The following is a 56,460-nucleotide window of genomic DNA, read 5'->3' as shown; positions in this document are numbered from 1 at the left end:
CATCACCGCCAGAATGCGCACCTTGCCCGCGACATGGTGCTTGGCCATTTCAGCGGCATCACCGGCACCGACCTTGACATGGCCGCCTTCGAGCGCCGTCAATACTGCGCCACCGCCTTCGAGGGCGACATAACGCATTTTTTTGGGTTCCTGGTTTGCGGCCTTGGCGAGCAGCGATCCCTTCATCCAGTCCTGCGATCCGACAGCACCGCCGCCGGCAATGGCGAAGCTGTTCGGGTCGGCCTTGTAGGCTTCGACCAGTTCGCCCAGCGTCTTGTAGGGAGAATCGCTGGAGACAACGAGGACGCCGTAGTCGGCGCCGAGCGCGCCGAGCCAGCGGACAGCGGTTTCGTCATATTTACCGAACTTGCCCTGTGCGATCAGCAAGGCTGATCCGGACGATGCGGCGGTGATCAGGTTGCCGTCCTTACCGCGCTTGCCGATCACGTGGTTATACGCAACTGCGCCAACGCCGCCTTCCATGTAGGTTACAGCCATAGGCGTGGAAATCTCTTTTGACGCTAGAAGCGAATTGGCGACGAGGCGGCAGGTCAGGTCGAAGCCACCGCCCGGCTTGGCACCGGCGAGGCATTCCGGCTTGGTCGGCTCTGCGACTGCGACGGACAGATTGCCGAACGAGGCAACAACCGTGCCGGCCAGAAAAGTCAGTAGAATACGCTTCATGATAAGGCTCTCCTTTGCGTGAATCTATTCTCGCTCGGGAGGTGTTGCGTCATCGCGGGCAGCCATAGCGTCGCATGTCATGCGTCACGGGCCGAACCGGCGATGTCGTGTGGTACAGATCTCCCAAGGCCTGCCGAAAAACTCTCTCCCGTCGACAGGTGAGCGAGGTTTAGTTCGCTAACCTGTCAAGATACTGTCACGGATACGGGGTGGGCTTGCCTGTGCTTTTCGAGCGTGCCACGCTCATGCGCATGCGTATCATGCTTGTAGAAGACACCGAAGATGTAGGGGAAGCCATCAGTCGACGTTTTGAGGCAATCGGCCATAGCGTCGATTGGCAGAGCGATGGCCTGGCTGCCTCAGAGATCCTCGCTTTTACGGAATATGATCTGGTCATCCTCGATGTTATGCTGCCGGGCATAGACGGTTTCGAGATCTTGCGACGGCTTCGTCAGAGCCGCAGCACCGTGCCGGTCCTGGTGCTGACAGCGCGTTCGGAAATTGATGATCGGGTGGGCGCACTCGACATCGGTGCCGATGATTATCTGGTCAAGCCGTTCGACTTTCGCGAGCTGGAGGCCCGTGCGCGCGTGCTGATGCGACGCCGCTCGGGCGGCGAGGCCACCAATATCATCGCATGCGGCGACATACTGCTTGACCGGGCCAATCGCAGCGCCCGTGTCGGCAAGCGGGAAATCCAACTGAAACGTCGTGAAATGAGCCTGCTCGAGGTTCTCGCATCACGACCTGGGCGTGTATTCAGCAAGGATGAACTGCTCGATCACCTGTTCGGTTTCGACGATGCAGCAAACCCGAATGCGATCGAATTATACATAGGCCGGCTGCGCAAGAAACTGGAGGGCGCGAAAGCGAAGATCATCACCGTCCGAGGCATTGGTTATCAGTTGTCAGCCGATGATTAAGCTTGAGACATCGCTTTTCGCGCGACTGCTGCTGCGGGTCATGGTCGTGCTGGCATTTGGTGCAGCAGGCCTTCTCACCGCAGCTTGGTACTACGCCATCGCCGCAGCCGATGACGCGTATGATCGCCTTCTTCAGGGCGCGGCGATCCAGATTTCGGAAAACCTGTCGGTCGATGATGGCGCCCTGGCGATCAAGATGCCGTCGTCCGCATTCGAACTGCTCGGACTGGCAAGCCGGGATCGGGTATTCTATCGGGTGGTGGACACACGAAATCGAACGCTGACCGGATACGAGGATCTACAACCGGAGCTTGATTATTCCAAGGCACGGAGGACGCCGGTATTTCTCGATGGCTTCTATCATGGGGCAAAGGTCAGGATCGCCATCACGGGGCGTGCGATTTCGGATCCTTCCCTGACGGGATGGGCTTATGTGATCATCGCCCAGACAACCGAGGCTCGACAGGCCCTAGCCTCCGATTTGACCGCTAATGCAACTCTGCTGGTCGGCCTGATGGGCATTGCGACACTGGTCGCAACCGCATTGACACTGCGCCTATCACTGCGCCCTGTTTCGGAACTTGCCACGGCATTGAGTGGCCGCGACCCAAAGGATCTGACGCCCCTCCGTGTTTCCGTGCCGAGGGAACTTGAGCCGTTCGTATTGTCGATCAATCATTTCATGAGCCGGCTGGATGGGCGCATCAAGTTACTGCAGCGCTTTATCGGCGACAGCGCCCACCAGATCCGCACACCACTGACTGCACTTTCGGCCCAAATTAGCCTGATCGACGAGACCCGACTGGATGGGGATGATCGGCGCCATCTGCTACGGGTAAAGGAACGGGCATCTGAACTCAGCCACCTGACGAACCAGCTTCTCACCCATGCGATGGTTATTCACCGCTTCGATTCACATAAGCTCCTGCCGCTGGATCTGACAGATATTGCGCGTAAGGCGTTCAAGGCAGCAGTTCCGTTGACGCTCGATCCCGAGATCGTCGTATCGTTCGAGGCGCCGGACAATCCGGTCGTCGTCAAGGGCGATGGTTTGAGCTTGCGGGAGGCGCTGGTCAACGTGATCGATAATTCGCTTCGCCATGGCAGCGTTTCGCGGCTGGAGGTTCGCGTTCGATCATCTTCAAGCCGCGCATTTGTCGAGGTCGAAGATGACGGGCTCGGCATTCCACCCGAACTCTGGCAGACTGTCACAGCACGTTTCGGATCACATAAATCAGAAAATCAGGTCTCAGGCCTCGGCTTTGCGATCGCATCGGAGGTAAGCCTGATGTTGCAGGGTGAACTGAGATTCGAACAGCGCTCGGAACACAGAGGGTTTACGACGATCATCGACCTGCCACTTCATCGAGCGAGTGAACCATGAGAGGACTTTCGAGCGCAATAATCGCGAGCTCCGTCATTCTTCTGCTTGCAGCAGGCATGGCGCAGGCGCTGGAGGGTGATCATCTGGTGTTCGAGTCGAAAGACACCGAAACCAGGCGGCTTCTGGTTCATGGCGCGACGGATGTGGAGGCCATGCGACCTCTTATCGAGGACTTCCAGACGATAATGCCCGGCTTGGCAATCGAATATGTCGATTACCTCACCAACGACCTGTTCAAGGAGGCTGCAAGCGCATGCGAGCAACAGAAATACAGTGCTGACCTGCTCTTGTCTTCATCCGTAGACCAACTGGTCAAGCTGGCCAATGATGGCTGCGCACTCGCTCACTCATCCGCGACGACGGAAACGGCGCCGGATTGGGCAAATTGGCGCGAAGAAATATATGGCTTCACATTCGAGCCGGCGGTGATCGTCTATGACGATCGGACAGTGCCTCCGACAGATGTTCCCAACACTCACGAAGAGCTTGCAGAGCTTCTCAGGCAGAAGCCGGAGGTCTACAAAGGGCGGATCGGGACTTATGATGTCGAGGCATCGGGGATTGGGTATCTGCTCGCCTACAACGATTCCCGTGTGGCACCGACATCTTACGGGCGGTTGCTGGAGAGTTTCGGAAGAGCCGAAACCATAACGCGCTGCTGCAATAATGAAGTGCTCGGCGAGCTCCTGAAGGGCAACATCCGGATCGCCTATAACATCTTGGGGTCATACGCCTATGCCGCCCACCTGCAGAATCCGAACCTGAAAATCGTGCTACCCAAGGACTATACTTTGATACTTGCGCGCGGGACGCTTATCCCGTTGAAATCTCGCGAGAAAGATGTCTCTGGTGCATTCATAGACTATCTCTTGTCGGCACGTGGCAAGGAAATAGCGAAAAGCTCTTCTTTCTTTTTTGCTGATAACGCGCCGCTGCCAGATGGCGTCGATGGTCCAAGTTCCCTGATGGAGTCTGGTATTGGTCGCCCGATACGGATTGGGCCTGCCCTTTTGGCAGCCCAAGATCGTGCGCAACGCAAAGCTTTTATCTCCGACTGGAAGGCGATTTTGGGCCGAACCGGCATCGGGGATCGCCAATAGTTGATTTTCCGAAATCCACATGGTCGGCGAGCGCCGGAAGTTTCGGGGCAAGATTGCGCCGACTGCCAAGCACTTCACATCGTGGCTCTGCCTCGCACCCGGCAACAAGATCTCCGGAAGCAAAGTGCTGTCATCCCGAACCCGTCGCTCGTCCAGTCGAGCGGCAGCATTGTTGCGGTTGGCTGCCACCACGATCGGGCGAAATGACACCGCTCTTGGTGCGTTTTACCGACGGTTGGCAGGGCGCATAGGTAAGCAGGAGGCAGTGACAGCGACGGCGCGCAAGATTGCTGTCCTGTTCTACAATGCGTTGCGATTTGGAATGGTCTATCGGGTCCACCTTGACGTGATCGGCCAGCTCGAAGCGCCGCTCGAAAGAACGGCCCGCGATCCCGCGATGCAGATATTCGCCGTCCTTCGGTTCAGCCTTTTGGCCCTTCACCACCAGGACGTTAAGTTCTTGAGAGATGTCGAGGTCGGCGTCTGCGAAACCAAACCCGGAAAGCTCCTTTGGAGAAATGTTGCGTCTGGACGCCGAGATCCGGAACCCTCGCACGCAACTGGCTAGGAAAATTGAGCCTACAGAACGCTCATCTAAGACAGATCGTTCTTAGCTACGAGCGGGATCGCGCCAGTTCGCTGGCCTGCAAAAGCTGACATGGACAGCGATCTCAGTTAGCCCTTATGGCTCGTCGGTTCTGCATATGGGGTCCTATCCCGCGCGGGGAATGTTGATTTCTGACAAGCGAAGCGAGGAACTGACCCCCTGCTTTCCATTTCGCCCGACAATTTCGGCAGACGATATCTCTGCAAGCGCGAGCCCCGCTTCCCCCGCTACAGAATAGATGAGGTATCGCCTTCCATCTTCTTGATAAACTGCTGGATCTCGAAGTTGCCGGACTGGCTCGTCCGCTGGGCCTATCACTGACGGTTCGATCGCAAGCTGTCCGCCTTCCCAATCGCGCTCGGGAGCAAGCAAGATGCACGAGCGGCTTTCCTTCCAATTCATCCAGTCGTCGTTGAGATGGATTTGAGCGTAGAGAAGGGACTCGGGCGCATCGCCGCGGTTGCTATAGATGACGTGAAGGTCATCGTTTTCGACCCAGACCGCGCAGTGGCGCATATCAGGTGAGAACAGTGTCGGCCCAGCCTCGAAAGAAGATAAACCGTCATGTGAGCGATAGATCCTGCCGGGCATTGTCATCGCGTATACCCAGGGCCCGTGGGTGAAAACTCGTGCGTAAGGGTTCATCAGGTTCTCTGGTCGAGCGGTGAACTGAATTCCATCCACCGACAGCGCCAGCCGGGTGAACTGACGCTTGATCTCGTCCCCTCCGTGATAAAACATTCGAAATTGTCTATTTTGGTGATCGATGACGATCTCAGGGGAAGCCAGATGGTGGGAGAAACCGGATTGTGAGAGTGGCAGCACACCATCTTCGTAGATTGACCACGGACCTATCAGGTGGTCCGCATATGCCAGCCGGATATAATCCCCCCGATGGTGCGCAAAATAGATATAGTAACGTCCCAGAGGCCGCTCCACCCAATCCGGAACTTTGATCAGGCTCGGTCCATTAATATTGGTGCCAATCCGCGACGACAGGGCGGGTCCGATAATTGGCTTATCCAGAAGTCGGACAGCCTTCAGCTTGCAATCTTCCATGAATTCTCCTTCAGGCGTTCCCCAGCTTAAGAGTTCTTGCCTCGCCTTAAAACCATCAACATGAGCGAAACATCTTTCTCAAATCGACAAAGCCGAGCCAACCCGCATGGACGGGACATCGCTCTCGACAGCTGATCTTTCGTTTTTCGCGAAAGCACTATGGGTTTAATGCAGGCTTCTCTCAGCTGATTTGCCTACCTAAGCTTTCGCTCAGCTTACGCCACGGCTATCTCGGGAGGACGCCAATGGATGTACCTGGTGTTTCGGTAAAAGAAGTCCGTCAAAACGAGAACCGTTTCCTGAGTTCCGACATCTTTGAATCAGGGCAATATGTCTTCCCCCGCCGCAACGGTGAGGGCGTTCTTCGCGAAGAGGCGCGCGACATTCCCGTCTATCATCGATGCGACGTGCTGGTGGTCGGCGGCGGTCCCTCGGGAACGGCAGCGGCACTTGCCGCAGCCCGAACCGGGGCCGAGGTCGTGGTGCTGGAGCGCTACAATCATCTCGGCGGCCTTTCCACGGGCGGCGTGGTGATCTGGATCGACCGGATGACCGACTGGGAGGGACGACAGGTCATTCGCGGGTTTGCCGAGGAGGTTCTCGGCCGCCTTCCCCCTGAAGCCGTCGCCGGGCCGGACCGCAGCCTCTGGGGGGTGCAGGATGCCGAGCTTGCGAAATACTGGCGACTGCGGACCTCCGCCTTCCACGGCATCGTCACCTGGGCGCCGACCATCGATCCCGAGCGGCTGAAGCTGACCTCGCAGGAAATGCTGATCGAGGCGGGTGTCAGGATCGTCTTCCATTCCTGGGCCGCGACGCCGGTGGTCGAGGACGGCGCGGTCAAGGGCGTCGTCTTCGAAAGCAAGGAAGGCCGCCAGGGGATCATGGCAAAAGTCGTGGTGGACTGCACCTGCGACGGCGACGTCTTTGCCCGTGCAGGGGCCGATTTCGAAGCCGATATCGAGGAGGGCGACGTGCATCACTCGATGAATACCGGCTTCATGCTGGGCGGCGTCGACATGGAGACATGGCTGAACTTCCGGGCGACCCAGGAACAGGCCTTCGCGGACTTCAATACGCTCGGGCGCGAGACGCTCGGGTTCTTCCAGACGCCTTACGTTTCCTGGCGCAACGACATCGCGCTGTTCCTCGGGCCGCGGCAATCGGGTCTTTCGGCGCTCAATGTCGACGACATGACCGAGGTCGAGATCCGCTCGCACCGGTTCATGCAGTCGCATTGCGAGTTCTTCCGCAAGAACGCACCCGGCTTCAAGGACGCCTATATGCTGCTCAGCGCGCCGCAGCTGGGCGTGCGGCACACACGGCGGCTGGCCGGGGTCGGCAGGGTCGAGCGCAGCCAGTGGCCCGAGGGCAAGGTCCTGCCGGACGAAATAGGCGTCAGCCCCTCGGTCTCGCCGAAATTCCCGGTGATCTCCGTGCCCTATAGAGCGCTTGTCCCTGCCAGGCTGAACGGACTGCTGGCCGCCGGGCGGCATATCTCCTGCGATGCCAACAGCCACGGCTTCATGCGCGAAATCCCGCAATGCTGGCTGACGGGACAGGCGGCGGGTGCTGCGGCGGGTATCGCGGCCAATCGCGGCGTGACGCCCCGAGACGTCAATATCGCTGAACTGCAAACGACGCTCCAGGGTCAGAACGTGTTCCTGCAAAGAACGGACAGGCGTGTCGAACGGCTGACGGGAGAGCTTGAGGAAATCAGCTAAGCACAGCCACCTGAGGGTGCGGGCGACAATGTCACTCCCGGCTTCAGTCACATCATAACGAGGAGGAGATCATGACTTCGACGTTTCTAAGAAGGTTAGCCATTACAGGCGTGGCCATTGGACTTGCAACCATTGCGCATGCTCAACAATCCTGGGAGGATGTCGTCAAAGCTGCCAAGAAAGAAGGAACGGTTACACTCTACACGTCTCAGGTGGGTGTGCCTCAGCTTGATGAAATCCTCTCAGCTTTTACCGAGGAGTATGGGATAAAGGTATTGAAGCTCGAACTTCGTGGGAGCGAGCTGTTTGAAAAACTCCGCCTAGAGCTTGCCACTAACCGCGGGACTGCCGACATGTCCTTCAGCGGGGGGTCGGTGTCACTGGAAGCGATGGGTGTCCTCGACAAGCACGGAAATATTCCGAACGCATCTCGTCTGGCACCCGACTTTGCTGGCAATGAGCTGAGGCTGCCGGTTTTCTCGCAAAGCATGGGGATCGTCGTCAACTCTTCCATGCCGAAGGACAAGCGCCCGAAAACCTGGGCAGACCTCGCTGATCCGGCGTGGAAGGGCAAAATCTTGTCCGACGACTTCCGCTCCGTCGGCGGCGGCGGTCTGTTTTTTGCAGTTACTTATAACAAGCTCGGCGAGGATTTCCAGAAGCGTCTCGCGGAAAACAACCCCGTTTTCACGCGCGAAATCCGAGACAGTCCGCGGCGCGTCGCGCGCGGCGAGTTCCCGATCTACATTCCCTTCATATTGCCCGATACCCTCCTCAACAAGGGCTTGCCGCTCGAAGTGATACTTCCGTCGGAGGGACTTGTTTATGGGAATTTCGACGGTGCGATCGTCAAGAACGCACCGCATCCCAACGCGGCTCGTGTGCTCTTGAACTTCTTCCTCTCCGACAAGGCTCAACTCATCTATGCAGGTTCCGCTCGGCGTCCGACGGTCACAGGCCTTGAGGATCGTTATCCCGCAAACGTCAAAGAGTTTCTGCAAGCGCCGTTGCTCGGTACACAGGAAGACGCAACCGTTCGATCTGAAATGCTCAAGCGTGCAACGGAAATGTACAAGTAGGACGACCGGTAGATGTTGGATGGTGACCGCCTGTGGAATGATCTTCTTATCCACGCAGGCTTTGGAGCGAAGGCAGCCGGAAGTGCTGGCGATCATGCGACAGCGCAGTGGATCGCTGGCGAGCTGTCAAGCGGTGGGTATGAGCTACAGTCGATACCCGTTCCCGTGCCAGTGTTTCGAGCGCGGCGGGTTGAGCTGGTTGGCAAGGGCGTTTCGCTTGAGGTATATCCGCAGCCCATTGTAACGCCGACGTCCGATCAGGGGGTAGAAGGGCAGTTGGCGATGGTTCATAGCCTCTCTGATGCTCGAGAAGCTGCCGGGCGCATCGCCGTCGTCCTCTTGCCGCACGCCCGTCACGCGGCTATCTGGACATCGGCCGTCGGGCCGCTTCTAGAAGCCGTCACGGAAGCCGGGGCTCTGGCCGCGATCATATTGCCATTCGGCCCGACCGGGGAGTGGGTCGGGCTGAACTCCTATGCCGATAGACCATTCATACCGCTGCCCGTCGTAATCGGGAGGCCCCTTGATTTGCCCCAATACGCAGAATTGGCCGCTGCGCGAGGATTGGTTAGGCTCTATCTCGTTGGAGACACGGAAACGTCCGACAGCCCGACTTTGATCGCGCGTTTGATCCGTAGCGATCGATGGATCGTGATGTCTACGCCCAGATCCGGTTTCTTCACATGCTCTGTTGAACGCGGGACAGGGACCGCTGGGTTCCTGGAGATTGCGCGCTGCTTACCAGAGGCTTTTCCCGACCATTCCCTGTTCTTGATGAATAGCGGCGCCCACGAGCTACGCTTCGCGGGTACGCATGCGGCATTGGATTTAGCACCTCCACCGGATCAAACGGACGTTTGGGCACATCTTGGTGCGGGCTTAGCCTCCCTAGCGCGAACAGAAATCCGTGGCGGTCGGATGCTCGAAGTCGCGGACCCTAACCGTATATGCATGGTGACGCCTGCTCTGCATGAAGCCGCATACAGAGCGTTTGGCGGTTTGCCCGGATTTGAGGATCCTCATGAAATACTGTCGGAAGCTGGTGAGCTGTCTACGATCGTCTCGAGGGGCTACAAAAAGGCCTTCGCCTGCTTGGGAGTCAATTGGAGTTGCCACACCAAACTGGATCTCCCAACCGAGGTGTCGCCCACCTTACTGCTGCCTGTTGTTGAAGCGCATTGGCGCCTGATAGAAGATGCGGTCAGAATTACCCGTGCTCAGGCTACGGAAAACAGGAAGACCAAGCGCTACAGTCCGTAAAGGCAGGCTAACTTGTCGTCCGAACCGTATTGAGCCGCAATGGTCTCGCGGCAAACTGGCGCCAGGTCACCGCCTGCTGGCCCGACAGCGGCCAGAGCACTAACAAACCCCTGTTAGCCCGATGCCGCCGGCACGAACGTCCTGGTAAATGCAACCGGCATCGCATACCCGTTTAAGGCTAAGGGTTGACACTGCACCTTGCAACATAACGTCAATCACATGTCGCGGGTTCAGTCCTGTTCAAGGCAGCCGATTCGGACTGTCCATTCGCCGGCTGGTAGAATTCGCTAGCCGCTTCTCCGCTCAAGCATTCTAAGGTGCTCCGCGCATACGTCTTTGACCATCGCGAGCAGCAGGCTGGTCCGCTCGCCCAGCCATGAGAGCGCCTCCTCGCTGATCACGTAGTGCTTTGAGTATCGCGCCTTTACATAGGCCTCGTTCAGGGTATTGAACCAGGCGCGCTCGCGATGCTGGTCGCGGGGGAAGGCCTCGGCCAGCCGCCGGTCCTGTTCCTCGGCGAGGGAGCGCAGGAACTTGATGTTGTGCGAAGGCGGGCCGTAGTTCGTCAGCGTGAGGAGGATGCAGGAATAGGCCTGTTCTAGCGCCTGATGCAGACTGAAGGCCGCCAGATTACCCCAAGCGTCACCGGCCATTTCAGATGTACCAAGTTGAAACCGAGCCGTGCCAAGAAAAGCGGCGGCTTCAGCAATCCGCTGTTCGAAATGCTCTCTCGCTACCCGTAGCCGATCCGCCGGCGAGAGTTCCTGCGGCTCCGCAAGCGGCTCATCGTCCAGCTCATAGAGGACGATGCCTTCCTTGCGAATATCGGAGAAGAAGTACTGCCCTTCCTTCAGATAGGTGTTCACCTCTCGCCTGGAATGGACGATGAAGCTCACTGGTGTTTCGATTGACTTGTCGCGGATCAGCCGGTCGGCCGCCTTGTACCAGTAGTCGGCGAATTCGCAGAGCCTGCGGTCATTGACGATGATCAGCAGATCGAAATCGGAGCGATAGCCTTTCATGGTGAACGGCTCGTCGACCCACCCGCCCTTGGCATAGGAGCCGAACAGTATGATCTTCAGGATCCGGCCGCGCTTCTTGAACTCGGCCGTCCCCTGTTTCAGGGCGTCCTCGAACTCCTCGTGCAGGATTTCCAGAACCCTGCCGAGCTCGCGCTGTTTGCGCAGTGGCATATGATCGAGGGATGACTTCATCATGGACGGCGATGATCCTCAGGAAGGTCAGGGGCTGCTCTTGCAATTCGAATGGTTGCATCGTTTGCTTCTACACATACGGCGCGCCGCACGGAAGCGGGGGGGTGGCAAAGAAGGCGGGATCAACCTCGCGGCTGTCATTGATCCTCTACGCATGATTGAACATCCCTTTGAACTCCGGATCGACTTCGTAGCGCAGCTTCCCCGCCCAGGTAGGGTGCTCGCCCTGTCTCGTCAGGATCATGCGGTTCTCCGGCAGTCGCATGATCTCGTCGGCATTGATCAGATCGCGGCCGGCGATATGCTCGGACGAGGAGTCTTGCCTGCGCAGATCGCGGCACTAGAACGCAAGGTCGGCCAACTCACGATGAAGCTGGACTTGGTTGCAAAACCACCGCGCCAGCCGATCGCCAGCGACAGCGGAAACTTATCCATCATCACCGGTCCCCGGCCTGCTCTGTCAGACGGGGGTGCAAAATGATCGACCTCCCGAGAAGCACCTATTTATCGATCAACGACAAAGGCTTTGGATCTCGGTGATAGCGAGCTCATTGCAATCGCCCACGTTCGGCGGGCGGGACGGACCGCGCCTAGATATATGTCGTCTGCGCCGCGTTGATCGATGAGATAAAGCTCCTGGTGCGATCCTGTCTCGGATCACTGAAAATCGCTTCGGCTGTGCCGGATTCCACGACTTTCCCGCTCTCGAGAAAAACCACGTGATTGGCGATCCGTGAGGCAAGCCGCAAGTCGTGCGTCGCCATCACCATTGTCGTTCCCTCGGCCGCAAGCCGGCCGAGCACGTCGATGACCTCGGCGGAGAGTTCGGGGTCGAGAGCCGAGGTCGGTTCGTCGCAGAGCAGAACCCGGGGCGAAGGCGCGAGCGCCCGGGCAATTGCCACCCTTTGCTGCTGTCCCCCCGAAAGCTCCGAGGGCCAGGCATCCGTTTTATCCGCCATTCCCACCTTGGTGAGCAATTCGCTGGCGCGGTGGCGGGCTTTTTCGTGCGGCCATTTGAGAACCGTCGTCAGGCCTTCCATGACGTTCTCGATCGCGGTGCGATGCGGGAAGAGCTGAAAGTTCTGGAAAACCATGCCGGTCTGGCGGCGGATCTTCTGGATCGACTTCCAGCCGATCTTCATGCCGGGCTCGAAGACGAGCTTTTCGTCGCCGATACGGACGGAGCCGGCCGTCGGGATCTCCAGGAGATTGATGCAGCGCAGCAGCGTGCTCTTGCCGCCGCCCGAGGGGCCGATGAGCGCGGTGACGCTTCCTTCCGGGATGCCGAGGCTGATGTCCTTCAGGATGACCGCGTCGCCGAACCGCTTTTCGATGTTGGAAAGCTCGATCATCGGTTTGACTCCAGCATGCCGCCATAACGGGCGAAGCGCTTTTCGAGCCGGTTCTGCAGTGACGACAGCACCGAGCTCAAGGCCAGGTAGACCAAGGCCGCCTCGATATAGAGGATCAGCGGTTCATAAGTGGTCGCGACGATCCGCTGGGCTGCCTGGAAAAGTTCCGGCACGGTGATCGCCGCGGCGAGCGAGGTGTCCTTGACCAGCGAGATGAAGGTGTTCGAAAGCGGCGGCACCGCGACGCGCGTGGCCTGCGGCAGGATGGTGCGGCCCATCGCCTGGCGCCATGACATGCCGATCGAATAGGCCGCTTCCCATTGTCCTTTCGGCACCGAGGAGATGACGGCGCGGATAATCTCGGAACTGTATGCGCCGATATTCAGGGTAAAGCCGATCAGCGCCGCCGGAAAGGCGTCAAGCAGGATGCCGATGCTCGGCAGGCCGTAGAAGATCACGAAAAGCTGCACCAGAAGCGGGGTGCCGCGGATCACCCAGACGTAGAACCTTGCGATCAACGCGAGCGGCGCCGGACCAGACAGCCGGGTGACCGCCGTGATCAGGCCGAGGATGAGTCCGAGCAGGAAGGAGAGCAATGTCAGCGGCACCGTAAAACGGATGCCCGCCCAGAGGAGGGTCGGAAGCGAATCCGACATCAATTGAAGCCAATGCGGCACGGCGTGATCCTCAAAAAATGACGCGTCCGGCGCGGGCGCCGGACGCTATATCGATGTATGCCAAGAGCGGGAACCGGCGGCCTACTTCGAGACGTCCTGCCCGAAATACCTGTCGGAAATCTTCTGGTAGGTACCGTCGGCCTTGATGTCCGCCAATGCCTTGTTGATTGCGCCGAGCAGTTCCGGTTCGCCCTTGCGGATGATGATACCGGAATAATCGGCATTGTCCTGCTGCGCGGCGATCTTCACCGGCGCGTCGGGCTTCTGCTTCTTGAAATCGAGGAAGGAGAGGCTGTCGTTGATCGTCGCGTCGGCGCGACGTGTCAGCACCAATTGGATCGACTGGTCGAAACCGTCCGTGCCCACCAGCTCGGCGCCCGCCTGTTCGGCGATTTTGCCGAAATTGCTGGTCAGCGACTGGGCGGATTTCTTGCCCTTGAGATCCGCGAAGTCCTTGATGTCGCTGTTGTCCTGACGAACGATCAGCACCGCCTTCGAAGCGATGTAGGGCTCGGAGAAATCGTATTTCTGCTTGCGGGCTTCGGTTATGCCGACCTGGTTGATGACGGCATCGTAGCGTTTGGCATCGAGGCCCGCGATAAGGCCGTCCCACTTGCCTTCCAGGAACTCGGCCTTGACCCCGAGTTTTTCGGCAACGGCTTGCCCGATCTCGACATCGAAGCCGACGAGCTTGCCGCTCGGATCATGAAAGGTGAAGGGCGCGTATGTTCCCTCGGTGCCGATCTTGAAGGCGCCCGCGGACTTGATGGCAGCGAGGTTTTCGCCGGCGAGAGAAGGGGTGAGGGCCGCCACCTGAATAAGGGCCGCCGCGACAATGGTTTTCAGCCGGAACATTTGGGTCATCCTTTCAGCAGTGCTTGCTGGCGACTAGATGACAGAAAATAGGACGTCGCGATTGAAAAAAAACCGCGAATAAAACCGGCAAATGCAAATATTTTGCTCATATGGAGGTGCGAGGCCCATGGGCTTTCGAGGTGAAGGCCGATGTGGAGACTGAAGAAGCTCCTGCCTTCATATACGGATGCTGGTCCGCCAATTCGCCCTTCACGACCTTTTGGCACCGAGCGCGCCGACTTCCGCGCGAAAAAAAATTCGAACGCGGTGAAGACCTTAGCGCGGAGAGCGCTGATTTTGCCCGCAATCGCTTTCCCGCGTGATTGACATAAATCAATGACAGCGAGATTATATTCAACATGGATACATCATATTCAGATAGAATACAAGAAGAAAATGGCGGCGTCCGCCCGCTTTCGACGGTTCTGAAGACCATGGCGGTGCTGGACGTGCTGGCATCGAGCGCTCGCGGCATGAGGCTGCCGGAGATCGCGTCGGTCATGGAGCTGTCGCGACCGACAGCCTATCAGCGCCTGCTGACGCTGATCGAAGCCGGTTGGGTCGAGCAGGACCAGGAGATGCGCTATCGGTTGTCGATGCACGCCTGCCGGCTTGCGGCAGCGGCGTTGGAGCAGGCAAATCTCGGAACACGGATCCAGCCGATCATCGAAATGCTGGTCCATAGGGTGAAGGAGACGGCTTCGCTGGCGGTGCTCGATCGAGGGCTTCCATGCATCGTTTCGCGCGTCGAGTCCGAGAGCGTGCTGCGTGCGGAACAGAAGATCGGCACGACCATGTCGCTCGAAGGTTCGGCGTCCGGCCGCATCCTCACCGCATTCGCAGACGAGGTGACCCTCGCCCGCCTGAAGGAAAGCGGCGAGCCGCTGGCATCCGAAGAGCTTCTGGGCGAGGCCCGCGCCAACGGCTACGCGCTGTCGAGCGGCTATACCCATAGCGGCGTTGTCGCCATCGCCGCGCCGATCTTCGATCTCCACGGCAAATGCACCTCGACGATTTCGCTGGTTATGCCGGAGATGCGCTTCGATCTCGAAAGCTTTCGCGAGCCGCTTCTAGAAACCGCCCGCACGATCACGAAAATGCAGCAGGGAGAACGTTGACGGTCATGACCGCGACTTCCGATCAGGTGGCGATGCCACAGCCACGCCCAGGCCACGAGGTGATGAAGACCGCGCGGCTGGCAGCAATCCAGCCCAGCCGTCTCAGCGGCACGCGCGCCTTCATGAACAAGATGATCCGCGAGCGCTGGGATATTTCCAATGTTCTCTTCGACGTGGATGGCGATGCCGAAGGCACCGTCGTCTATTCCATCAAGGCGCCGGGCCAGGAGTTCTCGTTCATCGGTTTTTCCCGCCCTCCGAGCCGGACGGCCCGTACCGGCCGTATCATCGGCCAGGCCTGGGACATGATGGGCGCGCTGATCGAAGGACCGGCGACCGAGGCGGAGATCGAAACGGCGCGGCGGGAAATTCCGAAACTCTATACGGGCCGGGCGACGGCCGGCACGCTGATCTGGTGCCGTTCGAACCGGTCGATGCGGGTCTTCGACCAGACGCTCGAAGCGCTTGCCGAAGGCCGCCAGCCCTCCGTCGCCGATCTTTCCAAGGTCTGCTATCTGATGCGCAATACCGGGCTGGACGGCAACGGCACGTTCGGGACGCGCTCCTTCCCGTCGCTTGGAGCACGCCACGCGCTTGGCGGCGTTCTGGAGGCGCAGTTGCTGACCGCCTACCTGATGCGGGAGTTTTCCTGCGATCTCGTCGAGCATCTGGCGGCAAAGAAGTCGCAGACCGCCGTCAGTCTCGATCCGAAGCTTCGCCGCTATATCGGCGTCGGCAATGGCTCGGCGCTGGGCCTCATCTTTTTCGTCCACAAACATCCGCGCCTGATCGACGGTCTTCTGTCAGCACGCGAGGGCGCGATTGCAATGGCGCGCGCGCTGAAACTCGGTGCGTCGGATGCACGTGTTGCGAAGCTGCTTGATCTCCTTCGCCAGGCGATCGTCTTTCGCCAACAGGACCAGATGGTCTATGAGACATTTGCATCCAGCGCGGAAGTTGCCGACGATCTCGAAAAGATCGTCGCGGCGCTGGAAGAGTTTCGCAAGAGCGGCACGGTGCTTGGCCGCGAGGCGGACCATCCGCTCGATATCCTCGCCTTTGAATTCGAGGTTGAGCTCGTTCCCGAGGCCTATGAGACCTTCTTGTCATTGCTCATCGAGCTCGTTCCTGACGAAGCCGACCGGCTACTCGCGGAGGCGGACGGTCCAGACGAGTTCAGTGTCTCGCCGGCGCAAACCGTCGAAGGCCTGAAGGTACTGATCTGTGATGAGTATCAATGGGCGCTCGCCACCGACATGACCGGCCCGGATGCCTATAAATATGTCTGGTACAAGTCCGAAACGGCGGAGGAGCCGCGCCGTGGGGCTCGCGAGGAAGTGCCCAAAGCGCTCGATCTCGGCCTCGATGTCTGCGGTGGCATCCAGTCCCTGTTCGCCGACCTCGGAAGCGCGGAAAATTCGCTCAGCATCGCCCGCTTTCTGATGAAACATCCTGAACATCGCTACATGGTGGCGCGTATCCAGAGCCTGCGCGGGCACGACTATCACACGCCCCACGCCAACATCAACGCCGAGGCTTTCGTGCCGATCGACCTCGTGCGGTTGATGAATGTCGGCATTCACGGCATCGACAAGACCCGGGATTTTCTCAGCCGAAACCTGCGCGGTGTCCTCTATCACGGCGCCCCGACCCCCGACGATCTGCGCGCCGGCTACACCGGCACTTGGTACTATCCGGCGGAACCTGTCCTATGACCTCCTCACATTCCTCTTCCTCCATGCGCGTCATGCCCCGCGAAATGCGGCTGATGTCCGAGCGGATCTTTTCGCTGAGCAGCCTGCCCAAGGGTTTCTTCCTGACGGTGGGCGACTTTCCGATGTATTCGCAGAAGCTGGGCCTCGGCGGTTTCAAGCTGTTCGAAAAGCGGTTCGAGAGCTTCAGGTCAGCGGCTGTCGCCCGTATCGCGATTGCCTCCGAAGACGGCAATCGCATCACGCTCGATGCAGCCGGCGAACATGCCTGGTTCGTGCTGCCCACGGCGATCGATCTTCTCGGTGAGCTCACTGCCCGGTTCGGATCGGCGGAACTGACGATCATGGGTGCGACGGACGCCGACGAGCTCGCAATTGCCGCGCATTTCGGCGGTCGATCGGCGCTTTCGACCTCTGCGTCCGGCAATGTGCTGAAGGCGCTTCCGGCAGCCGTCACCGGCGACGTTCGCAAAGACGATCCTCTCCTCTGGTCGCTTCTCGAAAACGGCGCCGAGATCGAGAGCGACCTCTGGTGGCGCGTCTATCATCTGGCAAAGCAGGCGCTGGCCACCGACAGCATTGTCTCGCGCCGCCACGCCGGCCCGATGATCGTCAACGAGGACGGCACCGTCATCGGCCGCAAGGACAATGACGACGAAACCGACGTGTCGTTCCTGTCGTCGAAACTCTCGGAACGCGAAAAGGCCGAACGCCAGAAGGAAAGCGCGAGATCATGATCATCGATGGTTTGCAATGCGGGCATTTCGATCGCGCCGCCTTTGAATCCCTGAGGGCAGGGGACGTCGGCGGGGTCGTCAATACCTGCGGCTTCTGGGAAGGTACCGTCGAATCGATGGACTCTATTGGTCGCTGGCGCGACCTGGTCCGCGAAAACTCCGACATTGCCGAGATCGCCCTTACCGCAGACGACATTACGCGCATCTCAGGCGTCGGCAAGCTCGCCGTCATCATGGGTTTCCAGAACGCCAACCTCTTCGAAGGCCGGATCCGCTTCGTCGAGATGTTTGCCGAGCTTGGCGTACGCGTCGTACAGCTCACCTACAACAACCAGAACGAACTCGGCGGTTCCTGCTATGAAGCCGAGGATTCCGGCCTTGCCCGGTTCGGCAGGGAAGTGGTCCGCGAGATGAACGCGGCCGGCATCCTGGTCGACTGCAGCCATGTCGGCGACCGCACGACCTTGGACGCCATCAAGGTCTCCGAGAAACCGATTGCCGTCACCCACGCCAACGCCCAATCGCTTTTCATGCACAAGCGCAACAAGTCGGACGACGTCATCCGGGCATTGAAGGACACCGGCGGGGTTATCGGCTGCGCCGCCTATCGCAACATTACCGGCGACGAGTTTTGTGCCTCGATCGAGGCCTGGTGCACGATGGTTGCCAGGACGGTGGATATCGCCGGCATCGATTCCGTCGCGATCGGCACCGACAAGAGCCACAATTTCACCGCCCCCGACTATGCCTGGATGCGCAAGGGCCGCTGGACGCGTGGCGAGGACTATGGTGCCAGCGCCGCCGGCAAGCCGCTCAAGGCCGCGCCACCGGAATGGTTCAAGAACATCGAGGATATCCGGGTAATCCCGGACGGGCTTAGCGCCGTCGGCTTCTCGGAAGACGAAGTCGCGAAGATCACCCACAGGAACTGGCTGCGGCTCTACGAAGCCACGTTCAGAAAATCATAAAAGAGGAGAACTGCACATGACTGGAATGAAGACGTTTCTCATGCCCGACCGCCGCCGTTTCCTGAAGACGGCCGGTGCTGCGATCACCGCTTCGCTTGCCGCTCCCTATGTCGCTCGTGCGCAGGAAAAGATCCTCTACGTGAATACCTGGGGTGGCCCCTGGGAGGCTGCCGCAAAGACGCATCTCATCGATCCGTTCACCGCCGAGACCGGCATCCAGGTAAAGACGGTCTCCCCGGTCTCCTTTGCCAAGCTCGCCCAGCAGGTGAAGACCGGTACCTACGAATTCGACGTCACGACGCTCGGCGGCGGCGAGCTGGTTCGCGCCAACCAGGCCGGCATTATCGAGGAACTGAAGGAACCCTATAAGGGCGGCCTCTTCGAAAACGGCGTCGCTTCGCATGCGTTCGCGACCGTCATGGCCTGGCGCACCGACAAATACAAGGACACCCCGAAGACCTGGGCCGATTTCTGGAACGTCGAGAAATTTCCCGGCGGGCGGTCGCTGCAGCGTTATGCGTCGCGGGTCATTCCGATCGCGCTTCTGGCAGACGGCGTCGCGGTCAAGGACCTCTATCCTCTCGACGTCGACAGGGCCTTCAAATCGCTCGACAGGATCAAATCGCATATCCGCGTCTGGTGGACCGCCGGTGCCCAGTCCACCCAGATCCTGCGTGACGGCGAGATCGATATGATCGGCATCTGGCACGGCCGCTATTTCGAGGCCGAGAAGGCTGGCGCTCCGGTTGCCATGACCTGGAACCAGGGCGAGATCGAACGGGCCTATTGGGTCGTGGCCAAGAAAACGCCCAACCTCGAGAACGCCAGGAAATTCGTCGAATTCGCCACCAGCGCCAAGCCGCTGGCCGGCTTCTCCAAGGCTGCCGACTACGGGGCGCTCAACCCGGCCTCCAACCAGTTCGTGGCTGCGGCCGATGCCAAGCGCATGCCGACCTCGCCGGATAACTACAAACTGACCTTCGAGCAGGACATGGCGAATTTGGGCATCGATCCGGCAGAACTCGCCGAACGTTTCGAGGAGTGGGTCGCCAGCTGATCCGCTCTCCTGGATCAACCCGACCCGCTGGCCGGCATCGCGCGGAACAACCGCGCGATGCCGCAGCGACCCTGCCTGCCATAAAAGGGGAACGGCAATGGGCATCAGCCTTTCAAAACTGACGGAAAAGTCGAATATCTGGCCCTGGCTGCTTTTGGCGCCGCTCGGTATCTACATGCTCGTCTTCTTCGCCGTGCCGCTCGCCGAGGTGGCGATCATGAGTTTCACAGAGCCGAAGGTCTCGCTCGCCAACTACCAGAAGGTCCTGACCGGGGCGCTTTACCAGCGCGTCTTTCTGAACACGTTCATGACGACAGCCTTCGTGACGCTCTGCTGCCTTCTGGTCGGCTATCCGCTGGCCTATCTGATGGCCAGTTCGAAGCCGCGCACGGCGATGCTGATCCTGCTGCTCGTCACCATGAGTTTCTGGACCAGCTTTCTCGTGCGCACCTACGCGTGGATGGTTCTGCTCGGCAATAACGGTCCGCTGATAGCCTTCCTGCAGATGATCGGTTTCGATAAGCCGCCGCAGCTTCTCTTCACGCGGTTCTCCTCGACGCTCGCCATGGTGCATATCCTGGCGCCCTACATGATCATGAACGTCTACTCGGTGATGAAGAAGATCGATCCGGCGCTGATCCGCTCGGCGGAAAGCCTCGGCGCCCGGGGCTGGTCGCTGTTCCGGCATGTCTACCTGCCGCTGACGGCGCCCGGCATCGCCAACGGATCGGTCCTCGTCTTTGTCATCTGCCTCGGCTTCTATGTGACCCCGGTGCTGCTCGGCAGTCCGCGGGAGCAGATGATCGCCGGCCTGATCGGCCATCAGATCGAGGAGTTCCTCGCCTTCGGTCTGGGCTCCGCCATGGCGATGATATTGCTCGTGGTGACGCTCATCATCCTGACCATTTATCATCGCCGTTTCGGCCTCGACAAACTCTGGGGGTGATCGATCATGAACACGTTCATGCGCTGGGCAGGCTTCGTCGTCGTGCTCTTCATTGCCGCCCCGCTTGTCATCGTCGTGCCGATGTCGTTTTCGAATGCAAGTTCGTTGCAGTTCCCGCCACCGGGCTACTGGCTCGGCTATTACCGTGCCTATTTCACCAGCGTGGACTGGCTGATCCCAACCTGGAACAGCATCCTGATCGCCACCGCGACCACCATCCTCACCATGGCGCTGGTCGTACCTGCGACCTTCGCTCTGGTGCGCCACAGGTTCCGCGGCAAGGGTTTTGCCGACCTGATGATGCTGATGCCGATGGCGGTGCCGCATATCGTCATGGCGGTCGGTTATTATTCCTATTTCGGCGACCTCGGGCTGGTGCACAGCCATCTCGGCGTCATCCTGGCGCATACCTGCCTGTCGGTGCCGATCGCCTTCCTTGTCCTTTCGGCCAACCTCAAGGGTTTTGACCGAAACCTTGAGCGGGCGGCGCAGAGCCTCGGTGCCAGCCCCTCGAAAACCTTCCTGCACGTGACACTGCCGATCCTGCGGCCGGGACTGGTGATCAGCTCGCTTTTCGCCTTCATCCAGTCCTTCGACGAGACCGTTGTGGCGATCTTCATTTCGGGCCGCGATGCCGAAACCCTGCCGCGCAAGATGTTCGACAGCATCCGTCAGGAAGCCGATCCGGTGATCGCCGTCATCTCCACGCTGCTCTTCTTCGTGGTGCTGGTCGGCATTGCTGCACCCTATTGCGCGGGCGCGCTGCGCAGCCGCGCTCCCAAGCCGAGCCGGCCGGCCGGCGCACACTGAACATTCCCAAGGGCCTCCCCAAGGACTTCCGATGACGAATTACCTGAAACTTTCCAACATCACCAAGACCTACGGGCATTTCACGGCGCTCGACGATGTCAGCCTGTCGGTCGACAAGGGGGAGTTCGTGACCTTCCTGGGGCCGAGCGGCTCGGGCAAGACGACGACACTGATGATCATTGCCGGTTTCGAAAAGGCGAGCGGCGGGACCGTCGAGGTTGGCGGACAGTCGATCTCCCAACTGGCCCCGCATGAGCGCAATATCGGCATCGTGTTCCAGAACTACGCCTTGTTCCCGCACAAAACGGCGGTCGACAACGTCTATTTCCCACTGCAGATGCGCGGCGTCAGCCGCTCGCAGGGTCTGCGGCAGGCAGAGGACATGCTGTCGCTCGTCGGCCTCAAGGGCTTTGGCCATCGTCACCCGAAGGAGCTGTCCGGGGGCCAGCAGCAGCGGGTGGCGCTTGCCCGCGCGCTGGTCTTCGAACCCTCGCTGCTTCTGCTCGACGAACCGCTCGGCGCGCTCGACAAGAACCTGCGCGAGCAGATGCAGATCGAGATCAAGCGCATCCAGCGCAGTCTTGGCGTGACCACCATTTTCGTGACCCACGACCAGTCGGAAGCGATGTCGATGTCCGATCGCATCGTGGTGTTCGAGAAAGGACGCATCGAGCAGGTGGCGCCCCCGCTGGATATCTACCATCGCCCTCAGACCTCCTTCGTCGCCGCTTTCATCGGCGAGAGCAACCTGATCCCGGCAACCATTACCAGCGGAGCGGGTAGAACGGCGGAAAACCCCACGCTTGGAGCCTTCCAATACGCTTGCATGGATACTCTTGCCGACGGTCAGAAGGTGACGCTGCTGATCCGCCCGGAGCATATCAAACTGTCGCGCAACCCGATCGAAGGCCGCAAGAACGTCCGCATGATCGTCGATACGATCGTCAACTACGGCGACAACGCACTCGTGATCGGCCGGGCAGGGGATATTCCGATGCGCGTCAGGGTGCTCGGCGCCGATGTGGTGATCATCAAGGAAGGCGAGGAATGCTGTATCAGCTGGATGCCGGAGGCGGTCTTCGTGATCACCAAATAGACTGCACTTGAAACGTCTCGTAAACCTGGCGAAGTGTCAGGTCGGCGAACGCGGCCCCATTCAAAGCACGTGTTGCGGGCAAGCGAGATCGTGGTCAAAAACCTACTGCAGCTCGTATTTCTTCAGGATCTCTCTTATTTTCTCGTCCTGAGCCTCGTCCGGAAGCAGGGCGGGCTGCCTGCTCGCGCCAACCGACTTGTCCTGAAGGTAAAGCGAGCGCTTGACCATGGCCGGCGCAAAGCCCAGCGCATAAAGCTCGGTACGAAAGGCGGTATAGATCGCCTGCTGGCGCTCCGCTTCCGCGATGTCGCCGGAGTTGAAGGCATCGAGGATGCCGGCGAGCACGTGAGGCAGGGCGTTCCCGAGCCCCGATATGCAGCCGGCAGCGCCGTTCTGCAGCGACCATAGGACGAGGTGGTCCGGGCCGGAATAGACCTCGAAGCCCGGGTTTTCTTTCGAGACCTGAAGGTAGGCCGCCAGGGTTTCCTGTGCGCCGCCGGAATCCTTGATGCCGGCGATATTGCCGTGCCCAGCGAGCTTTGCGGCCGTCGCCGGTTCGATGTGGTTCTGGGTCCGGGCGGGGATGTCATAAAGATAGACCGGCGATTTGACCGCATCCGCCACCGTCGAGAAATGGCGGACCAACCCGTCCTGCGTGCAGGCAATGAAGAAGGGGGTGATGACGGCGATGCCATCGACGCCGATCCGGTCAAACTCCCGGGCGAGTTGCACCGTCTCGAAGGTGGCGGGCATCCCGGCATTGACGATGACTTTCGCGCGCCCCGCGACCTCGTCGACCACGTGTTCCGTCAGGCGGATCTTCTCTTCGTGGGTGAGAGCGGTGAAATCACCGTTGGTGCCGGCGCACATGATATTGTTGCCCGCCGCCACCTGCCGGCGCACCTGCGCGCGGGTGGCTTCGTAGTTGATCGTCTCGTCTTCGTTGAAACAGGTCACGAGTGCGACAAAGGCATTTCTGGTCATTCAATCAACTCCGCTTATCCGCCGTTCGGCGTTGTGTCATGCACGTTTGAGACGGGCTGCCCGGTGTCCGGCCTGAACATCCGGGTCCGGATCGAGGCTGGCCGCCAGGAGCGCTTGCGTATAGGCTTGGCGAGGTGTCTCGAAGACGTCCCGGACCGTTCCCAGTTCCACCACTTCGCCCTTTTGCATGACCATGACGTAATCCGCGAAATCGCGGACCACGGGCAGGTCGTGGGCGATAAAGATGAAGGAGATACCCATGTCACGGCGCAGCTTGTCGAGAAGCGCAATGACCTGGGCCTGCACCGACACGTCGAGCGCCGATACCGCCTCGTCGCAGACGATCAGCTGCGGTTCGAGCGCCAGCGCGCGGGCGATTGCGATCCTCTGCCGTTGTCCGCCCGAAAACTGGTGCGGGTAGCGGCCCATGTGCTCGGCCGAAAGGCCGACCTGCACGAGCAGTTCCGCGACCCGTTCCCGCCACCGGCGTTTGGGCAGGATATCGGGATGGATGGCCCATGCTTCGGAGACGAGCTGAAACACCGTCATGCGGGGATTGAGCGATTGGGTGGGATCCTGGAACACCATCTGAAGGTCGCGCCGGAGCTTGTAGAGCTCCGCAGGCGAGAGCTGGAAAAGATCGCGTCCCTTCCAGTGTGCCGTGCCGGCATCCGGTTCGTCCAGCCTCAGGAGAACGCGGGCGAGCGTCGATTTGCCCGAGCCGCTCTCTCCGACGATCGCCATGGTCTCGCCGGCCCGGAGATCGAACGAGACACCCTTCAACGCTTCGAAGGCGCCGTAGCGCTTGCGCACGTCCCGGACGCTAAGGAGCGGTTCGCCCGCCTGCTGCGCGACGTGCATCTCGCCCTTTCCAGGGGCGGCGCCGATCAGCTTTTTGGTATAGGGATGGGTCGGGTTCTTGTAGACCTCGCGTACCGTGCCGCTCTCGACCAGCTCGCCTTTTTCCATGACGACCACGCGATCGGCGATTTCCGCCACCACGCCGAGATCATGGGTGATGATCAGCACGCCCATGCCGGTTTCCCGCTGCAGCTCCTTCAGCAAAGCCAGTACCTCGGCCTGAACCGTCACGTCGAGCGCGGTGGTCGGCTCGTCGGCGATCAGCAGATCGGGTCGCAGCGCAAGCGCCATGGCAATCATCACCCGCTGACGCTGGCCACCCGAAAACTCGTGCGGATATTTGCCCATGGCGCCTTCCGGATCGGGAATGCCGACCCGCGTCAACAGGCGCAGAGTTTCGCTCCTGGCCTGTGCGGTCGGCATGCCGTGGGTCGTCATCGCCTCGCGGATCTGCCATCCGACGGTATAGACCGGGTTCAGATGGCTGAGCGGGTCCTGAAAGATCATGGCGATCCGCCGCCCGTTTGCCTCCCGGCGCGCTTGTGGCGGCAAGGTCAGCAGGTCCCTGCCGTCGAGCAGGATCTGGCCTGAGCTGATCCGGCCGGGCGGCATGTCGATGAGGTTCATGATCGCGGCTGATGAAACCGACTTGCCGGATCCGCTTTCGCCGAGGATCGCCAGCGTTTCGCCGCGGTCGAGATGATAGGAGATGTTTCGCACGGCTTGTACGACGCCAGCGGCCGTGTGGAACTCGACCGAGAGGTTGCGAACTTCCAGCAGGTGCTCAGCCATTCTTCCGGCCTTTCATTTCCAGGCGCCAGCGCTGAACCGGATCGAGTGCGATGCGCAACCAGTTCGACAACAGGTTGAGTGACAGGGTGGTCATGATGATCGCGAGCCCGGGCCAGAACGAGAGCCACCAGGCGTTGGTGAGATATTGGCGTCCCTGGGAAATCATCAGCCCCCAGGTGATCGCGGGTGGCTGGATGCCGATGCCAAGGAAGGAAAGGGCGCTTTCAGCCAGCATGACATAGGCGAAATCCAGCGTCGCCAGCGTGGTGAGCGTGGGGAAAACGACCGGCAGGATATGACGGAACAGGATGCGCTTCTGCGATGCGCCCATGACCCGTGCCGCCTGCACGAACATCCGCTCGCGGATCTCCAGCACTTCCGCGCGGGTGGTGCGGAGGTAAACGGGGATGCGGGTGATCGACAGGACAGCGACAAGATTCAGGATCGAGGAACCCAGAAGATAAAGGACGATGACTGCGATCAGCAGCGAGGGGAAGGACATGATGACGTCTGCCAGGCGCATGATCGCCTGCCCGACGCGTGGCGAGGAAAAACCGGCGACGAGGCCGAGCAGCGTGCCGATGACAGACGACAGGATAACCGCGCCGGCGGCGACCATCAGCGTATTCTGCGTGGCGACGATGATGCGGGCGAGCAGCGGCCGGCCGAGAGCGTCCGCACCCATCCACCACACCCATTCGCGGCTCCAGTCGAACGGCGCGAGGTTGCGGCCGCGCAGATTCTGCTTGGTGGCGAGGTCGCCGAGCCAGGACGGCCCGATCAGGGCGAGCACAACGACGACAAGCAGGAAGATGACCGCGCAAAGCGCGAATTTGTCGGCCCAGAGCATGCGCGCCATGCGGACCGGGAGGGACGGTTCGTGCGTGATCGTCGTATCGGAGGTGGAAACACTCATCGTTGCGCTCCTCAATGACGGATGCGCGGATCGAGAAGCGCATAGGCGAGGTCGATCAGCAGGTTCATGAGGAAGATCGCCAGCGCGGTCACCAGGATCGCGGCCAGGACGACGTTGAAATCCCGCTGAAGGATCGAGTCGATCATCAGCTTGCCGACCCCGGGGAAACCGAAGATCGTCTCGACCACGACGGCGCCGTTCAGGAGGCTCGCTGCCTGGTCTCCGATGACGGTGATGACCGGCAGCATGGCGTTGCGCAGGGCGTGGATGAAGATGATCGGGCCGGCCTTGACGCCTTTTGCGCGAGCCGTCTTCACATAAGCCGAGGATAGTGCGCCGATCATCGAACCGCGCACCACCTGGACGATAATGCCGAAGGGGCGGACGAACAGCACGCCGATCGGCAGGATCCAATGCAGGATCGAGCCGGTGCCGGAGGTCGGCAGCCATGCGAGGTTTACGGAGAAGACGACGATCGCGACGATGGCCAGCCAGAAATCCGGGACCGAAGCGCCAATGAGTGAAATGATCGAGGAGAGACGATCGAAGAAGCCGCCGGACTGGAACGCTGCGAGCGAGCCGACGACGATTGCGGCGGCCGTGACGAGCGACATGGTGATCACGGCAAGCCAGAGGGTCCATACGAAAGCTTCGGTGACGACATCCAGCGCAGGCCGCGCCTTGCGAAGCGATTCCCCGAGATCCCCGGTCAGCACGTCGCCGACATAACGCCCGAACTGCACCATCAGCGGATCGTTCAACCCGTGAAGCTCGCGGAACTGCTGCTTCATTTCCGCCGAAGCTTCGACCGGCAGGAAGAGAGCCGCCGGATCGCCCGTCAGGCGGGACAGAAAAAACACCAGAACGAGCAGCCCGACCAGTGAAATCAAGCTCGCCACGGAGCGCTTACGAATGAAACTGAGCATGTCGCCCTCACTATTGTGGCGGCGGATGGGTACCCGCCGCCCTTGGATCGTGATTGGAAATCCGCCAGCCGGTTTCCGCTGATTACTTGATACCGATCTCGGACAATTGCAGCATCGAATTCGTGGCGATGGTCGGCTTGAACTCGATGCGCGGCGAAACTCGCGAGAAGCCGACCATGTGGAAGAGAAGGCCGTCGGCGACCACGTCGTCATGCAGATAGGCGATCAGCTGCGACCAGAGCTTTGCACGTTCGTCGCCGACTGCCGCCGAGGCCCGCTTGATCAGGTCGTCGACCTTGGGGTCGGAAAAGCCGGATTGGGTGCCCTGCGAGGCATATTTGAAGAACATGGTGAAGGACGGGTCGCCCTTGGAGTTGTCGTGCATGGCGGCGACGATGATCGGGCCACGGCCTTCCTTGAACGGCTTGGAATAGTAGCTCTCGTGCTCGGCTACTTCGACGAATTTCAGATCGACCTTGAAACCGACTTCCTGGAGCTGTGACTGAACCGCTTCCATGATTTCGGTGACGTTCGGGAAGTTCGCCGTGCGGGCGATCAGCGTGATCGGCGTATCGACCTTTATGCCGGCGGCCTTGGCCTCCGCGAGAAGCTTCTTGGCACCTTCGGGGTCATAGGGGAACACCTTGACGTCCGGGTTCCAGCCCTGCGTGGTCGGCGGAACGAGCGCTGTCGCCAGCACGGCACCATCCGGCACCAGCGTGCCGATGAATGCCTGACGATCGATGGCCAGATTGAGCGCCCTGCGAACCCGCACGTCGTTCAGCGGCTGGATATTGTGGTCGAGGCGCAGATAGACCGTCTCGCTGTCGAGATAGGAGAAGTCGGTCTTCGGGTCGGTGGCATCCAGCTGCGAGATCGACGGAGAAAGGTCCGCTTCCCCTGCCTTCACCATCGCCGCACGCACGGACGGATCGGCGCGGAACAGGTAGGTCGCCTCGGTCACCTGTGGCTTGGCGCCCCAGTAGTCGCTGCGGGCGGCCAGGACGATCTGCTGACCCGGCGTCCAGTTCTTCAGCGCATAAGGCCCGGTTCCGATGGGCTCGCGGATGAATGCCAGCGGGGTTTCTTCCGGAACGATCGTCACCAGGGACATCAGCAAAGGCAGGATCGGCTGGGCAGGGTCGGCCTTGAAATCAATCGTATAGGGATCGACGACATTGGCGTTGATCTTCATGCCGCCGAAATAGCGGCGGGATTCGCAGGCGTTCTTGTCGCTCATCACCCGGTCGAAGCTGTGCTTCACGTCCTTGGCGTCGAACGTCGTTCCGTTGGAGAACTTGACGCCCTGGCGGAGATGGAACCGCCAGCTGCCGTCCTGGGTCTGCTCCCATTTTTCGGCAAGGCGCGGCATGACGCCCTTCTTGCCGCGGACATCGAGCTCGGTCAGGGTCTCGCTGACATTCTCCATGATGATGCGGCCGATATTGGATCGGGTCGCCATGCACGGCTCCAGCAGATCGGCTTCCTCAGGTAGCACGATCTTGATCGGACCGGACCCTGCGTAAGCCGGCGGAAGCGCAGATCCAAGGATCAGCGCGCTTATCATCAGCATCTTCTTCATGTGGTTCACCTCCCAAGTGAATATAAATTGATCAGACACCGTTTCGTTCGACCTGCCGTAGCGCGGTGGATAAACGGCTGATTTGATGATTGGCGAGCCGGCCCGTAAAGGAGATCGGCGGCGACTTCGGAGGCTCTATCGTGGGGCGCTCGAATCTTCGACTGAAAATTCCTCCCGACGGCAGGGCCCCGTAATTCGCTGCACCGCGATCGCCGTATTCCTCCTGTGCTATTCTTCCTCAAACCATGTTCCGTCCCGCGTACTTTGTCAAATTGTTTTGAGAAGTTATTTTTCAAGAAAAAATGCCAATGAAAATTACCATTTATATACAATATGTTATTGTACTTAATGCCCTCGATATCGATAACATGCGGATTTTATAAAACTTGACAACTTTGTGTTTCTGGTAATTCTCGACGCCGAAAGGAGAGCTTGATGAGCCCTGACGAAATAGCGGCGGCAATGACCGGTGCGGTACGAATGGTGGCAGCCGAAAGGCACGAAGCCTTCCTGCCTTCCCCGATGGTGCAGAACCATGCGAGCTTCCTGCATCTCATGGCCGACGGCGCGCTGATCTGCGCCTGGTTCGGCGGTTCGCTGGAAGGCAAGTCCGACATATCCATCTTCGCATCTGTCCTCCTGCCGGGCTCCAGCCGCTGGGGGTCGCCGCAGAGGCTGAGCTTCGATCATGCACATTCCGAGCAGAACCCTGTTCTGTTCACCGCGCCCGATGGCCGGCTCTGGCTTTTCCATACCTCACAGCCTTCCGGTAACCAGGACCAATGCCGTATCCGCATCGCCGAGATCCGGCGCGATCAGAACGACGCGACAAGGCTGACATCGGAGGCCGGCCGGTATCTCGATCTGCCGCAAGGGTGTTTTGTCCGGGCTCCGCTGACGGTGCGGGATGACGGCGCATGGCTTCTGCCGATCTTCCGGTGTGTTCAACGCCCGGGCCAGAAGTGGAACGGAAGCCATGACACGGCGGCAATCGGGATATCGAGCGATGCCGGGCAAACCTGGCGCCTCGAAGAATTGCCGCAGTCGATCGGCTGCGTCCACATGAGTCCTGTCACCTTGCCGGCGGGCGGTCATGCGGCGTTTTTCCGTCGGCGGCAGGCGGATTTCGTCTACCGGAGCGAAAGCGCCGATGGCGGCCGATCCTGGTCGGCGCCCGAGGCGACGGATGTGCCGAACAACAATTCCTCGATCGCGGTTATTCGGTTGAAGGACGGTCGGCTTGCGATGATCTGCAACCCGGTAAGCGCTGCCCAGTCCGACGATCGCCGCGTTTCGCTTTACGACGAACTCGGCGAGAGCGACGAGAGACCCGATGCCGATCCGGCGGGTGGTTGCGTGCCGGTCTGGGGCGTGCCGCGCGCGCCGGTCTGCGTCTGTATTTCGGATGACAGTGGTTTAAGCTTCCCAGTCCGTATCCTGATAGAAGACGGGCCGGGCACCTGCCTGTCCAACGATTCCACCGATGGCCGGAACAGGGAAATGTCCTATCCCTGGCTTCTGGAGGCGCCGGATGGGGCATTGCACATCGCCTATACCTATCACAGGCGGGCAATCAAATACGTGAACCTGGCTACGGGCTGGGCAGACGCGACTGACGGGAGAGTTTGATGAGCAATATCATCGGTATCACCATGGGAGACCCGTGTGGCGTCGGTCCGGAAATAACAGTCAAGGCGCTGGCCGAGATGTCCGATGCCGATCGCTCCGTGACGCGGGTCTACGGCAATCTGCCGACGCTGGAGGCGGCGCGCGATGCGGTTGGTGTCGCGCTTGACCTCACGCCTTACGTGATCGACCTTCCGGTCGAGGGAGCGCCTCTGCCCTGGGGCCACTTGTCGGCGGTGGCGGGAGATGCGGCGTTCCGGTTTATCGAGCGAGCCGTCAGAGATGCCGAGGCCGGTTCGATCGGCTGCATTGTCACCGCGCCGATCAACAAGGAGGCGCTCAATCTCGCCGGCCATCACTATGACGGCCATACGGGCATGTTGCGCAGCCTCACCGGTTCGGCGGCGGCATACATGCTCCTGGCGTCCGATCGCCTGAAGGTGATCCACGTCTCGACCCATGTGTCGCTTCAGGAGGCTATCCGGCGCGCCACGACGGAACGGGTTCTGGCGACGATCCGCGCCGGTGACGCGCATCTGAAGCGCATCGGTTATGAACGCCCGCGCATCGCGGTTGCCGGCATCAATCCCCATTGCGGTGAAAACGGCCTTTTCGGTACGGAAGACGACGATCAGATCGCGCCGGCCGTCTTGGCTGCCCGCGCCGAAGGCATCGAGGTTCACGGTCCGATTTCCGCCGACACGGTTTTCCACCGGGCCTATTCGGGGGCCTTTGATCTGGTCGTCGCACAGTATCACGATCAGGGTCATATCCCGATCAAGCTCGTCGCCTTCGATACGGCCGTCAACGTCTCGGTCGACCTGCCCATCGACCGGACCTCCGTTGATCACGGCACGGCTTTCGATATCGCCGGCAAGGGGATTGCCAATCACGGCAACATGAATTCTGCCATCGTCTACGCGCGCAAGCTCGTGGCGGGGGTTCGGTAAGGAAAACGTCATGGCCATTGCACCCATCACACTCCATCAACCGCTACGCCTCGCCGTCGGTGCCGGGACGATCAGCCAGGTCGGGGTCTGGGCCGGGGATGTCGCCTCGACCCTGGTTATTGCGACGCCGATCACGGCAGGCTTCGTTGACCGTCTGCGGCTGCCTGGGCAATTTTCCGTATTCGACGCCATCCCGGGCGAGCCGGATACGGCAACGGTGGATGCCGCGCTGGAGGCCGCCCGCAGAGTCCGACCGCAACTGGTCGTCGGACTTGGCGGCGGATCCGTATTGGATGTCGCCAAGCTTGTCGCGGTGCTGTGGGATTCCGAACAGTCTCTCGAAGACGTTGCCGGTCCCAATCGCGTCGCCGGTCGCCGCACGCGACTTGCCCAGGTCGCGACCACGGCGGGTACAGGCTCGGAGGCCGGGATCCGCTCGCTCATCACCGATCCGGTCAAACGGACCAAGATCGCGGTGGAGAGTCCACACATGATCGCGGATTTCGCGGTGCTCGATCCTGAACTGACCTATTCGGTTCCCCCGGCGGTGACGGCCGCGACGGGTGTCGATGCCATGGCTCATTGCGTCGAAGCCTTTACCAACCGCCGCGCCCACCCGATGATCGACGGCTTCGCCCGGATGGGATTCGGGCTTGTCGGCCGATATCTGGCGCGTGCGGTAAGGGACGGGCAGGATACGGAGGCCCGCGAAGGGCTGATGCTCGCTTCCTATTATGGGGGCATTTGTCTTGGCCCGGTCAATACCGCGGCCGGCCATGCAATTGCTTATCCGCTGGGGACGCGGCTCAACCTGCCGCACGGTCTGGCGAATGCCATCGTTTTCCCGCATGTACTGGCTTTCAATCAGCCGGTAGTTACCGCAAAGACTGCGGAAGTGGCTGTGGCGCTGGGCCTCGGCGACAATCTCTCCTCGGATGAATTGTGCTCGTCTGCACGCGACTTCTGCGAAGCGCTTGGCATCCAGATGTCGCTTGCAGCCCACGGAGCCAGACAGGACGAACTGTCCCTCTATGCCGCTGAAGCGCATGCCATCCGGCGGCTGATGGATAACAACCCGGCTGAAATGAGTGTCCGCGACGTGCTGGGGATCTACGAGGCGGCATTTTGAAGTGACGATCGTGTCCGGCTGCAGGCGCCGGACGCCGTCATTCCAGCGGCGTGTACAGGGCTCACCGGTGCGACGATTGAAACAGTCGTTCGCGTGACCCCTTCAGGTGGTCCAGCATCAACTGGCGCGCCGCTTCCTGGTCTCCGCGTGTGATCGCATCGGCGATCGCCTCGTGCTCTCCGAATACTTTCGCCAGCCCGGTCGCCTCTCTTTTCACGGAGGCTCCGTGGAATTTCATTCCGACGGCAATGTGATCCTTCAGGGCTTCCATCGCCGTGGAGAAGTAGCTGTTCTGAGCCGCCCGCGCGATAGCCAGATGGAACTGATAGTCGGCATCTTCGCGATGGGCCTGGCGGTTCGTGGCGTCGCGCAGCAATTCCAGGGCCTGTTTTATGGCTGCCAGGCTTTCCTTGTCGTGACGCACTGCCGCGGCGGCGGCGGCGGCGGGCTCAAGCGTCATGCGAAACTCATAACAGTTGAGAAGGTCGGCGACGTTTTCCAACTGGCCGAAGCCCAGCGGCTCGCGGAGGCCGAGTGCCCGCACAAAGCTGCCGGCCCCGCGTCTCGAATAGATCAGTCCCTGCTCGCGCAGCCGTCTCAGCGCTTCCCGAATGACCGGCCGAGACACTTCGAATTCGTTAGCTAGCTCATGTTCGGTCGGCAACCGTTCATCCGGCCTGTATGCTCCCGACTTGATCGCGCGCAACATCCGCTCAAAGACGATATCGGGAAGGCCCTTGCGGGCAGTACCGCTCTCAAGCCCCATCGTTCAACCCTTCTCGCCCATGGCTATTCTTGCGATCTCACGTAATGTGCCCGGCGTGCCGAATCCGCCGGATTTGGCGATGATGCATTGGCCATCGATATAAGCCAAGCCGAGGCCCGGCAGACATTCGCCGAGAAGCTGGAATCTCGAGACATTCATTGCCTTCAAGACCGCCTCCGCAGTCGCGCCGCCCGATAGAAGCAGAGTGGAGACCGGTGCAGTCATGTCCGGGACTATGCCGGCCGCCAGCCTGTCCGATACCAGAAGCGGCGGATCGTCCTTTCCATCCGGCGTGGCCTGAACCAGTGTCACGGAATGCTGTAGCGGCCCGATCCTCTCCGTACGCCCACCTGGCGCGGCAATATAGTCAAGTACTACCGACTGGCGCAGTTCCTCGACTTGCGCAAGCGTGATCGGGTCTCTCGACCCGATGACGAAAAGAGCAGGGCCAGGTTCAGGGAAGGCCGGTTCGGCAACCTGGCGACCGGTCATGTGACAGGCCAGCGCCTCGGCGAGGCCCCTGGCGCCGACAAGAAGATCGGCCCCGGCATCGCGGCCCGTTGCCAGGGCCGCAGACATGTCCGCTTGTGAAAGCGTATCGGGGATGATGGAGCGTCCGGCATGTACGCCAAGCGTATCGGCAATGTTGAGCGGCTTGTCCAGACCGAAACCTTCGACATGTCCCCTTCGGACATTCCGTCCAAAATCAGGTATCGCAGGCGCGACGAGAGCGAGGTGAAAAGGCGTCGCGTCAAGCTCGGCGGCGATATTGCCCTTGAGGCGGGAATCGATCTTCTTGAACAGAACGATGTCCGATGGCAGGGACGACAGGGTCACGGCCGTTGCCTCCCGCGCAGCCTGCGCCTCCACTTCACGAGACCCGAGGTTGACCGAAAGAACCGCCGGTTTGGCTTGCAGGGCCGATCCGATAGCGTCGAGATCCAACACGATTTCAGTATGCAAACCCCTGCCGGCAAACGGCGCCGCGCAGTCAAGCGCGCCGGTAAGGTCGTCGGCAAGAATAACCAGCATATTGGACCACATAATCTGTTGTTATCTTTTTGGGCCAAATTTTCTTATATTGTCAATTGTCTAACTGGTATATTTAACAAATTTTGTCGCTAGCTGTCTGCCGCGGATGGATCGAACGGGATAGGCTGAGTGGAGCGACCGCAGCCAATCTTGAATGTGGATCGATCTTGGTCGGCCCTGGCCCCGCTCCAATCAACTCGCGGTTTTTCGAACTTTGGCGCGTTGCAACAGCCGCTCTTGGCCGAGCGGAATTGGCTTAGCCGGGAGGTGACGCGTGTGGCGCGCGACGTGGGCACCGAAGCTCGGGGGCCAGGCCCAGAGAGCTGGCTGAGCGGACAACGGCCGCCTGAGCCAGCCTTTCGGGCTCCGCGACTTCTCGCAAGGCATACTGCCTTGTTCAGACGGGCAGCCAGCCGGTGGCGAAGGGATGATCCGCCGGAAGGGGCAGGCGTACGACCCGGCTTTCCCTCGCAGAGGCATAGATCGCCGTAACAAGCTCGATCGAGTGATAGCTTTCCTGAAGCGATGGCAGATAGAGGTCAGGTGCGCCGGTGAGGCGTGCATGGACATCCGCGAATAGTCCCGGAAATCGTGGAAGCACGCCGGGCACTTCTCGAGTTGCCGCATCGATCTCGGGCTGGCGCGAGGGGTCGGTGGCTTCGAACTTCCATGGCCCGGCCCCTATCTGGTAGGGTTCCGTTCCCGACGTGATGGTGACATGCTCGAAACACATCCTCAGCCGTGAGCTGTTTCCGGCCGCGCCCAAGGTGACCGAGGACGTGACCAAGGCGCCCGTTGCAGTGCGCATCGAAAGTGCCACGCAATCTTCGGTCTCGATCGGATTGACGCGAGTATCGAGAAAGGCGGCAACCTCCACCACATCTCCCACGAGGTGAGTCGTCAGATTGTGGATATGACAGGCATGGCTGAGGAGCACGCCGCCGAGTTCGCCTTTCCATGTGCCCCGCCAACGCTCTGCGTAATAGTCGGGTCCGCGTTGCCAGTGCGTCTCCAACGCTACCACGTAGGGCCTGCCCAGGAGGCCGCGAACCTTTAGTTCATGCGCAGCCCGGTAGCCGGCGCCATAGCGATACTGGAATACCGGAAACACATGCCGCCCCGTTCGTGCGGAAAGGTCGGCGATCCGGCGCACCTCGGTTATCGAACCTGCGAGAGGTTTCTCGCAGACGACATGTTTTCCGGCTTCGAGGGCGGCAAGCGTCATCGGTGCATGCAGTCGAGGCGGCAGGCAGATATCGACCAGGTCCACGAGGGGGTCGGCGAAGACCTCGTTGATGTCGGGGACAGCTCGGCTGCCCGGAGCCTGTTGCGCTGCTTCCTCAGCGCGAGGGAGGTTGAGGTCGCAGACGTAACGGACATCGAACAGGTGGGCCAATTCCGCATACGCGGCGATATGAGCTCTACCAATTCCCGCGCCGATGACGGCGACACGGATGCGATCCGTCATCGGTCTGCTTTCTCTTCCGCGATGACTTGCGCCTGCAGCCCCAACCGGGTGGCAAGGAACGCATGGGACTGGCCCATGGCCGTCTCGGTTCGCCTTTCCACATCGGCAGCCAGGCGGGCGAAGAACGGTTTTCCGGCGCCTCTAGCCTCGAAACGCTGCACGCCCGACTTATCGACCACAAAGACGTGGTCCTGGCCTTCGTGACCGGCGATATCGATGTATTTGCGCAGCTCGATATAACCTTCCGTTCCCAGAATGGTGATCCTGCCGTCGCCCCAGACGGGGAGGCCGTCCGGCGTCAGCCAATCGACCCGGGCATAACCGCGCCCGCCATCGCCCTCCAGCAGCACCTCGCCGAAATCCTGAAATGCAGGCCGATCCGGATTTGCGACATTGGCCACATGCGCGGAAACCACACGTGCCTCGGTCGATCCGGTGAAATGCAGGAACTGGTCGAACTGATGGGCGCAGATGTCGGCGAGAATCCCACCGCAGCGTACCCTGTCCCAGAACCATGCCGGCCTGAGGTGGGCATTCATGCGATGTGGTCCGAGACCAACGGTCTGAACCACCTTGCCGATCCGGCCCTGCGCAATCAACTGATCCGCAAGGGTGGCGCTCTCGACCGACACGCGTTCGGAGAAGGACACGATCCAGCGTCGCCCGGTCTCGCCGACGGTGCGCTGGATGTCTGCCAACTGTTCGAGGCCGGTGCAGCCGGGTTTGTCGACCAGAACGTCCTTGCCGTGCGACATCGCCGCCACCGCGATATCGGCGCGTTCGCTGTTGATCCCGGCCGAAAGCACAAGGACGATGCTTTCGTCATCCAGGATCGCCTGCACCGACCGGGCCGGCAGATCCGGATAAGTTTCCTGGAATGTCTTGCGGACCGCCTCCGGCGTTTCCTCGCCCGTCGTCCACGCAACGAGCGTGGCCCCGGCATCCAGCATGCCGTTGATCATGCCGTAGATGTGCCCATGGTCTATGCCGATGACGCCGATGCGAAGATTAAAAGCCATGGGAGTTACCTGTTCAGGTGGATGCCGCGGGCACGAAGCATGGATTGGATATTGACCAACGAACCTGTGTCTATGGACGCGTTGGCGGCAATGCCGGTGAGGATGGACCAGGCGCCGGCAACATGATCGGAGGCACGACCATAGCGGTCAGGCTGCATGTTTTCCGGATCGAAGATATAACCCAGCATGACCGGATCCGCGCCGCCGTGATCGCCCGTCGCCTTCGGAACCACGAGCTGGCGCGGAGGCTCGCCGGCCAGGTGGAGTTCCGTCGTGATCGCATCTTCGTCCGCATGGACACGCTTGCCGCCGAAAACCCCGTGGACCTCGACATGGCGATGGGTAATGTCGCCTTTGGTGCCCTGGAACTTGATCTCCAACCCTTCCCAGGGCGAATAGGCAGTCAGGGTGTAATTGGCGGTGACGCCCGAGGCGTAGCGGATATGCGCCTGCATCGTATCCTCGATGCCGATCTCTTCATCGAATACGCAGAGATCTCGGAAATAGCCGTCTTCGTGCTCAGCCTCCACATAGAGTTTGCGCAGGTTCTCGTCGGCTGCGAGGTCGAGGCGGAAATCGCATTTGTAGGCGACGGGACAGTCGCTGCAGCGTGGTCCGCGATCCGAGAGTCCGAGCTCCACCGCCATTTCCGGGCGATAAAAGACGCGGCGGCCGGAGGCCAGCACTTCGGTCGGCGCGGTTCCCAGCCACCAGTTGAGAAGATCGAAATGGTGGGTCGATTTGTGGACCAGCAGCCCGCCGGAATTTTCCTTCTGGCGGTGCCAGCGGCGGAAATAATCGGCTCCATGAACCCTGTCGAGGTGCCAGTGGAAATCGACCGCCGCCACCGTGCCGATCGCTCCCGACGAAATCAGCTCCTTGATCTGGGTCCGCGCCGGCGAGTAGCGGTAGTTGAAGGTCACCGTGACCTTGCGGCCGGTGCGCGCCTGGGCATCGACGATCTGCTTGAGACGGCCGAGGTCGATCGTCAGCGGCTTTTCGCAAATGACGTCGCAACCGGCCTCGAAGGCACGAACGATGTAGTCGGCATGCAGGAAATCCGGCGTGGCGACGACAACCGTATCCGGTCTCTGTTCCGCGATCAGGCGGTCGAAATCGGCGGCGAGGTAGGTCGCGACACCGTTCGTACCGGGCTTTGAGGCCGCTTGCGCCGCTTCGCCGAGGCGATGCGCGTTGCTGTCGCAGAGGGCAACGATCTCGTGTTTATCAGCGTAATCTTCAACAACGGAATTGCGGAACATCTGATGCCGCGAGCCGCATCCAACAATGGCGATCTTCACTGTGCTTGGCTTTCGTTCTGTATGACTTCGACGCGTTGACCTGTGCTATCAAAATAGTGGAGGTCGGAGAGGTTGAATCCGATCGTGACCGGGTCACCCATTCGGTAGGGCGTCCGCCCATTGTCGGTGGCCAGCAACACCTGGCCGGAAGACAGGTTGATGTGCAGCAAGGTCTCGCTGCCCAGATATTCCACCAGCCGGATCGTGCCCTCGGCCGTGACATCGCCATTGCCGATCCGCAACGACGAAGGTCGGACGCATAAAGTCAGCGCTTGATCGTCGCCCGGAAGCTCGGGGATTGCGAAATCGGGCATGCCGGCGACCGTGACCACCGTTTTGCCGGCCCCGCGTGTTGTTCTTGCCTTGAGCATGTTGATCTTCGGCGAGCCGATGAAACCTGCCACAAAGAGGTTCTGCGGTCGGGTGTAGAGTTCCTGGGGCGTGCCGAGCTGCTCGATCTTGCCGCCGCGCAGGACCACGATGCGGCTTGCCATGGTCATCGCTTCCACCTGGTCATGGGTCACGTAGATCATCGTGGTGCCGAGGCGGGCGTAGAGCGAGGCCAGTTCCGCCCGCATCTGGACGCGCAGTTCCGCATCGAGGTTGGAAAGCGGCTCGTCGAACAGGAAAAGCTGCGGCTCGCGCACGATCGACCTGCCGATGGCGACGCGCTGCTTCTGGCCACCCGAAAGCTGGCGTGGCTTGCGGTCCATAAGCTGCTCGATCTGCAGGATGCGCGCCGCCTCCGCTACCCGCCGCTCCACTTCGGTGCGCGATACCTTGAAGTTCTGGAGGCCAAAAGCCAGGTTCTTTCGCACGCTCATGTGGGGGTAGAGGGCGTAGCTTTGAAACACCATGGAGAGTTCGCGCTTGGAGGCGGGCAAGTCGTTGACGACCTTGCCGCCGATCGAGATCGTTCCCTCGCTGATGTCTTCGAGGCCCGCGATCATGCGCAGAAGCGTCGACTTTCCGCAGCCCGACGGCCCGACGAGAACGAGGAACTCGCCGTCGTGGATGTCCAGGTTCAGCCCCTGGATGATGGACAGCGCCCCATAGCGCTTGCCGACGTTTCGAAGCGTCAATCCTGCCATGCGTCTTGTTCCCTATTTCATTCCGGAGGTGGCGATGCCGCGCACGATGAGTTTCTGGAACAGGCCGAAAAAGATGACGACCGGGACCAGTGAAAGGACCGACATCGCGAACATCTGGCCATAGGCGGATTGGCCTTCCTGATCGAGGAAAAGGCGAAGCGCCAGTGGCACGGTGTAGCTCTTGATGTCGTTGAGGTAGATGAGGGGCGCGAGGAAATCCTCCCAAACCCAGATCAGTGAAAAGATCGCCGCGGTGCCCATGGCCGGCAGCGAAAGCGGCAATATGATCGCCCAGTAGATCTTGAAGGGCGAACAGCCGTCGATCATGGCCGCTTCGTCCAGCTCTCGCGGCAGTTGCCGAAAGAACTGCACCATCAGAAAGATGAAGAAGCCATCGGAGGCGAGGAAGCGCGGCACGACCAGGGGCAGATAGGTATCGACCCAGCCGAGGTTCAGGAACTGGACATATTGAGGGATGAGAACCACGTGATAGGGGATCATCAGGGTCATCATCATCAGCGCGAAAAAGAAACTGCGCCCGGTGAAGTTCAGCCGCGCAAAAGCATAGGCTGCGAACGAGCAGGAAACCAGATTGCCGATCACCGAAAGGCCGGTGACGATCGCCGAATTCACATAGAAGACGGTGAAGGAGATCGGCAGGGCATACCAGCCCTTCGTATAGTTCTCGAAATGAAATTCGGAAGGCCAAAGCGTCAGGCTGCCGAAAATCTCGTTTTCCGGTTTCAAGGAGGACGCGAGCAGCCAGAACAGCGGATAGAGCATGACGCATGACACGATGATCAGGAAGATATGCTTCAGGATCCGGCCGTTGCGTTCTTGTCTGTCGCGTTTCAGCCGCAGGTCGTGGGCCACGCGCGCAGCCTCATCCATCTGGATGGCGAGTTCCAGATCAGTCGCGCTCGTTTTCATAATGCACCCAATATTTGGAAGTGAAGAAAGCGATTGCGGTAAAGGCCGCTATGATGACCAGCAGAAACCAGGCAAGCGCCGATGCGTAACCCATACGGAAGAACTTGAAGGCCTCGTTGAACAGGTAGACCGTGTAAAACAGGAGGCTGTCCGCAGGAGCGCCGGTGCCGTTGGAGATGATGAAGGCGCTGGAAAAGGTCTTGAAGGACTCGATGGTCTGCAGAACCAGATTGAAGAAGATCACCGGAGCAAGAAGCGGCAAGGTGATGCGGATGAATTGCCGCCAGCGGGGCGTGCCGTCGATTTCCGCTGCCTCGTAGAGGTCACGCGGAATGCCGCGCAGGCCAGCCAGGAAAATCAGCATCGGCGAGCCGAACTGCCACATGGCCAGCACGACCAGCGTATAAAGCGAGGTGTCGGGATCGGTGATCCACGAGGCCCCCTGAATGCCGACCTTTGCCAGAACCTGATTGACCACACCGTCGGCGGCGAAGAGCTGACGCCAGAGTATGGCGATGGCAATGGAAGCGCCAAGCAGCGACGGCAGGTAGAAGATGGCCCTGTAAAGACCGATCGTCCGCAAGCCCTTGTCGAGGAGCATGGCTACACCGAGGGCCATGACCAGGCGGGCGGGCACAGCCAGTGCAACGTAGGTAAACGTTACTTCCAGCGCCTTCCAGAAGCGGCGGTCGCGCGTGAACATGTATTCGTAATTGCCCCAGCCGATCCATCGGGGGGCGCTCACCATGTCATAGCGGGTGAAGGAAAGATAAAGCGACGCAAGGATCGGCCCGAGCGCCAGCAGGAAAAAACCGATCAGCCATGGAAGAAGAAACACGTAGGCCGGGGCGTTGCGGGCAAAAAAACGTCTCATCGAAACGACCTTGTTGTCGGAAGAGAGGCCCCGGCGGCGGGGGTCGCCGGGGCCTTGATATTCCCGCGCCTGTTACTGGGCGCGCTCGATGATCGCCTGGGCGTCCTCGATGAAAGTGCCTGCGGCTTTCGCGACTTCCACCTTGCCAAGCACGACGTCGGTGCCGATACGCATGAAGGCGTCTCGTACCTCTCCGGCTCCCTTGGGGGCCGGCACCGGCAGCGGGCCGACCTTGCTCTGGATCGCCGTGAAGTAATCGACGGAGAGTTTCTCGACCTCGGTGAGCTTCGGGGCGAGTGCCGCCCGGATCTTGGGCGAGCAGGGGATACCACGTTCCAGGCCGAGAATGCCGGTGATCTCGGGGTCGTTGACCCAGGCATTCATGTAGGCAATTGCGGCCTCGGTGTCCTTGGCGTCGCGGCTGAGGGACAGGAACATCGAGGGTTTGATAAACTGGCCAGGCTTGCCGCCCGCCTTGTGGGGCACCATGGCGGCGCCGATCTTGTCCTTCGACACGGCCTGAATGCCGACAAGCTGGTTGGACCAGTAGTGGGACATGGCGGTGTCGCCCACGGCAATGCCGGACTCTGCAATCGGCGGATCGAGAATAACAGTCTTGTTCTTGTCGCGAACAACTCCCGCCTTGCGCAGATCGGCCCACATTTGCCACCAGCTGCTTACGTCCGCGGCTGTCGCCGCGACCTTGCCGTCCGGGCTGTAGAATTCCCGGCCGTTCTGGCGGACCCAGGATTCGAAGGTTTCGATCATCAGGGAGAGATCGTCCGATCCCTTCATCTTGCCTCCGGACTTGGAGGTGATCTTTTCGCACACCTTGGCGAAGTCGTCCCAGGTCCAGTTGATCAGGTCGGTGTCGATGCCCGCTTCCTGGAAGGCGCGTGTATTGTGGACCATGACCTGGCTGTTCGAGCCGATGTTGAGGGCATAGAGCTTTCCGTCGACCCTGCCGCCATCAAGAGGCCCCTTGTCGAAGTCGGCGATCATCAGGCTCTTGCCGGCAAATTCGTCGAGAGGCTTCAGCGCCCCGCGATTGACGTATTCGAACAGGAAGCGGTAGTCCATCTGCACGAGGTCGGCCATGTTGCGGCCTGCCGTCTGGGTCGCCATCTTGGTCCAGTAGTCTCCCCAGCCGATCGTTTCGCCGGAGACCTTGATGCCGGCATTCTTCTTCTGGAATGCGTCGATAACCGCAAAGGTGCGCTTGTCGCGCTCCGGGTTACCCCACCAATAGTGCCGGATCGAACGATCGGCAGCAAACGCCGGCATGGCCGGAAGTGCAGAAGCGGCTGCCGCCGCACCCATGGTGCCCAGTAATGCTCGTCTCGTCAGTTTGGTCATTTTGTCCTCCTCCTTCTGCCCCGGAGCGTCTCATCGGCACCGGATGCGTTGTGTTGTTCATGGCTTGTTGCATGCCGGCTCCTCCTGCCGGACACGCTCCATTCTTCCTCGGCGCGGCTGACTAGATGAAGCTGCGCAAAAGCTCAGTCAGGCAGAGCATGGCCATCGCTTGCCCGTAAGGCATGGAGGTCAGCTTGATCTGCCGATAGAAATCGAGATCGCTGCCCATCGCCGTGCCGAAAGATACCTGCCGGAGCTCCCCGTCGGGGCCGATATTGTCGATTACGCCTTTCATGGCCTGCTCGGCGGTCTCCAAATACTCGATACCCAGATACCGCTTGCGCACGCCCTTCATCAGGCCATAGGCGAAACCGGCGGTCGCCGAGGCCTCCAGGTAGCTCGACCTATCATCGATCAGCGTGTGCCACAGGCCCGATGGGTGCTGGTGGAGTTTCAGCGCGGCTGCCTGCCGGCCGAGCAGGGACACGAGATGGCGTCGGACGGGATCGTTTTCAGCAAGGTCCAGGAGCTCGATGAATTCCGGAATGGCGATCGTGATCCAGCTATTGCCGCGCGCCCATCTCGCGCGGGCAAAATTATGATTGCCGTCGAAAGTCCAGCCGTGGAACCAGAGGCCGGTCTGCGTGTCGCAGAGATATTGGGCGTGGACCAGGAACTGGTATTTTGCCTCCTCCACGAACTCCGGGCGCTTGAGCACGAGGCCGATCTTGGCGAGCGGCAGCACGCTCATCATCAGCGTGTCGTCCCACATCTGCTGATCGTTGACGCTGTTATAGACGATATGCTGCAGTCCGCCTTCGCGGGTGCGCGGCATCTCGTGCATCACCCATTCGGCCCATGTTTCCAGATAGGGCCGCCACCGAGGGTTACCCGTAAGTTCGTAGAGATGGGCAAGCGTCAGAAACGGTGCGACCGTATTGATGTTCTTTGTGGGGGTTCCTTCCGCAAGCCGGGCTTCAAACCAATCGACGATGATATCCATCACCTTCTGATTGCCCGTCAGCTGCCAATATTTGAGAAGGCCGAACAGCGCCACGCCGTGGGTCCATTCCCAGCCCGCCCAGCCTTTGGTATCGATAACGCGGCCGTCCTCGAGACGCAGCAAGAATTCGCCGGTGCGATCCTCGATATGGACAAGGTTGTCGATCAGCCGATCGATCAGGCCGCACACGTCCGCGCGCTGGATCAGGTGTTGCTTTTGCCGCAGCAGCGGATGCATGCCGGACGTCCTCCACAAATATTCGGAATGTTGTTCCGGATTTTAGGAAATCACACTCCTTAAGGCTTTTCAACCGTGTTTTTCTGCTGCAGTGTGGTTCTCAGCCGACCTTCCAAAGGTCCCATCTGTAATCTTGACACAGGTTTTTCTAAATTCCAGAATGGGATTTCGAAAAAAACAGAATAAGCGCTATGTCCGAGTTGAACCAAAAAACCGAAAACGTCGCCGCCGTCCTCAAGGTCTTCGCCGTAATGGAGGCGCTGGTCGAGGGAAAGAAGGTGAGCCTTGCGGATCTCGCCCAGCGGGCCATGACGTCGAAGACCACCGCGCATCGGCTGCTGCAGACCATGGTTGAACTCGGCTATGTGGAGCAGGATGCGGAGACGGAAAAATACGGCCTGACGCTGAAGCTCTTCAGCCTGGGCGCTCGCTCGCTGACCGAGCATACGGACCTGCTGCGCGTGGCGGATCAAGCGATGGGAAGGCTATCCCGGGTAACCGGCGAATCCGTCAATCTCGGTATTCTCGACGATCGCGACCAGAAGGTCGTCTACATTCACAAATACGATTCGGCCTACAGTCTTTCGATGAAATCCACGCTCGGGCTGCGCAATCCGCTGCACAGCACCTCGCTCGGGAAGGCGCTTCTTGCATGGCGCGACGACGACGAGATCCGCGAGCGGATCAGCAAGATGGAGCTGACGAAGCTCGCGCCGCGCACCATCACCGATCCGCAGGAACTGTTTGAGCAACTGCATATAACCCGCGGCCGTGGCTTTGCCGAAGAGGTGGAAGAGAGCGAGGCGGGTGTGCGGTGCATGGCGGCGCCGATCTTCAACTACCTCGGAAAACCGATCGCAGCGCTGTCGATTTCCTTTCCGCTGTTCCGTTTCGATGAAAGTCGGAAATCCGAATACGTCGAACTCCTGCGTACGGCAGGGCTCGCCGCCTCGGCCGGACTCGGCTACCAGCTGACAAAAAGCTGACGCCTGACGGGTCCGCCGGCCCCCGACGGATCCGTGAAGGCAACTTGCGCCGCTTTCGTCGATGCGGATCGGCCATTGCGAAGCGAAGCGGCTCAAAGAGCCGACAGGATGCCGCCATCGACGTAGAGCACCTGGCCGTTGACGAAATCCGACGCCGGAGAGGCCAGAAAGATCGCGGCGCCGGAAAGTTCCTCCGGCTGACCCCAGCGAGCGGCGGGCGTGCGGTTCTTCACGAAGGTATCGAATGCCGGATCGTCCATCAGCGCGCGGTTCATCTCGGTCGCGAAATAGCCCGGACCTATGCCGTTTACCTGGATGTTGTGATGGGCCAACTCCGTCGCCATCCCGCGGGTCAGCATCTTCAGCGCGCCCTTCATTGTCGTATAGGGCACGACGGTCTTGCGGCCGACTTCGCTCATCAGCGAGCAGATGTTGATGATCTTGCCGCCGCCGCGTTCGATCATGCCAGGCAGCACGGCTTGCGAGGGAAGCACCGCGCCCATCACGTGGGTGTCGAACATCCGCCGCCAGGTTTCGGCGCTGTGCTCCAGGAAGGGTGCGCGGATCTGGATGCCGGCATTGTTGACGAGGATATCGACCGCTCCGATGCCGGCGAACGCGGCCTCCGTTTCGTCGGCCTTGGTTATGTCGCAGACCAACCCGGAGGCTTCGTAACCCTCCGTCTTCAATTGTTCTACTGCTGCGGAAAGCGTAGCCTCGTCGCGCCCGTTCAGCGTGACCCGGGCTCCGGCGGAGGCTAGTCCGCGTGCCATGGCAAGGCCGAGGCCCCGGCTCGAACCGGTGAGGACGGCATGGCGTCCGTGCAGGTCGAAAAGCGGATGCCGAATGTTCATAGAAATTTCTCCCGCATGGCCTGAATACCGGGAAAGGCATCCAAAAGATAATCGTGACGAGGATCATGCCGCGGCGATGCTGGTCCGCAGGATCGTGGAGATCTATCCCCTATGACCAAGTGAGGTGGAGGTCGGATGCACCCTTTTGTCAAGAAGGAAGGTGTCGCCGCGGTGGGGTCAGCGGCTTTGCGGCGCGGAGCTTTACTATCCGCCCACAGGCCTTATATACCTGACGCCAATTATCATGTTATGGGCACACCCGGAGAATCTGTTTGAGATGCCGTGGTGCCAGGTAGATGATTCCAGTGGCAGATGGCGAAGGATACCGGCGTTGAGTTATTGGCATTCCATGACTTGGCATACCGAGGGGATAAGGGTTGTCGCTCCGGTCAAATGGCGTCGTTTCGACGGCTTGGTGAGTGTCTTCTGGGAAGCGGAAAGTCAGTCAGGCGCCACGGGTTACTATTTGGCGGACGACCCGCGCATTATGATTTTCTTCAACGACGTGTCGGCTAGAATTCGCATGTCCAACCGGGACGGCTCGCAGCATTACCGTCCGATGACCCGCGCGGTCTATGTTCCTGCCGGCGTTCCCATGTGGACCAGCAGCGAAACCAAACACCGCTTTTCACACCTCAACCTGCACATGCACAAGGATCGGTTGCTCCGGTTCCTGTCGCCCTCGGTTGGGGCCTCCGCCGCTCTGGCAGCGGTGCGCCGGCCGGTGGAGCTTCAGGATGTCGGCGCCATCGAGACGCTGGCGGGTCTGCTGGTCGATGAAATATCAAATCCGTCAAAGCATGCCGTCTATGCCGAAAGTCTTGTGGGCAGCATCGTCGCCGGTCTTCTCGACATCCCCGACCAGGAAGCCGAAAAACCCAATGGCCGGCTGACCCAGGCGCAGATGAAAAAGCTGACGTCACATATCGATGGCTTGAGCGACTGCCGCCTGACGGTAGCCGAAATGGCGGCGACCGTGGGTCTGTCGGAAAGCTGGTTTGCCAATGTCTTCAAGCAAACCACGGGTAAAACGCCGCTGCAATGGCAACTCGCAAGGCGCATAGACCTGGCGAAAAGGCTGCTCGTTGAAAGCGATCTGGCCGTTGCCGAGATCGCAGCCCAGCTGGGATTCACCGACCAGGCACATTTGACGAAGGCGTTCAGGCAGATTGCCGGCGACACACCTGCCGCCTGGCGCCGGATGCAGCAAAGCCATTAGGACAGTAAATTGCCCTGCCCGGTATGGCTGCCGGGCAGGACGGGTATCTCACCAAGTCTGGCGCAGCGTCGCATAGATCGCGCGGCCGGGATTGTAATAATACGCGCCACCGTCGTCATTGGCGATATGCTTCTCGTCAAACAGATTGCTGGCGTTAAGCTGGAACGTCGTGTTCTCCTGGATCTTGTAGGTGAAGGCGGCATCGAAAACGACGGCACCGTCCGACTTCCGGGTATTCGCGTTGTCGAAGTAATACGAACCCGTGTAGCGAGCGCCGACGCCGAAGGTTATATCGCCGCGGCTTCCGTTGCCTTCTATCGTATAGGTGCCCCACACCGAAGCGAGATGCTCTGGAACCTGCGCGAAGCGCTTGCCATCATACGTGCCACCGTTCTCGACGATCTTTGAGTCGATATAGGAATAGGAGGCGATGAGGTTGATATTGTTCGTCACCTCCGCTTTGGCCTCGAGGTCGATGCCGCGATGCCGGATCTTGTCGACCGTCGCCGGCAGGTACGTTGGGGCTTCGTAGGTCGTGATGTTCTCCATGGTCAGGTCGTAGACGGAGGCGGTGAACAAGGCAGGAAACGCATCCGGCCGATACTTGATACCGGCTTCGTATTGCTTGCCCAGCGTAGGCTCGGTCCCCGCGCTCGGCGGCGCGACAGATTCGGCGTAGCTGACATAGGCCGCGAGTTCGTCCGTCAGCTTGTAGCTGAGACCGAAGCGCTTCGTGAATTCACTGAAATCGCCTGTCGATGCGGAACCTGTAAGCTGGTTTGTTTCCTTGAGGTCAAGCCAATCGTTGCGCAGGCCGATGCTTGCTGTCAGCTTGTCGAAAAAGGTCAGGTCCTGCTGCAGATAGATCGCTTTGGTCTTTTGGTCGCTTGCTACGCTGCTATAAGGCGACAGCGATACGGGTCCGCCCGAATAGACCGGATTTTGCCAGTTTATGGCCGGTGCACCAGTGTAGAAGCTGTCATTCTTCGACTCGAACTTGTTATACTCGACGCCGAGCAGCGTACGGCTTTCCACGTCGTTGAAATTCGTCTCGTAGAGCAGATGCGCATCGACGATGAACTGCTCGGAGGACTTGTCGCTGCCGAAGTAATTGCGATCCACCATGCCCGTGGGATCAGCGGCGCCCAGCGCATCGTAAATATAGGCGTAACCGAAACCCGTATCCGATTTGCTGTAGCGCGCGTTGGAGTTGAAGGTCAGGCCATTCCCGAAATCGTGGTCGAGCATGACGCTGTACGTGTTCCTGTTCGTCGTATCGTAGTTATAGTCCGGCTCGCCGAAGAAGCGATCCCTGTCCAAATCGGTACCCCGCGGATGGCCGCCCCCGCTGGGTGTCCCGTCTTTGTCCAAGTGATCGAAGACGAATGTGAGGCTCGTGGCAGCCGTGGGGCGCCAGGTCAGGCCGCCCATGATGAAGTTTTCGTCATCCTGAGAGTAGTCGTATTCGGCGTCCGACCGCTGCAACTTGCCAGTCAGGCGGTATGAGAGGGTGTCATCCTCGGTGATGTTGTCGCCGAAGTCAAAGCCGGCCTCCTTATGATCAAAGGAACCGCCGCTGCCATAAATCTCGCCGAAACGTTCGCTCTTCGGCCGCTTGGTGACATAGTTGACCGAACCGCCGGGATCGGAAACCCCGAAGCCCGTAGAGTTGGCGCCCTTCAACACCTCAATGCGCTCGAAGGCAAAGGGCTCTTCCCGGATTCCGCTCCAGGTTCGGCCGATGACCAGTCCGTCGCGGTACGTAAAGGGAGTGAAACCCCGGATCTTGAAATAGTCGTAACGGTCGTCCGAACCGTAATAGTCCGTGACCACGCCAGCGGTATATTGCACGACCTGCTCAATGCTGTCCGCGCCGCGCTCCCGGACTTCCTTGGACGTGATGACAGAGACCGAAGCGGGTGTTTCCAGAATATCCGCCGGCATCTTGCCAACACCGGTCGTCTTCGTCGCAACGATCGACTTCGAATCATTGTCGGTATCGAGGCCGGCCCCGCTGCCCTGAATGACGATCGGTTCGAGCGTTGTGTCGGCGTTGGGATCCTGGCCAAGCACTACGGTCGGCGTGAAGGCGACAAGCGCCGTGCAACCCAGAAGGACCGCATTCCGATAGCGGATAAGGGCCTGTCTCGAGCGACCGCGTGTTCTTTCGTTGTCCATATTCACGTTCCAGAAGTTGATTCGGCGAGAGATCGCCGAGACTGATGCCAGGTCTGGGGAACCATCCCGAACGACATCCTGACAACCCGCCCGCGAGGAAATCTCTCCCGGTCATGGCGGCCGCAATGGCTTGCTCTGATGTGCCCCGGGACGGCTATTAACTTGAGCATGTTTGTCTAGTATTGTAAATTCTCCGCGCTTTGTAGGATCCCACGGAAATCTCAGTCCTCCTGTCGATCAGGACTTGTAGGGCGGTTGACGCGGCTCTCTTAACCTGAAAGTGGAAGTCCACTTAAGTCTGCGGAGTTCGACGATGCTGCGGTTATTGCTTTCGGCCGTGAAAATGGCGGCGATATGCGTTTGGGTGGTTGCGCTCTGCAGCGTCGGGGCAGGCGCCAGGGCGGGCGAAGGAACGGCCTATCCCATCACCATCAAGCATGCGTTCGGCACGACGATCATTGCCCAGAAGCCTGAACGGGTAGCGACCGTCGCCTGGGCCAACCATGAGGTGCCGCTGGCGCTCGGCGTCGTCCCGGTCGGCTTCGCCAGGGCCAATTTCGGCGACGACGACGGCGACGGGGTGCTGCCGTGGGTAGCCGAAAGGCTGACCGCGCTCCATGCCGGCAAGCCTGTGCTTTTCGACGAAGGGGACGGCATTGATTTCGAGGCGGTCGCCGCCACTAGGCCCGATGTGATCCTGGCGTCCTATTCCGGCCTGAGCCAATCGGACTACGACACGCTGAGCCAGATCGCGCCGGTCGTCGCCTATCCCGAAGCGCCCTGGTCGACCGACTGGCGCGACATGATACGATTGAACAGCGCCGGGATGGGCATGGCCTCTCAGGGCGACGCATTGATCGCCAGGATCGAAGCCGACATCGCCAAGGTGGTGGGCGGGCACCCGGAGCTCCAGGGCAAATCGGTGATGTTCATTACCCATCTCGACGCGACTGACCTGAGCACCGTCAACTTCTACACGACGAACGATACCCGGGTGAGGTTCTTCGAGGATCTTGGCCTGAAATCCCCCCGGAGCGTCGTCGAGGCCTCGAAGTCCGGGAAATTCGCAGGCTCCGTCAGCGCCGAGCGCATCGATGTCTTCGACGACGTCGATATCATCGTCACCTATGGAAACCAGAAACTGCTCGATGCGCTGGCGGCCAACCCCTTGATGTCCAGAATGCCGGCCGTGGACAAGGGCGCTCTCGTCATGCTGGGTCGTAACCCGATCGGCACGGCGGCAAATCCGACACCGCTTTCGATCTCATGGGTCTTGAAGGACTACGTGGATCTGTTGGCGGCAGCGGCCAAAAAGTCCAAATGACGGCCGGCAGCATTCGATTGTTCTCTCGGTCGGCCGTCTCCCGACGTTCGAACCGGAACCGCGGGCTCTGGCTGGCCGGACTGGTCGTAGCCCTGTCCGCGCTCTGTGCGCTCTCTGTTACGGTCGGCACCCGCGAAGTGGCCTGGAGCGATATCGCTGCCGCGCTCGGGGGACAGGTCGACAGCATCGGCCAGGCGGCAGTCAGCGTGCGTATCCCGCGCATGGTGCTTGCCGTGCTTGCCGGCGCCGCGCTCGGGCTTGCGGGGGCGATCATGCAGGGCGTGACCCGCAATCCTCTCGCCGATCCGGGTATTCTCGGCGTCAACATGGGTGCATCGCTGGCCGTCGTGACCGGCGTCGCCTTGTTCGACATGTCCTCCGCGGAGGCCTATATCTGGGCTGCAATCCTCGGAGCCGGGTGTTCGGCAGTTTTCGTCTATGCGATAGGATCGCTGGGGCGTGGCGGGGCAACCCCATTGAAGCTGGCGCTTGCTGGCGCCGCGACGTCGGTTGCCTTCTCCTCCATGGTGATTGCCATGGTGCTGCCGCGGGCGGACATAGCGGGGGGGATCCGTTCCTGGCAGATCGGCGGCGTGAGCGGAGCGACCTTTGAGCGCATTGTCCCGGTGCTGCCGTTTCTTGCCGTCGGTTTCGCGATCAGCCTTCTGTCGGCGCGAAAACTGAACTCACTGGCCCTGGGCGACGACGTAGCGGCGGGACTGGGGGAACGCGTCGCGGTGGCCCGCGCCGTCGCCTCGTTCGGCGCCATCCTCCTGTGCGGGGCAACAACGGCAGTTTGCGGCCCAATCGGCTTTCTTGGACTGGTCGTGCCGCATGTCTGCCGTCTTCTGGTCGGGCTCGATCACAGGTGGTTGCTGCCGTTTTCCGCGCTTGGCGGCGCGTGCCTGTTGCTGGCGGCGGATGTCGTCGGGCGTATCGTCACCAGGCCTGCCGAAATCGAGGTGGGAATCATCACGGCCCTCGTGGGGGCGCCGTTCTTCATCTGGATTGTCAGGCGGCAGCGGGTGCGAGAACTGTGACAGTGCTTTCCCCGACTATTGACCTTATCGTCGAAAATCGCCGTCGTCGCGCGCGCCGGCATGTTCTCGTGACCGCCGCCCTGTTGGCTATCCTGGCCGTCCTCTTTGCGGTAACCCTGTCGCTCGGCCAGTCCTTCACGCCGCCCGGCGACGTCCTGCGCGTCCTGCTCGGCGATGATGTCGCGGGCGCCGCCTTTACCGTTGGAAAGCTGCGGCTGCCGCGCGCGGTCCTTTCAGTTCTCTCCGGACTGGCCTTTGGGCTCGGCGGCGTCACATTCCAGCTTATGCTGCGCAATCCCCTGGCCAGCCCGGATATCATCGGGATCACTTCGGGTGCAAGCGCTGCGGCCGTATTCGCCATCGTCGTCCTGTCGTTGAATGGGCCGGTTGTTTCTGTCCTGGCGGTTGCCGCAGGCCTCGGCGTGGCGCTACTGGTCTACGCCCTGTCGTTCCGCGGCGGGGTTGCGGGGACGCGGCTGATCCTCGTCGGGATCGGCGTATCGGCCATGCTGGAAAGCGTTGTCGCCTATATCCTCTCCAGCGCGCCGGCCTGGAACCTGCAGGAAGCAATGCGCTGGCTGACAGGCAGCGTCAACGGCGCGCAACTCGGCCAGGCGCTTCCGCTTCTTCTGGCGCTGGCCACGTTCGGCGGGCTGCTGCTCGCCCGGGCGCGCGACCTGGAAGCACTTCGCCTGGGTGACGACATGGCTGCGGCCTTGGGGGTCAAGGTGGCAAGGACCCGCATGCTGGTTATCGTTGCGGCCGTCGGCATGATTGCATCCGCAACGGCGGTGACGGGGCCGATTGCCTTTGTGGCCTTCCTGTCGGGACCGATCGCCTCCCGCGTCGTCGGGCGCAACGGATCGTTGCTGATACCGGCGGCGTTGATCGGTGCGATACTCGTCCTGGGCGGGGATTATGTCGGTCAATTCCTTCTGCCAAGCCGTTATCCGGTGGGCGTGGTAACCGGAGCACTGGGCGCTCCCTTTCTGATTTATCAGATCGTGCGGGCCAACCGGATGGGAGGCTCGCTGTGACCGTTCGCTCCGCTCACTCTCTTGCCGCCAGCCGGCTTTCGGCCGGTTATAACCATGCCGAGATCCTGCATGCGCTTGATCTTGCCCTGCCGCCCGGCAAGATCACGGCAGTCGTCGGCGCCAATGCCTGCGGCAAATCCACGCTTTTGCGCACCATGTCCCGGCTCATCTCGCCCAGCCAGGGGCATGTCCTGCTGGACGGCAAATCGATCCACCGTATCCCGTCCCGGGAATTGGCTCAAACATTGGGCCTGCTTCCTCAGTCGCCGATCGCACCGGAGGGAATTACCGTCGCCGACCTCGTCAGCCGCGGGCGGCATCCGCATCAAAGCCTGTTTTCGCGCTGGACGCGCAGGGACGATGAAGCCGTGGAGAGCGCGCTTACCGCGACCAAAACCGTCGAGCTTGCCGAACGGCCGGTGGACGAGCTTTCCGGGGGACAGCGCCAGCGCGTCTGGATCGCCATGGCTCTGGCGCAGCAGACAGAGGTTTTGCTGCTGGACGAACCGACGACGTTTCTCGACATCAATCACCAGGTCGAGGTTCTCGATCTGCTGACCGATCTCAACCACGCGCGGGGAACCACCGTGGTGATGGTCCTGCACGACCTCAATCTCGCGGCACGCTACGCGGATTACCTCGTCGCAATAGCCGGAGGGCGCGTGCATGTCGCGGGCAGGCCCGAGGACGTGCTGACGGAAGAGAATGTGCGGCAAGTCTTTGGACTCGAAAGCCGCGTCATTACGGACCCGACGTCGGGTCGGCCGATCATGCTGCCGATCGGCCGCCATCGGATGGCGGAGGGGCCTGATTTAAAGGAGAATCGGTCATGAATGCAGTTCAGCCGCTGAAGTTGTCCGGCGTAGCGCTACCAAGAGATGCCGAACGCATGCTCGAGGAAATCTGCGAGCACTTCGTCGAGCATGCCGACGTGCAGCGGAGCAAGAACCACGCCCTGCTGAAGAGCAAGAACGGTACCGCAAGCTTTCGTTTGGCGGACAGCAAGCTGCTGATCGAACTGGCATGCGAGTCGGAAGTGGCGTTGCAGCTGAATCGGACGATGATTGCGGAGCACCTGTTCTACTTCGCAGGCGAGGATCCGTTTGAACTGACCTGGTCGGAGCATTCCCCCCTCGCGGCGCTGCCGAACATCCACGAGGTGACGGTCGTCTCGTCGGAGGATGTGACGCCTCACATGCGGCGTGTGAAGTTTGCCTGCGCTGACGTTTCGCCGTTCGCCGGTGGCGACATGCACGTCCGCCTTCTGGTTCCGCCGAAGGGCAGGCCGCCGGTATGGCCGGGAATCCGAAAAGACGGCCGCGTCGCCTGGCCCGAGGGAGACGACGAGATCCTTGTTCGTATATACACGATCCGCGCCGTCGATATCGAACGCCGGGAATTGTGGATCGACTTCCTGCAACATCCAGTTCCGCATGTGGCGACACCGGGTGCCGACTTTGCCCGTGACGTGCTGCCCGGGGAAAAAGTGGCGCTGCTCGGGCCGGGAGGCGGCGGCCTTCCGGTGGCACGGTCCATTCTTCTGGTCGGCGACGAAAGCGCTCTTCCGGCCATCGCCCGGATCGCGGCCGAAGTAACGCCGGGCACCCGGATGCAGGCTATCATCGAAGTGCTGGATGAGGCTGAGGAACAGCCGCTTCCGTCAGCGGGTTCACTGGATGTCCGTTGGCTGCACCGAAACAGCTATCCGGCTGGAGCGAAAGGCATTCTTGCCGAAGAAGCCAAAAAAGCCGTCGCTTCCGTCGATGACGAGACCTTCGTCTGGGTCGCTTGCGAAAAGGCGGACGTGCGTTCCATCCGCGCCTTCCTGAAAAGCCGCGGGCGCGACAAAAAGAAAATGTATGTTGCCTGGTACTGGGAGCAACATTCCGCCTGACCTCGATGCACGGACGAGCCTTGGTCGCATTTGCCGTGCCAGGAGGCGCGTGGCGACCGGTATGACGGGCAACAGCGAAACCGCTCGGTGAACTCGCAAGAGGCGACCTGCGGAGCAGTCGACGCTGGCCGGCGCGCTGTTGAGGTCCCTCTTGAGGCTTGTCCTTTGCGATCTATATGACCTTGTTCAATGGTTTTCACTGCAAAGGTTAAACATGACAGAACGGTTCGAAGAAGCGGAGTTTATCGACCCTCCGCGTATCTCGAGCGGCGTGACCGGCCTCGATACCATCCTCGACGGCGGCCTCGATGAAAACCGGCTCTATCTTTACGAGGGCCGGCCTGGGACGGGCAAAACCACGATTGCCCTGCAATTCCTGCTCGAAGGTGTCCGCCAGGGAGAGCGGGTGCTCTACATCACCCTTTCCGAAACGGAACGGGAGTTGCAGCTTGTCGCCTTCCGTCACGGCTGGTCGCTCAAGGGTATAGACGTGTTCGAACTCGTTCCTCCGGAGACCACGCTCGATCCCGACCGCGAGCTGACGGTCTTTCATCCGGCGGAAATGGAACTCAACGAAACGACGAAGCTCATTCTCGATCGCGTCTCCGAACTCAACCCGAAGCGCGTGGTCGTTGACAGTCTTTCCGAATTGCGCCTCCTCGCCCACAGTCCCCTGCGTTACCGGCGCCAGGTCCTGGCGCTGAAGCACTTCTTTACCAGCCGTCAGTGCACGGTCATTCTTCTCGATGATCTGTCGTCTCAACAGAATGACCTGCAGCTCCATTCGATTTCGCATGGCGTTGTGCTGCTGGAGCAGCTTGCCATCGACTTCGGCGCCGAGCGGCGGCGTCTGCGGGTCGTCAAGATGCGCGGCATCAAGTTTCGCGGCGGCTACCATGATTTTACGATCGAGAAGGGCGGTCTGCACGTTTTCCCGCGCCTCGTCGCCGCGGACCATCATCAGGCTTTCAACGACGAGTTCACGTCAAGCGGGAACAAGGCTATCGACGAAATGCTGGGCGGCGGGCTTGAGCGAGGCACGAACGTGCTGTTCCTGGGCGCCGCCGGGGTGGGGAAGTCGTCACTTGCCCTGACCTATGCCGTGGCGGCGGCGGATCGAGGCGAGCATGCCGTCATTTATGCCTTCGACGAAGGACGCGGAACGCTGCAGGCGCGGGCCAGGAATTTGGGCTTCGATCTCCAGAGCCACCTGGAGAGCGGGTTGATCCGTTTGCAGCAGATCGATCCCGCCGAACTTTCCCCTGGGGAATTCACCGCCAACGTCCGGAAAAGCGTGGAGGTCGACGGGGCGCGCGTCGTCGTCGTCGACAGTTTGAACGGCTACATGAATGCGATGCCGGATGAGCGGTTTCTTGTCCTGCAGATGCATGAACTGCTGACCTACCTTGGCCAGCGGGGTGTGCTGACCATCCTTGTCCTTGCCCAGCATGGGCTCGTTGGGCCGCTGGAGGCTCCACTCGACCTCAGCTATCTCAGCGATTCCGTCGTCATGCTGCGGTATTTCGAGGTGCAGGGCACCGTGCGCCGAGCGATATCCGTCGTGAAAAAACGAAGCGGCAGGCACGAGCACAGCGTGCGCGAGTTCAGCTTGTCCGGCAATGGCATCAGGCTCGGACCGCCAACCCTGGAATTCACCGGCGTGCTGGCGGGGTCGCCTTATTTCTCAGCCGCTCCTGAAACGAGTTCAGCAGACGGAAATGATGGCGCAGAGTGAAGACCAACTGGAACCCGTTATTGTCTTTGCTCCGGTCGGAAGAGATGCGGCCGCCTCCGTTGGCCTGCTCAGCCGTAGCGGTATCGCGGCCAAGGCTTGCGGCGATATCCAAGGCCTTTTGGCAGCGCTGCAGGCGGGTGCTGCAGCCGCATTCATCGCTGAGGAGGCACTATTTGGACAAGACGCAAGCCTGTTGTTCAAATGGGTTGCGGACCAGCCGCCGTGGTCGGATCTCCCGTTCATCCTGCTGACCAGCCGCCAGGAGCAGACCGGCATCGAGGCGTGGCGGCAGAGACTGGTCGATTCGTTGCGCAACGTCTCTCTTCTGGAGCGCCCAGTCCAGGCCCTGACCCTCGTCAGCACCATACAATCGGCGCTTCGCGCGAGAGCCCGGCAGCTGGAACTGCGTGGACTGCTGGAAGAGCGCGAGCTGGCCGCCCAGGAACTTGAGAAGCAGGTCATCCTGCGTACCCAGGAGCTCAAGGCCGCAAACGAGGCCCTACGAGACCAGATGACGGTGCGCGCGCATGTGGAGGAAAAGCTTCGGCAAGCTCAGAAGATCGAAGCGATCGGTCAGCTGACCGGGGGCGTTGCTCACGATTTCAACAATCTGCTGATGGTCATTTCCGGGGGGCTGGAAATGCTCGACCGCCAGACGGATCCAGCCAGGCGCAAAAGGTTGATGGACGGGATGCGTCAGGCCGCCGAACGTGGATCCGGCCTCACCCGGCAGCTTCTGGCTTTTTCCCGGCGTCAGGAACTGCAGCCGCAGACGATCGATCTGGCCCGCCAGATCGGGGGGATGCGAGAACTGCTCGACCGCAGCCTGAGGGGTGATGTCCATGTCACGCTCGAGTTCTCACCCGACCTGTGGCCGGTCGAGGTTGACGCAAGCGAGCTGGAACTTGTGGTTCTCAACCTTGCGGTCAACGCCCGCGACGCGATGCCGAGAGGGGGCACGATTGAAATCCGCGCGGAAAATGTTCCG

Annotated in this window: 50 protein-coding genes and 2 pseudogenes (2 of these 52 running past the window's edge); 28 read left to right on the top strand and 24 right to left on the bottom strand. The window is 60.5% G+C overall.

Annotation, left to right across the window (positions count from 1 at the left end; genetic code table 11):
• Positions 1–684 carry the 5' portion of a Bug family tripartite tricarboxylate transporter substrate binding protein gene (locus ACSQ8R_RS30190; protein WP_436257004.1) on the bottom strand. Its footprint begins 291 nt before the window's first position, so only the first 684 of its 975 coding nucleotides appear in the window; its start codon is at positions 682–684; its stop codon lies off the left edge, out of view.
• Positions 685–935: 251 nt separating this feature from the next.
• On the opposite strand from ACSQ8R_RS30190, the gene ACSQ8R_RS30185 reads away from it, so the two are divergent.
• The 4 genes and pseudogenes from ACSQ8R_RS30185 to ACSQ8R_RS30170 all read left to right on the top strand — a co-directional run.
• Complete coding sequence (locus ACSQ8R_RS30185; RefSeq protein ID WP_436257317.1) at positions 936–1,607, top strand: response regulator transcription factor; 672 nt, start codon at positions 936–938, stop codon at positions 1,605–1,607.
• Positions 1,600–2,991, top strand: a complete 1,392-nt coding sequence (locus ACSQ8R_RS30180; protein ID WP_436257003.1) for a sensor histidine kinase — start codon at positions 1,600–1,602, stop codon at positions 2,989–2,991. Before ACSQ8R_RS30185 ends, ACSQ8R_RS30180 begins: the two co-directional genes overlap by 8 nt.
• Positions 2,988–4,091, top strand: a complete 1,104-nt coding sequence (locus ACSQ8R_RS30175; RefSeq protein ID WP_436257002.1) for an ABC transporter substrate-binding protein — start codon at positions 2,988–2,990, stop codon at positions 4,089–4,091. Before ACSQ8R_RS30180 ends, ACSQ8R_RS30175 begins: the two co-directional genes overlap by 4 nt.
• Positions 4,092–4,149: 58 nt before the next feature.
• Positions 4,150–4,422 (top strand): annotated as a pseudogene (locus ACSQ8R_RS30170) (transposase); the annotation flags it as partial.
• Positions 4,423–4,425: 3 nt separating this feature from the next.
• Here ACSQ8R_RS30170 and ACSQ8R_RS30165 read toward each other — a convergent pair.
• Positions 4,426–4,584, bottom strand: a pseudogene (locus tag ACSQ8R_RS30165) (Hsp20 family protein); the annotation flags it as partial.
• 219 nt (positions 4,585–4,803) lie between these two features.
• Positions 4,804–5,757 carry a hypothetical protein gene (locus ACSQ8R_RS30160; RefSeq protein ID WP_436257001.1) on the bottom strand — a complete coding sequence of 318 codons (954 nt, stop codon included), beginning with the start codon at positions 5,755–5,757 and terminating at the stop codon, positions 4,804–4,806.
• Positions 5,758–6,002: 245 nt separating this feature from the next.
• On the opposite strand from ACSQ8R_RS30160, the gene ACSQ8R_RS30155 reads away from it, so the two are divergent.
• From ACSQ8R_RS30155 to ACSQ8R_RS30145, 3 genes are all read left to right on the top strand, one after another.
• On the top strand, positions 6,003–7,481 hold the full coding sequence (locus tag ACSQ8R_RS30155; protein ID WP_436257000.1) for an FAD-dependent oxidoreductase: 1,479 nt from the start codon (positions 6,003–6,005) through the stop codon (positions 7,479–7,481).
• 71 nt (positions 7,482–7,552) lie between these two features.
• Entirely contained in the window at positions 7,553–8,560 is a 1,008-nt protein-coding gene (locus ACSQ8R_RS30150; RefSeq protein WP_436256999.1) for an ABC transporter substrate-binding protein, read from the top strand.
• A gap of 12 nt (positions 8,561–8,572) precedes the next feature.
• On the top strand, positions 8,573–9,820 hold the full coding sequence (locus ACSQ8R_RS30145) for a hypothetical protein (RefSeq protein ID WP_436256998.1): 1,248 nt from the start codon (positions 8,573–8,575) through the stop codon (positions 9,818–9,820).
• Between the two features lie 287 nt (positions 9,821–10,107).
• Here the strand turns inward: ACSQ8R_RS30145 and ACSQ8R_RS30140 are convergent, their stop codons facing one another.
• Positions 10,108–11,034 carry a nucleotidyltransferase and HEPN domain-containing protein gene (locus ACSQ8R_RS30140; RefSeq protein WP_436257316.1) on the bottom strand — a complete coding sequence of 309 codons (927 nt, stop codon included), beginning with the start codon at positions 11,032–11,034 and terminating at the stop codon, positions 10,108–10,110.
• A 1-nt stretch (position 11,035) separates the two neighbouring features.
• On the opposite strand from ACSQ8R_RS30140, the gene ACSQ8R_RS30135 reads away from it, so the two are divergent.
• On the top strand, positions 11,036–11,515 hold the full coding sequence (locus ACSQ8R_RS30135) for a hypothetical protein (protein ID WP_436256997.1): 480 nt from the start codon (positions 11,036–11,038) through the stop codon (positions 11,513–11,515).
• A gap of 109 nt (positions 11,516–11,624) precedes the next feature.
• Here ACSQ8R_RS30135 and ACSQ8R_RS30130 read toward each other — a convergent pair whose 3' ends face one another.
• The 3 genes from ACSQ8R_RS30130 to ACSQ8R_RS30120 all read right to left on the bottom strand — a co-directional run bounded on the left by ACSQ8R_RS30130 (position 11,625) and on the right by ACSQ8R_RS30120 (position 13,918).
• Positions 11,625–12,386 carry an amino acid ABC transporter ATP-binding protein gene (locus tag ACSQ8R_RS30130; RefSeq protein ID WP_436256996.1) on the bottom strand — a complete coding sequence of 254 codons (762 nt, stop codon included), beginning with the start codon at positions 12,384–12,386 and terminating at the stop codon, positions 11,625–11,627.
• Complete coding sequence (locus ACSQ8R_RS30125; protein WP_436256995.1) at positions 12,383–13,063, bottom strand: amino acid ABC transporter permease; 681 nt, start codon at positions 13,061–13,063, stop codon at positions 12,383–12,385. The genes ACSQ8R_RS30130 and ACSQ8R_RS30125 overlap by 4 nt, the downstream gene beginning before the upstream one ends.
• Before the next feature lie 81 nt (positions 13,064–13,144).
• On the bottom strand, positions 13,145–13,918 hold the full coding sequence (locus ACSQ8R_RS30120) for an amino acid ABC transporter substrate-binding protein (protein ID WP_436256994.1): 774 nt from the start codon (positions 13,916–13,918) through the stop codon (positions 13,145–13,147).
• Positions 13,919–14,277: 359 nt separating this feature from the next.
• On the opposite strand from ACSQ8R_RS30120, the gene ACSQ8R_RS30115 reads away from it, so the two are divergent.
• From ACSQ8R_RS30115 to ACSQ8R_RS30080, 8 genes are all read left to right on the top strand, one after another.
• On the top strand, positions 14,278–15,036 hold the full coding sequence (locus tag ACSQ8R_RS30115; RefSeq protein ID WP_436256993.1) for an IclR family transcriptional regulator: 759 nt from the start codon (positions 14,278–14,280) through the stop codon (positions 15,034–15,036).
• 5 nt (positions 15,037–15,041) lie between these two features.
• On the top strand, positions 15,042–16,751 hold the full coding sequence (locus ACSQ8R_RS30110; protein WP_436256992.1) for a hypothetical protein: 1,710 nt from the start codon (positions 15,042–15,044) through the stop codon (positions 16,749–16,751).
• Positions 16,748–17,485, top strand: a complete 738-nt coding sequence (locus tag ACSQ8R_RS30105) for a hypothetical protein (RefSeq protein ID WP_436256991.1) — start codon at positions 16,748–16,750, stop codon at positions 17,483–17,485. The genes ACSQ8R_RS30110 and ACSQ8R_RS30105 overlap by 4 nt, the downstream gene beginning before the upstream one ends.
• Positions 17,482–18,453 carry a dipeptidase gene (locus ACSQ8R_RS30100; protein WP_436256990.1) on the top strand — a complete coding sequence of 324 codons (972 nt, stop codon included), beginning with the start codon at positions 17,482–17,484 and terminating at the stop codon, positions 18,451–18,453. The genes ACSQ8R_RS30105 and ACSQ8R_RS30100 overlap by 4 nt, the downstream gene beginning before the upstream one ends.
• A 16-nt stretch (positions 18,454–18,469) precedes the next feature.
• A complete protein-coding gene (locus ACSQ8R_RS30095; protein WP_436256989.1) occupies positions 18,470–19,510 on the top strand; it encodes an ABC transporter substrate-binding protein in 1,041 nt (346 codons plus the stop codon).
• A gap of 97 nt (positions 19,511–19,607) precedes the next feature.
• Positions 19,608–20,456: an ABC transporter permease gene (locus ACSQ8R_RS30090; RefSeq protein ID WP_436256988.1), complete on the top strand. Its 849-nt coding sequence runs from the start codon at positions 19,608–19,610 to the stop codon at positions 20,454–20,456.
• 6 nt (positions 20,457–20,462) lie between these two features.
• Entirely contained in the window at positions 20,463–21,266 is an 804-nt protein-coding gene (locus ACSQ8R_RS30085) for an ABC transporter permease (RefSeq protein WP_436256987.1), read from the top strand.
• A gap of 31 nt (positions 21,267–21,297) precedes the next feature.
• Positions 21,298–22,362, top strand: coding sequence for an ABC transporter ATP-binding protein (locus ACSQ8R_RS30080; protein ID WP_436256986.1), 1,065 nt, complete (start codon positions 21,298–21,300; stop codon positions 22,360–22,362).
• A 102-nt stretch (positions 22,363–22,464) separates the two neighbouring features.
• On the opposite strand, the gene ACSQ8R_RS30075 is transcribed toward ACSQ8R_RS30080, so the two are convergent.
• The 5 genes from ACSQ8R_RS30075 to ACSQ8R_RS30055 all read right to left on the bottom strand — a co-directional run bounded on the left by ACSQ8R_RS30075 (position 22,465) and on the right by ACSQ8R_RS30055 (position 28,423).
• On the bottom strand, positions 22,465–23,346 hold the full coding sequence (locus ACSQ8R_RS30075; protein ID WP_436256985.1) for a dihydrodipicolinate synthase family protein: 882 nt from the start codon (positions 23,344–23,346) through the stop codon (positions 22,465–22,467).
• Between the two features lie 36 nt (positions 23,347–23,382).
• Entirely contained in the window at positions 23,383–24,999 is a 1,617-nt protein-coding gene (locus ACSQ8R_RS30070; protein ID WP_436256984.1) for an ABC transporter ATP-binding protein, read from the bottom strand.
• On the bottom strand, positions 24,992–25,915 hold the full coding sequence (locus ACSQ8R_RS30065) for an ABC transporter permease (protein WP_436256983.1): 924 nt from the start codon (positions 25,913–25,915) through the stop codon (positions 24,992–24,994). Before ACSQ8R_RS30065 ends, ACSQ8R_RS30070 begins: the two co-directional genes overlap by 8 nt.
• Positions 25,916–25,926: 11 nt before the next feature.
• Positions 25,927–26,841 (bottom strand): ABC transporter permease, encoded by a 915-nt coding sequence (locus ACSQ8R_RS30060; protein WP_436256982.1) that lies wholly within the window; start codon positions 26,839–26,841, stop codon positions 25,927–25,929.
• 82 nt (positions 26,842–26,923) lie between these two features.
• Positions 26,924–28,423: an ABC transporter substrate-binding protein gene (locus tag ACSQ8R_RS30055; RefSeq protein ID WP_436256981.1), complete on the bottom strand. Its 1,500-nt coding sequence runs from the start codon at positions 28,421–28,423 to the stop codon at positions 26,924–26,926.
• Positions 28,424–28,858: 435 nt separating this feature from the next.
• Between ACSQ8R_RS30055 and ACSQ8R_RS30050 the strand changes: the two genes are divergently transcribed.
• From ACSQ8R_RS30050 to ACSQ8R_RS30040, 3 genes are read left to right on the top strand one after another with little or no spacing between them, the layout of a single operon-like run.
• Positions 28,859–30,052, top strand: a complete 1,194-nt coding sequence (locus ACSQ8R_RS30050) for a sialidase family protein (RefSeq protein WP_436256980.1) — start codon at positions 28,859–28,861, stop codon at positions 30,050–30,052.
• Positions 30,052–30,999 (top strand): 4-hydroxythreonine-4-phosphate dehydrogenase PdxA, encoded by a 948-nt coding sequence (gene pdxA, locus ACSQ8R_RS30045; protein WP_436256979.1) that lies wholly within the window; start codon positions 30,052–30,054, stop codon positions 30,997–30,999. Before ACSQ8R_RS30050 ends, pdxA begins: the two co-directional genes overlap by 1 nt.
• A 10-nt stretch (positions 31,000–31,009) precedes the next feature.
• Positions 31,010–32,128: an iron-containing alcohol dehydrogenase gene (locus ACSQ8R_RS30040; RefSeq protein WP_436256978.1), complete on the top strand. Its 1,119-nt coding sequence runs from the start codon at positions 31,010–31,012 to the stop codon at positions 32,126–32,128.
• A 61-nt stretch (positions 32,129–32,189) separates the two neighbouring features.
• Here ACSQ8R_RS30040 and ACSQ8R_RS30035 read toward each other — a convergent pair whose 3' ends face one another.
• The 10 genes from ACSQ8R_RS30035 to bglB form a co-directional block, all read right to left on the bottom strand.
• Positions 32,190–32,894, bottom strand: coding sequence for a FadR/GntR family transcriptional regulator (locus tag ACSQ8R_RS30035; protein ID WP_436256977.1), 705 nt, complete (start codon positions 32,892–32,894; stop codon positions 32,190–32,192).
• Between the two features lie 3 nt (positions 32,895–32,897).
• Positions 32,898–33,926: a four-carbon acid sugar kinase family protein gene (locus ACSQ8R_RS30030; RefSeq protein ID WP_436256976.1), complete on the bottom strand. Its 1,029-nt coding sequence runs from the start codon at positions 33,924–33,926 to the stop codon at positions 32,898–32,900.
• 397 nt (positions 33,927–34,323) lie between these two features.
• A complete protein-coding gene (locus ACSQ8R_RS30025) occupies positions 34,324–35,394 on the bottom strand; it encodes a Gfo/Idh/MocA family protein (RefSeq protein WP_436256975.1) in 1,071 nt (356 codons plus the stop codon).
• Positions 35,391–36,413, bottom strand: coding sequence for a Gfo/Idh/MocA family protein (locus tag ACSQ8R_RS30020; protein WP_436256974.1), 1,023 nt, complete (start codon positions 36,411–36,413; stop codon positions 35,391–35,393). The genes ACSQ8R_RS30025 and ACSQ8R_RS30020 overlap by 4 nt, the downstream gene beginning before the upstream one ends.
• Before the next feature lie 5 nt (positions 36,414–36,418).
• Positions 36,419–37,675 (bottom strand): Gfo/Idh/MocA family protein, encoded by a 1,257-nt coding sequence (locus tag ACSQ8R_RS30015; RefSeq protein ID WP_436256973.1) that lies wholly within the window; start codon positions 37,673–37,675, stop codon positions 36,419–36,421.
• 35 nt (positions 37,676–37,710) lie between these two features.
• The gene (locus ACSQ8R_RS30010) at positions 37,711–38,805 is read right to left on the bottom strand and encodes an ABC transporter ATP-binding protein (RefSeq protein WP_436256972.1); all 1,095 of its coding nucleotides are present in this window, start codon (positions 38,803–38,805) and stop codon (positions 37,711–37,713) included.
• 12 nt (positions 38,806–38,817) lie between these two features.
• Positions 38,818–39,588, bottom strand: a complete 771-nt coding sequence (locus ACSQ8R_RS30005) for a carbohydrate ABC transporter permease (RefSeq protein ID WP_436257315.1) — start codon at positions 39,586–39,588, stop codon at positions 38,818–38,820.
• 127 nt (positions 39,589–39,715) lie between these two features.
• Positions 39,716–40,609, bottom strand: a complete 894-nt coding sequence (locus tag ACSQ8R_RS30000) for a carbohydrate ABC transporter permease (RefSeq protein ID WP_436256971.1) — start codon at positions 40,607–40,609, stop codon at positions 39,716–39,718.
• Between the two features lie 72 nt (positions 40,610–40,681).
• Positions 40,682–41,965 (bottom strand): ABC transporter substrate-binding protein, encoded by a 1,284-nt coding sequence (locus ACSQ8R_RS29995; protein ID WP_436256970.1) that lies wholly within the window; start codon positions 41,963–41,965, stop codon positions 40,682–40,684.
• Between the two features lie 121 nt (positions 41,966–42,086).
• On the bottom strand, positions 42,087–43,205 hold the full coding sequence (bglB, locus tag ACSQ8R_RS29990) for a beta-galactosidase BglB (protein ID WP_436256969.1): 1,119 nt from the start codon (positions 43,203–43,205) through the stop codon (positions 42,087–42,089).
• A 191-nt stretch (positions 43,206–43,396) separates the two neighbouring features.
• Between bglB and kdgR the strand changes: the two genes are divergently transcribed.
• Entirely contained in the window at positions 43,397–44,191 is a 795-nt protein-coding gene (kdgR, locus tag ACSQ8R_RS29985; RefSeq protein WP_436256968.1) for a DNA-binding transcriptional regulator KdgR, read from the top strand.
• A 92-nt stretch (positions 44,192–44,283) separates the two neighbouring features.
• Here the strand turns inward: kdgR and ACSQ8R_RS29980 are convergent, their stop codons facing one another.
• Positions 44,284–45,045 carry an SDR family oxidoreductase gene (locus ACSQ8R_RS29980; RefSeq protein ID WP_436256967.1) on the bottom strand — a complete coding sequence of 254 codons (762 nt, stop codon included), beginning with the start codon at positions 45,043–45,045 and terminating at the stop codon, positions 44,284–44,286.
• Positions 45,046–45,376: 331 nt separating this feature from the next.
• On the opposite strand from ACSQ8R_RS29980, the gene ACSQ8R_RS29975 reads away from it, so the two are divergent.
• Positions 45,377–46,264: a helix-turn-helix domain-containing protein gene (locus tag ACSQ8R_RS29975; protein WP_436256966.1), complete on the top strand. Its 888-nt coding sequence runs from the start codon at positions 45,377–45,379 to the stop codon at positions 46,262–46,264.
• 48 nt (positions 46,265–46,312) lie between these two features.
• On the opposite strand, the gene ACSQ8R_RS29970 is transcribed toward ACSQ8R_RS29975, so the two are convergent.
• Positions 46,313–48,442: a TonB-dependent siderophore receptor gene (locus tag ACSQ8R_RS29970; RefSeq protein WP_436256965.1), complete on the bottom strand. Its 2,130-nt coding sequence runs from the start codon at positions 48,440–48,442 to the stop codon at positions 46,313–46,315.
• Between the two features lie 343 nt (positions 48,443–48,785).
• Between ACSQ8R_RS29970 and ACSQ8R_RS29965 the strand changes: the two genes are divergently transcribed.
• The 7 genes from ACSQ8R_RS29965 to ACSQ8R_RS29935 form a co-directional block, all read left to right on the top strand.
• Entirely contained in the window at positions 48,786–49,766 is a 981-nt protein-coding gene (locus ACSQ8R_RS29965; protein WP_436257314.1) for an iron-siderophore ABC transporter substrate-binding protein, read from the top strand.
• Positions 49,763–50,806, top strand: a complete 1,044-nt coding sequence (locus tag ACSQ8R_RS29960; protein ID WP_436256964.1) for a FecCD family ABC transporter permease — start codon at positions 49,763–49,765, stop codon at positions 50,804–50,806. Before ACSQ8R_RS29965 ends, ACSQ8R_RS29960 begins: the two co-directional genes overlap by 4 nt.
• Complete coding sequence (locus tag ACSQ8R_RS29955) at positions 50,803–51,843, top strand: FecCD family ABC transporter permease (protein WP_436256963.1); 1,041 nt, start codon at positions 50,803–50,805, stop codon at positions 51,841–51,843. Before ACSQ8R_RS29960 ends, ACSQ8R_RS29955 begins: the two co-directional genes overlap by 4 nt.
• Positions 51,840–52,676 (top strand): ABC transporter ATP-binding protein, encoded by an 837-nt coding sequence (locus ACSQ8R_RS29950; RefSeq protein WP_436256962.1) that lies wholly within the window; start codon positions 51,840–51,842, stop codon positions 52,674–52,676. Before ACSQ8R_RS29955 ends, ACSQ8R_RS29950 begins: the two co-directional genes overlap by 4 nt.
• A complete protein-coding gene (locus ACSQ8R_RS29945) occupies positions 52,673–53,737 on the top strand; it encodes a DUF2218 domain-containing protein (RefSeq protein WP_436256961.1) in 1,065 nt (354 codons plus the stop codon). The genes ACSQ8R_RS29950 and ACSQ8R_RS29945 overlap by 4 nt, the downstream gene beginning before the upstream one ends.
• Before the next feature lie 214 nt (positions 53,738–53,951).
• On the top strand, positions 53,952–55,472 hold the full coding sequence (locus tag ACSQ8R_RS29940) for an ATPase domain-containing protein (RefSeq protein WP_436256960.1): 1,521 nt from the start codon (positions 53,952–53,954) through the stop codon (positions 55,470–55,472).
• On the top strand, positions 55,459–56,460 hold the 5' portion of the coding sequence (locus ACSQ8R_RS29935) for an ATP-binding protein (protein WP_436257313.1). The gene runs 684 nt beyond the window's last position; only the first 1,002 of its 1,686 coding nucleotides appear in the window; it begins with the start codon at positions 55,459–55,461; its stop codon lies off the right edge, out of view. The genes ACSQ8R_RS29940 and ACSQ8R_RS29935 overlap by 14 nt, the downstream gene beginning before the upstream one ends.

This window comes from Neorhizobium sp. LjRoot104 (genome assembly GCF_964253725.1).
Taxonomy (GTDB): Bacteria; Pseudomonadota; Alphaproteobacteria; order Rhizobiales; family Rhizobiaceae; genus Neorhizobium.
Note: the sequence above shows the minus strand (reverse complement) of the source record. Positions and strands in the feature narration are given on the sequence as shown.

Excerpts from the sequence above, each read along its gene's own strand:
- ACSQ8R_RS30185 (WP_436257317.1), top strand. The coding sequence starts at position 936 with ATGCGTATCATGCTTGTAGAAGACACCGAAGATGTAGGGGAAGCCATC.
- ACSQ8R_RS30180 (WP_436257003.1), top strand. The coding sequence starts at position 1,600 with ATGATTAAGCTTGAGACATCGCTTTTCGCGCGACTGCTGCTGCGGGTC.
- ACSQ8R_RS30175 (WP_436257002.1), top strand. The coding sequence starts at position 2,988 with ATGAGAGGACTTTCGAGCGCAATAATCGCGAGCTCCGTCATTCTTCTG.
- ACSQ8R_RS30160 (WP_436257001.1), bottom strand. The coding sequence starts at position 5,757 with ATGGAAGATTGCAAGCTGAAGGCTGTCCGACTTCTGGATAAGCCAATT.
- ACSQ8R_RS30155 (WP_436257000.1), top strand. The coding sequence starts at position 6,003 with ATGGATGTACCTGGTGTTTCGGTAAAAGAAGTCCGTCAAAACGAGAAC.
- ACSQ8R_RS30150 (WP_436256999.1), top strand. The coding sequence starts at position 7,553 with ATGACTTCGACGTTTCTAAGAAGGTTAGCCATTACAGGCGTGGCCATT.
- ACSQ8R_RS30145 (WP_436256998.1), top strand. The coding sequence starts at position 8,573 with ATGTTGGATGGTGACCGCCTGTGGAATGATCTTCTTATCCACGCAGGC.
- ACSQ8R_RS30140 (WP_436257316.1), bottom strand. The coding sequence starts at position 11,034 with ATGAAGTCATCCCTCGATCATATGCCACTGCGCAAACAGCGCGAGCTC.
- ACSQ8R_RS30135 (WP_436256997.1), top strand. The coding sequence starts at position 11,036 with ATGGACGGCGATGATCCTCAGGAAGGTCAGGGGCTGCTCTTGCAATTC.
- ACSQ8R_RS30130 (WP_436256996.1), bottom strand. The coding sequence starts at position 12,386 with ATGATCGAGCTTTCCAACATCGAAAAGCGGTTCGGCGACGCGGTCATC.
- ACSQ8R_RS30120 (WP_436256994.1), bottom strand. The coding sequence starts at position 13,918 with ATGTTCCGGCTGAAAACCATTGTCGCGGCGGCCCTTATTCAGGTGGCG.
- ACSQ8R_RS30115 (WP_436256993.1), top strand. The coding sequence starts at position 14,278 with ATGGATACATCATATTCAGATAGAATACAAGAAGAAAATGGCGGCGTC.
- ACSQ8R_RS30110 (WP_436256992.1), top strand. The coding sequence starts at position 15,042 with ATGACCGCGACTTCCGATCAGGTGGCGATGCCACAGCCACGCCCAGGC.
- ACSQ8R_RS30105 (WP_436256991.1), top strand. The coding sequence starts at position 16,748 with ATGACCTCCTCACATTCCTCTTCCTCCATGCGCGTCATGCCCCGCGAA.
- ACSQ8R_RS30100 (WP_436256990.1), top strand. The coding sequence starts at position 17,482 with ATGATCATCGATGGTTTGCAATGCGGGCATTTCGATCGCGCCGCCTTT.
- ACSQ8R_RS30095 (WP_436256989.1), top strand. The coding sequence starts at position 18,470 with ATGACTGGAATGAAGACGTTTCTCATGCCCGACCGCCGCCGTTTCCTG.
- ACSQ8R_RS30090 (WP_436256988.1), top strand. The coding sequence starts at position 19,608 with ATGGGCATCAGCCTTTCAAAACTGACGGAAAAGTCGAATATCTGGCCC.
- ACSQ8R_RS30085 (WP_436256987.1), top strand. The coding sequence starts at position 20,463 with ATGAACACGTTCATGCGCTGGGCAGGCTTCGTCGTCGTGCTCTTCATT.
- ACSQ8R_RS30080 (WP_436256986.1), top strand. The coding sequence starts at position 21,298 with ATGACGAATTACCTGAAACTTTCCAACATCACCAAGACCTACGGGCAT.
- ACSQ8R_RS30075 (WP_436256985.1), bottom strand. The coding sequence starts at position 23,346 with ATGACCAGAAATGCCTTTGTCGCACTCGTGACCTGTTTCAACGAAGAC.
- ACSQ8R_RS30070 (WP_436256984.1), bottom strand. The coding sequence starts at position 24,999 with ATGGCTGAGCACCTGCTGGAAGTTCGCAACCTCTCGGTCGAGTTCCAC.
- ACSQ8R_RS30065 (WP_436256983.1), bottom strand. The coding sequence starts at position 25,915 with ATGAGTGTTTCCACCTCCGATACGACGATCACGCACGAACCGTCCCTC.
- ACSQ8R_RS30060 (WP_436256982.1), bottom strand. The coding sequence starts at position 26,841 with ATGCTCAGTTTCATTCGTAAGCGCTCCGTGGCGAGCTTGATTTCACTG.
- ACSQ8R_RS30055 (WP_436256981.1), bottom strand. The coding sequence starts at position 28,423 with ATGAAGAAGATGCTGATGATAAGCGCGCTGATCCTTGGATCTGCGCTT.
- ACSQ8R_RS30050 (WP_436256980.1), top strand. The coding sequence starts at position 28,859 with ATGAGCCCTGACGAAATAGCGGCGGCAATGACCGGTGCGGTACGAATG.
- pdxA (WP_436256979.1), top strand. The coding sequence starts at position 30,052 with ATGAGCAATATCATCGGTATCACCATGGGAGACCCGTGTGGCGTCGGT.
- ACSQ8R_RS30040 (WP_436256978.1), top strand. The coding sequence starts at position 31,010 with ATGGCCATTGCACCCATCACACTCCATCAACCGCTACGCCTCGCCGTC.
- ACSQ8R_RS30035 (WP_436256977.1), bottom strand. The coding sequence starts at position 32,894 with ATGGGGCTTGAGAGCGGTACTGCCCGCAAGGGCCTTCCCGATATCGTC.
- ACSQ8R_RS30030 (WP_436256976.1), bottom strand. The coding sequence starts at position 33,926 with ATGCTGGTTATTCTTGCCGACGACCTTACCGGCGCGCTTGACTGCGCG.
- ACSQ8R_RS30025 (WP_436256975.1), bottom strand. The coding sequence starts at position 35,394 with ATGACGGATCGCATCCGTGTCGCCGTCATCGGCGCGGGAATTGGTAGA.
- ACSQ8R_RS30020 (WP_436256974.1), bottom strand. The coding sequence starts at position 36,413 with ATGGCTTTTAATCTTCGCATCGGCGTCATCGGCATAGACCATGGGCAC.
- ACSQ8R_RS30015 (WP_436256973.1), bottom strand. The coding sequence starts at position 37,675 with ATGTTCCGCAATTCCGTTGTTGAAGATTACGCTGATAAACACGAGATC.
- ACSQ8R_RS30010 (WP_436256972.1), bottom strand. The coding sequence starts at position 38,805 with ATGGCAGGATTGACGCTTCGAAACGTCGGCAAGCGCTATGGGGCGCTG.
- ACSQ8R_RS30005 (WP_436257315.1), bottom strand. The coding sequence starts at position 39,588 with ATGCTCTATCCGCTGTTCTGGCTGCTCGCGTCCTCCTTGAAACCGGAA.
- ACSQ8R_RS30000 (WP_436256971.1), bottom strand. The coding sequence starts at position 40,609 with ATGAGACGTTTTTTTGCCCGCAACGCCCCGGCCTACGTGTTTCTTCTT.
- ACSQ8R_RS29995 (WP_436256970.1), bottom strand. The coding sequence starts at position 41,965 with ATGACCAAACTGACGAGACGAGCATTACTGGGCACCATGGGTGCGGCG.
- bglB (WP_436256969.1), bottom strand. The coding sequence starts at position 43,205 with ATGCATCCGCTGCTGCGGCAAAAGCAACACCTGATCCAGCGCGCGGAC.
- kdgR (WP_436256968.1), top strand. The coding sequence starts at position 43,397 with ATGTCCGAGTTGAACCAAAAAACCGAAAACGTCGCCGCCGTCCTCAAG.
- ACSQ8R_RS29980 (WP_436256967.1), bottom strand. The coding sequence starts at position 45,045 with ATGAACATTCGGCATCCGCTTTTCGACCTGCACGGACGCCATGCCGTC.
- ACSQ8R_RS29970 (WP_436256965.1), bottom strand. The coding sequence starts at position 48,442 with ATGGACAACGAAAGAACACGCGGTCGCTCGAGACAGGCCCTTATCCGC.
- ACSQ8R_RS29965 (WP_436257314.1), top strand. The coding sequence starts at position 48,786 with ATGGCGGCGATATGCGTTTGGGTGGTTGCGCTCTGCAGCGTCGGGGCA.
- ACSQ8R_RS29960 (WP_436256964.1), top strand. The coding sequence starts at position 49,763 with ATGACGGCCGGCAGCATTCGATTGTTCTCTCGGTCGGCCGTCTCCCGA.
- ACSQ8R_RS29945 (WP_436256961.1), top strand. The coding sequence starts at position 52,673 with ATGAATGCAGTTCAGCCGCTGAAGTTGTCCGGCGTAGCGCTACCAAGA.
- ACSQ8R_RS29940 (WP_436256960.1), top strand. The coding sequence starts at position 53,952 with ATGACAGAACGGTTCGAAGAAGCGGAGTTTATCGACCCTCCGCGTATC.